Source organism: Maritalea sp. YIW29 (assembly GCF_057219265.1).
Genome location: NZ_JBXVVF010000001.1, coordinates 457,874 through 515,544, shown reverse-complemented (window position 1 = coordinate 515,544; position 57,671 = coordinate 457,874). Strand labels below are relative to the sequence as shown.

The window sequence follows — 57,671 nt, the reverse complement described above, 5'->3', positions numbered from 1 at the left end:
CAACAACTCACCCTTTACCAAACAAAGTCTTCAAGCGATGCTGGAACGGATGGGCGTCAACACTCTGGGCTCTTCTATGCGCACGGCCAACGTCGCTGCGGTCATGGTAACAGCCAACCTCCCAGCTTTCTCCTCACAAGGTTCTCGAATTGATATCAACGTCGCAGCCCTAGGTGACGCAAAGAGCCTTCAAGGTGGCACATTGCTCGTAACACCCCTCATGGGCGCTGACGGCGAAGTCTATGCCATCGGGCAAGGCCAAGTGGCAATCAACGGATTTCAGGCAAGTGGCGATTCTGCGACAATCGTTTCTGGCGTACCAACAACCGGTCGCATTTCGTCCGGCGCAATCATCGAACGCGAAGTCAATTTTGCGCTGGGTAGTCGCCGTTCAGTTCGTTTGGCGCTGCGTAATCCAGATTTTACCACCTCAAGACGCATCGCGCTGGCGATCAACAACCTAATTGGCATACCAACCGCTGTGCCGTTGGACAATGCAACGGTTGAGCTCACATTGCCTCGTGGCTTCAACGGCAACATTGTTGATCTGGTCACCGACATCGAGCAACTGGTCATTACGCCCGACCAAACGGCTAAAATCGTAATTGACGAGAATTCGGGAATTATTGTGATGGGTCGCGAAGTGCGGGTTTCTACCGTCGCCGTCGCCCAAAGCAATCTAACCGTCACCATCACTGAAACCCCTGAAGTCAGCCAGCCAAACCCACTTTCCTTAGGCGAAACTGTCGTGGTGCCTCGCACCCAAGTCGACATCGATCAAGTCGACAGCAAGCTGGCGTTACTCAAACAAGGTGTCACGCTTCAAGAGCTAGTTGATGGATTGAACTCTCTAGGCATATCACCAAGGGACATGATCTCAATTCTTCAAGCCATCAAGGCCGCCGGCGCATTGCAGGCCGAAATTGAGGTGATGTAATGGCCTATTCAAACGTCCATATTCCTGTTGAGCGCCCAGCCCACATGCCTGAGGGCACGTTCAACAAACTAAAGCAAAAGGCCGTCGAGCTGGAAGGCGTGTTTTTGAGCACCCTAATGTCTCAGATTTCCTCTTCTGTTGACACGGAAGGCCCATTTGGCGGCGGCCAAGCTGAAGAAACTTGGCGCGGTATGTTGGCCACAGAGCATGCAAATAGCATGGCCCAAGCTGGCGGCATCGGCCTTTCAGACAGTATTTTACGCGACTTGATTACAACCCAAGCCGCAACAACCAATTTCCAATCAGTCCCAGCTGCCGGAGCTTATAAATAATGACCCCACAACAAATGCGCGCCCAAGCCTTATCCGCCAGCAAAACATTGCCGATGATGGAAACACCAGAAAAACTATGTGCCGACGCCGATGTTACACTCCGCGCGTTGGTGGACATTATGAACAATGAAACAACCTTGCTGCGCAAAGGCAGCTTGTTGGAAGCAAGCGAATTGGCGGCTGACAAAGCTGAATTGGCGCAAAGATATGTAGGACTAGCCCGCACAATCCAATCCAACGCAGCTGAAATCAAACAAAGTGCGCCCGAACTCCTTCAGGAGTTACAAAAAGGGCAAACAGCGCTTGCCACTCAAATGGCTGAAAATTTGCGCGTCCTAGCCGTTGCGAAATCTTTGTCCGAAGACATTGTTAGCAGCGTGTCCAAACAAATGGGACAATCGAAACAAACTTCAGCCTATGGCAATGCCGGGCAAGACCGATCGTCTGCCGAACCCGCTATGAAGGGCGTGTCCTTCAACACCATGCTTTAGTTTCAATTTTAATTAAATAACGACAAATATAATCATCCCACTTCAATAAGGGACATGCAAACTGAGAGTTGACCACTAGGCCAACTTTCGGAGAAGACCCGTGACCCTTAGAATAGAGTCCGCAGCTGGTTTTCAAGGCGGCGCATTTGAAGCCGGAAATGCCAGCTTAAAGAGCGAACAATATAGCAAACCTGACGCGCACGCTGCTCAGGCCGCTGGCAGCGATACAAAAATCGCGCCCACCTCCCCGCAAAAAATTGCATCTGTTTCAGAGAAGTCGGTCGACCAGTTCCCCAAGCTCGTTGGCCCCGAAGCGCCTGCAAGCCTTTTATTCCAAGTCTCGCTCGCTGCTAGTGCCAAAGCGAAAGCAAATCAACAAGCCGAAGCTACGGGCGATCCAAAATCTCCTATCTTTCCAAAAATGATCAACCGACGTTGGGTGCCCTCACCATCAGCCATCCGAATGTTAGAAGAGATGAAATAGTTTATCGATTTGCGAGAGACGGTAATTCGCCGTTAACCGTAAAAATACCGCGAGTTGCCCCATTAAGGTTTGATTCAGTCGACACGGGCTTTATGGGGTCAATGCTGGAAAAGCGCGTATTGCTTGACCAGGAGTAACGCAGACCAGAATGGTCTGTTTAAAGCCAGAATGGAGTATTTAGTAACATGGCTATTCAACTATCAGCAGCGGTTCGTCAGAACCTAACGGCCCTTCAAGGTACAGCGGATCTTTTGGGTAAAACACAAAACCGTCTATCGACTGGTTTGAAAGTTAACTCAGCACTCGACAATCCAAATTCGTTCTTTACGGCTTCGAACTTGAATTCACGTGCTTCTGACCTGTCATCACTTCTTGATGACCAAGGCCAAGCGGTTCAAACGCTTAAAGCTGCTGACGAAGGTATTCAAGCTATTACCAAGCTCGCAGAAGCGGCAAAAGGTAAAGCCAACCAGGCTCTACAGTCATCTTCTTCGTCAGACCGTAAGAAATTTGCTGGCGAATATAATGAGCTGCTAAACCAAATTGAAACATTGGCAAAAGATTCTGGCTATTCGGGCAAAAACTTGCTTGCTGGTTCAGGCAACGATTTGTCAGTGGTATTCAACGAAAGTGGTTCGTCAAAATCGAACATCTCTGCTGTCGATTACACAGACACCTCTAGTGCCCTTGGCCTTTCAGATTTGGGTTTGGGTACAGTTTCAACTTTGACGGTTTCAGAAGCAGCGTTGGAAGCTGCAGATGAAGCTGGCGATACACTGACGCTTTCAATTGGTAGCACAAATCACTCGATTGCTTTTGACGCTGGTGCAACTACTGAAACAGTTGCTGCAGCGATTAACGCAATTGACGGTGCGACAGCAACAACAGATGGTACCACTCTAACAGTTACCGCAATTGGTGGTGAGCTTGCGCTAGACGATAATGTCAATGCAGGTTCTGCTTCTGATTTGGCAACAGTAGCCGGTTCGGGCTTTGTCGCAGGTAGCTTTGAAACGGATGAAGGTATCAATTCGACATTGAGCAGCCTAACGTCTGCATTGAGCACATTGCGTTCGCAAGCCTCAACATTTGGTACAAACCTAACCGTTGTTGAAAACCGTCAAGACTTTACCAAGTCTATGATCAACACACTTGAAGAGGGTGCTGGCAAACTAACATTGGCTGATAGTAACAAAGAAGGTGCAAACCTTCTTGCGTTGCAGACACGTCAATCGCTTGCATCGACTTCATTGTCATTCGCTTCACAAGCGGATCAAAACGTCCTTCGTCTACTGTAAAAACGACGAACAAATACACTTTTAGGGCGGACCTTCGGGATCGCCCTTTTTTTGGGCTCAAATTTCACATTAACTCCCCGTTAGCTATAATCGTGCATTTTCTAGAGCAGAGGTTCCAGGAAGGAACCCTTAAGTACCTAGAAAAGGAATTTAGTAAATGTCTGAAATGATTCATCTTTCGTCCGCCGTGCGCCAAAACCTGCTTTCACTGCAGGGCACAGCAGACTTGATGTCAAAAACCCAAAATCGTCTCGCCACTGGCCTAAAAGTCAACTCTGCGCTGGACAATCCAGGTTCATTCTTCACCGCATCATCATTGAACAACCGTGCGTCAGATCTTGGCGGGCTGCTCGATGATATGGGACAAGCAGTCCAAACACTAAAAGCTGCGGATGAAGGCATCCAATCGATTACAAAACTGGTGGAAGCCGCAAAAGGTAAAGCCAACCAAGCTCTGCAATCTTCATCTTCCGCAGACCGTAAGAAATTCGCTGCTGAATATAACGAACTTCTCTCGCAAGTTGAAACACTCGCGAAAGATGCTGGCTATTCCGGTAAAAACTTACTGGCTGGAACCGGCAATGATTTGTCAGTTGTATTCAACGAAACAGGCAGTTCAAAACTGGGTGTTTCTGCGGTTGACTACACCGATACTACAGGATCACTTGGTCTTGCAGATCTAGGTTTGGGTACAGTTTCAACTTTGACGGTAACAGAAGCCGCGTTGGAAGCTGCAGATGAAGCTGGCGATACACTGACGCTTTCAATTGGTAGCACAAATCACTCGATTGCTTTTGACGCTGGTGCAACTACTGAAACTGTTGCAGCAGCGATTAACGCAATTGACGGTGCGACAGCAACAACTGATGGTACCACACTAACAGTTACCGCGATTGGCGGTGAACTTGCGCTAGACGACAATGTCAATGCAGGTTCTGCTTCTGATTTGGCAACAGTAGCGGGTTCGGGCTTTGTCGCAGGTAGCTTTGAAACGGATGAAGGTATCAGCGCGTCTCTTACGAGCTTGTCTTCGGCGTTAAGCACATTGCGTTCACAAGCGTCAACTTTTGGTACGAACCTTACAGTTGTTGAGAACCGCCAAAACTTCACAACCAAGCTAATCAATACACTTGAAGAAGGTGCGGGTAAATTAACTCTTGCCGATTCAAACAAAGAGGGCGCGAACTTGCTTGCATTGCAAACTCGCCAGCAACTCTCCTCAACATCCCTATCGTTTGCGTCTCAGGCAGATCAGAACGTATTGCGGCTGTTCTAAAAACAAGACAATTCAGTATTGCGTATGTCTCAAAAGGCGGTGCTTCGGCATCGCCTTTCTTCTTTTAACCTTCTGGAATAAAACAACTTTCGCATTTTGCAACAAAGTCTTTCGCAAAATGCGAACGCATTAACCTTTTATTATCCATAGACAGGCATCCTCGATATCAGATCCCAGGAAGGGATTCTTGACTACCTAGAAGAGGAATAAAAATGTCTGAGATGATTCACCTATCAGCCCCAGTCCGTCAAAATCTACTTTCGCTGCAATCCACAGCGGATATGATGGCAAAAACACAGAACCGTTTGGCTACCGGTCTCAAAGTAAACTCCGCCCTAGATAATCCAAACTCATTCTTTACAGGATCTGCACTAAACAACCGTGCGTCTGATCTGAGTAATCTGTTGGATGACATGGGCCAAAACGTCCAAACTCTAAAAGCTGCCGATGAAGGTATTCAATCAATCACCAAACTGGTTGAAGCCGCCAAAGGTAAAGCCAATCAAGCCCTTCAGTCTTCCTCCTCATCTGATCGCCGACGTTATGCAAGTGAGTACAATGATTTGCTTTCGCAAATTGAAGATCTTGCTAAAGATGCCGGATATTCTGGAAAGAACCTACTCGGCGGGGGAACAGCAAACGATCTGTCAGTAGTCTTCAACGAAGATGGAACGTCAAAACTAAGCGTTAGTGCAGTCGACTATACTGACACAACTGGCGCTCTTGGCCTCGCCGATCTTGGTTTAGGTACAGATTCAACGCTTACGGTGACTGAAGCAAACTTAGAAGCAGCAGATGAAGCAGGCGACACACTTACGTTGACTGTCGGAAGCACGACACACACAATCGACTTTGGTGCTGGCACCACTACTGAACAAGTCATTGCTGCAATTAACAAGATCGACAGCGTTTCTGCATCAACTGACGGTACAACACTAACCATTACTGCTGTTGGCGGTGAGCTTGCCCTAGACGATAATGTCAACGCCGGTTCTGGTTCCGACCTGACAACTGTTGCTGGTTCAGGCTTCGTAGCGGGTAGCTTCGAAACTGACGATGGCATCAACACCACACTAGGCAGTTTGTCTGGAGCCTTAAGCACACTTCGCTCACAAGCTTCAACTTTCGGCACCAACATGACGGTGGTTGAAAACCGTCAAAACTTCACCAAGAAACTCATCAACACACTTGAAGAAGGTGCGGGCAAATTGACCCTCGCCGATAGTAACAAAGAAGGTGCGAACTTGCTGGCGTTGCAAACACGACAGCAACTTTCTTCTACATCCCTATCATTCGCATCTCAGGCAGACCAAGCAGTACTTCGTCTATTCGGTTAGACAAGTCGCTAGGATCGGTCAGAAGGCGACGCGTGGGAACGGGTCGCCTTTTTTTGTGACGTTAGCAAATCTTATGCACAGTTAAACGGCACACTTTGTCCCAAATTGAAACCACCAACCATCCGCGTTAACCTTTCGGTAAGGTTAACAATTCATTGTCGATCAAGAATCAAGTACAAGAATTGTTAACTTTTAGCCAGGATGGTTTAGCATGGCCGACATTACCCTCTCCCAATCCGTTCGACAGAACCTTTTGTCACTGCAAAATACGGCCGAGCTTCTAGGACGCACGCAGAACCGTTTGGCGACAGGTAAGAAGGTCAATTCCGCGCTTGATAATCCCAACTCGTTTTTTACGGCTGAAGGATTAAACAACAGATCCAATGACTTATCGACATTGCTCGATTCCATGGGGCAAGCGGTCCAGACCATCAAAGCCGCCGATGAAGGCATGACGGCGATTGTTAAATTGGTTGAAGCCGCGAAGGCAAAGGCCAATCAAGCAAGCCAGTCATCATTGGTGACGGATCGGCAAAAGTTTGCCGCAGAATATAATGAGCTACTCAACCAAATTGAGTCAGTGGCAAAAGACGCTGGTTACTCAGGCAAAAACCTGTTGGCTGGTTTGGGAAATGACTTGCAAGTTGTCTTTAACGAGGACAGCTCTTCAAGACTGGATATTCAAGCAGTTGACCTAACGGATACGTCAGGATTGCTTGGACTGCCAGACTTAACAACGGGCACCGTTTCAACCGCAACTGTGACCGAAGCAAACCTGATTGCTGGCCGCGAATCTGGCGATACGCTGACCCTAACTGTTGGCGGCAAAACCCACACCATCGATTATGGTGCGGCGGCCACTGCGTCAGATATTATTGATGCGCTCAATTCGTTTGCCGATGTCAAAGCCTCGACCGACGGAACAACTGTGACAATCACAACTGCAGGCGGCGCAGATTTCACGCTGGACGACACCAATAGCACCAGTGATATGACGGCGGTGACAGGCACCGGCTATGTTCAAGGTGATTTTGATCTAGATACATCTGTTAATACGACATTGTCTTCAATCACAAAAGCGCTAGAAACCCTGCGCAGCCAAGCCTCCACTTTCGGTACAAACCTTACAGTTGTTGAGCATCGATCCAATTTCACAAAATCAATGGTGAACACCCTAACCATCGGTGCGGATATGCTCACGCTGGCGGATAGTAACGAAGAAGGCGCAAACATGCTTGCCCTACAAACGCGCCAGCAACTGTCTTCGACCGCGCTTTCGATGGCATCCCAAGCTGACCAAAGTGTGCTACGTTTGTTCGGATAAACAGATCAAATTTCTAAGGGTAAATAATGGCACTCAAGGTTGAACTAAAACCCAATGAAAAACTGATCGTTGGTGATTGCGTAATCACCAACGCAGATCAGCGCACACGTTTTTACGTGTCTGGGCGGTCTCCGATTTTGCGTGAAAAAGACATCCTCACATACGAAACTGCGGACAGCCCTGCAAAGCGGATCTATTTTGCAATTCAGCTGATGTATTTGGAAGATGACGTGGACAAAATTCAGGCAGAGTATTTTGTCCTGGTAAATGATTTTATTCGCGCTGCGCCATCAACAACCGCAATTGTTCACGACATAAATAATGAGATATTAACTGGTTCGCTGTACAAAGCTTTGAAGAAGGCTAAAAAGCTAATCGAGTACGAACGGGAGTTGTTAGGGAATGCAACAACAGGCAGCAGCGGCATACCAGCAAACAGCCAAAAAGACGGCTAACCCGCGTGAACTGGAAGCGATGTTGCTCTCAAAATCCGCAGCTCAACTACAAAGAATTCACGACGATTGGGACAATAAAAAGAGCGAGTTGGAAGGTGCCCTCACCTACAACCGTAAGCTTTGGACTGTCTTCTTGACGTCTGTCACTAAAGACGAAAATCCATTGCCGGTTGCGATCAAACAAAATGTAGCAAATTTGGGTATCTTTGTGATGAACCACACTATTGAGACCCTCGCCCACCCTGAGCCGAGCAAGTTGAATGTGTTGGTCAACATCAACCAAGAGCTTTCCGCAGGCCTTCGCACGCAATTGCAGAACGCGCAGGAATAGAAAAGTCACGCCGTGATTGTCTAACGCGTTCTTCTCGTGAACGAATAGCAACTATTTCCAGATATTATTGAACGTAGTTGACCAAGGACAGTCGACTTACCATCGCGGTGGTTTGGTAGCTGGCTTGCATGCGCGTCTGAAGTGCCAAAATCTTCATGGCAGTTTCTTCCATCGGCGCCTTTTCGATAGCCCCTAACATACCTTCCAACATAGATTCTTGTTGTTTTTGCCTTGCTTTGACGCGCCCGTTGGTGGTTTTCACAAGACCCAATTCCATTTGAATGACCTCAAGAGAACCTTGTTCGGAATTGTGAGATTCCGCTAAGCGCTCAGTCACCGCACTATTCAAAGATTGGTATTTTGCTTTGGCATTCGGGTCTGTGGGCGAGAATCCTTCAGCTGCAAAAACGGCGAGCGAGCGAATAAGGCGCGTCGGTCCCGATTCATTTGCTTGCACGCCATAAGAAACTCTTGTGGAACTATCAACGCGCGCATCCACCGTCCGGCGTGGATCAGTAGCGCTTTGTCCACCATACCAGATAACAGTATCGGCATCGGTCGCTGCTATCAAACTCGTCGCACTATCGTATGGTGGACCATCCACGCGTTGCGCTGTCTCACCATTTCCAGCAAAGAAGTTGTCAGACGCAGCAAAAGCAGATGCAGCTTCCAAGTCAGTCTTCGCCAATTCTGCGATTTTGGTATCAAGCGCCGTTTTAAAATTCGCCGCTGTTGCCGCCGTACTGCCGCCAATTTGGAATTCACCAGCTTTTGTCGGCGCTTCGGCTGTCGCCTTCATCTCAACAGAAATCGTGCGCCCATCCGGCATATCGAGCGAAATCATAATGCGTTCATTGTCCGACGGAATACCCGTGAAATCCACCGATGCTGACGGTGGCGCACCGGTCGGGCCGGTCAATGTTGTGGACGTACCGTCCGATGACACAGCATCAATTTTGAACCCAAATGGATGTGTCCCATCCTCAGCAAATGAAACAGTGGTGCCCGCAATACCTGTTGTAAGACGCCCCATACCGCTCGCGCCCAAGTCTGCTTCTTTGCGCTGAGACAAGATAGTGCGAAAGCCCGCCTTACCGTTCTCACCATTCATGATGGCATCCATACCAGCGATAGGCTTGTTTTCGGTTTCATTGCCGCCAAACAGATGACGACCATTCAAATCCGTGTTCAAAACGTCAATCATCTCAGACATTCTTGCCTCCGCAAGGTACTGTGCGGCCGTCATGTTGACCCCATTGATTTCGTATGAACCTTGCTGAGCTGAAGAACGCGCTTCGCTTTCAATCTCATCAATACGTTTCATTGAGTCGTTCATCATATTGATACGGATATCGACCAAGTCGATATTTTGTTTGAATGCTTCAATGCTGGTCAAACGCGACCGCAGGGTAATATCAACAACGCGGTCACCACCAAGTTCGGCCAAAGTTTGTGCGCGATCACCGGTGGCCAACTGTTGCTGCAACGAGCTTAACTCAGACCGCAAATCCGCAATTGTTCGAAAGTTAAATGAGGCTGGAAACATTGAATTATTGATAATCATTAATTGTCCTTACCCACTAAATTTGCATTAGGACGTCGACCAATTCCTTGGCGATCGTAACAACCCGCGCATTAGCAGCATATGCACTTTGCAATTGTAAAAGCATGGCCATCTCTTGGTCGACATCCACGCCGTATTCTTCTTTTGCCCTAGCCTCAAGCGTATCCATCACTACTTTTTGGCTCGACTGAATTTGGTTCGCCGAAGTCACAACATTGCCTTGATAATTCAAAACCTGCTGCAACAGATTGTCGACGTTTCCAGCGATACGTAATTTACCGCTACTGAGATCCGACCCGGTTTCTGCACTAAACTGCATATCATTGAGCTGATCGATAAAATGGTTGGCCCGTTTAGCATCACCAACCGAGGTGGTCGTTTCATATTTCACAAGCAAGGTAGCGTCAGCGATCACATTTTGGTTTACACCAATGCGTGCTGCAAATCCGCGCTTTTGCGTATCCCCGTCAAGCGAGTTGGTAAAAGAAGTTCCACCAACATCCACAAACAGGGAGAGCGCGGTACCGGCGCCCTGGTCAGCAGTGACCGTATGGAAGGAATTCACGCTGTTGATGTTGGTGGTATTCCCCGCGCCATCATCCAAAACACGGATCGTTGTTCCAGCAGGGTTGCTTACTGTTACAGCCGCGCCAAGTGAGGCATTTAACGAAGCTGCAACGGCCGCGATACCACCCGAGAAATCCAATCCGATGGTGCGAACACCATTTGAACCGGTACTATCCATCGGGAGTTTACTGGCGTCGTCAACCCGCTGCACCCTGACATTTTTGGTGACGCCGCCTTCTTCATATTCGATGGTGAAATAATTGCCTGCCTGCACATTTGCAAGATCCACTTCAAATCCGTCAGAACCACCGCTAGATACCGCAGTTCCTTCAGTTTTGACCGTACTCATCACCTGCGCAAGACTGGCTGCAATTTCGTCAAGCTGGTCCTGCAAATTAACAAGCGTTCTATCACGCAAGTCTAGAAGCCCTTGCAACTTGCCACTATTTAAGATGCCGTGCTCGACCACGTCCATCTTCAAACCTGAAGGCGTAACAATGCTTAACTCACCAACACCAGATTTACTGTCGTCCCGATCATATAGCGCATTTGCAGACAGGTTTCCTGCACTCTCAAACTCAAATTGAGACGCCTTATTGTCCAACAACCCAACACCGGATCTTGTATGCAAAGCAACAGAGCCGTCGTCTCTATATTGTGCCTTAACATCCACCATTTCAGAAATACGTAAAACCAACCGGTCACGCTCATCAAGTAGCGCAAGGCGCGTGTCATTGTCGCGCGTCGTGTCCGCCAAATCCTGATTTAATTCCGCAAGAGCGGACAGATTTTGGTTGAGCTCGGCCACGTAAACCATCATCTGGCTTTCGGTCTCTGACCGCATAGATTGCGTGGAGTTTGACAGAAAGTTCAGCGTTTCGGCCATGGACTGCGCGCGATCCACAACTTGAGACCGAGACACAAAGTCCTCAGGACTAGCCGTTAGCGCATTTAAAGACGATTTGAAATTTGCCAGTTGTGTATCAAGAGAATTGACACTGCCAGGCTTGCCCAGCAACTTATCAACCTGGTTCATGAAATCAGCGCGAACGCTGACTTCCCCCATTTTTCCTATCTCACGATGGGTTTGCGTTTCGAGCGACTGTACATATGCTCGCTGCACCTTTGCAGCATGCACACTACTACTGTTGACGCCAAGATCTTCAACACGTTGCAGGCTTTGCCTATGATAACCAGGCGTGCCCGCATTTGCGACATTTCGAGAGACGACCGTCAAGCCACGCTGGCTCAGATCCATCCCCGCAAGCGCATTCGCCAATGTTACACTTAAGCCCATATCAAACCCACATTTGGTCTAGTTCAATTCCCTAATACGTCAAAATCTACCGGACCATATTCAGTGCTTCTTGGAGCATCTCATCCGCACTTTTCACAATTCGAGTGCCTGCCGCATAAGCCTGCTGCGTAACAATGAGCTTCGTGAACTCTTCGGAGATGTCTGTGTTAGAACTCTCAAGCGCGGCCCCTGTGACATTGCCATCAATATCAAGGATCGCATCGCCAGATTCTGACGTCGCGGAATAGATACCACCATCATGCCGTCGCAATTGGTTTTCAGAATTGAACTGCGCGGTTACAACTTGCGCCAATTCAACCTTCTTACCATTGTTGTAGTTCGCAACGATCCGGCCTTCTCGGTTCACTTCAACCGACACAAATTCGCCTGCTGCATACCCGTTCTGAGAAAGCTTAGTGACCTCTGTGGCTCCGTTCGGATCGGCAAACTGTGTGACGCCGTTTGAACCATGTTGTAGTGTGACATCACCGATGGTGATCCCATCAATCGTTAAGCCTGTAAGATTGATTGAGGAGACAGACGGTGAAAGTGAACCATTTGTGGCAAAATCGTACGTCGTACCCACATTTGTCCATTGAGCATTCGTGCCCGTTGCGTCAGCGTCAGACTGATAGAACAAGTTCCATTTGTCGGTACCGCCATTGGCATAAGAATCTGTCTTCGCCCAACGTAGCTGCACGTTGGCAGGCGCACCATTTTCCGCATAAACCGTGATCGCACCGCCGGCAATTGAGTTAGTAAGGAACAGCGCGTTGTCATTTGCATTAACCGTCGCGATTGCACCACCAGTATAGGCGGTCGCATCGATCAACTCCGAATTGGGATTTGTGGGGTCATAACCCGCATTCTTAGGAAGTTGCGGCAGGTTCAATTGATAATTGAAAACAGCAGTTCGTTGCGAAGGCAAGAACGCGTTATCCAGTTGTATCACCTCAGGCACCGAACCTGCCACGTTCCCTGTCTTACTATCAATGGGAAGGCCCTTTAAGTAGGCGTTCGAACCATTGACCAAGTACCCTTCTTTATCCACATCGAAGTCACCTCGACGTGTGTAGAAATCTGTTCCGCCAAACACCGCGTTTCCGTCATTCACGCCGATTTTTTGCTCAACAACAAAAAATCCGCCGCCATTGATGGCCATATACGTGTTTCTATCGGCAACGGTGATGTCCCCTTGAACATCATTGGTTGCACGAGATTGCGCCAAAACCGCGCCGGCGATTTGACGATTAGATGGCGCGTCCGGGATCAAATCGACAAAGTCAGTTTCAATCCTCTTATAGCCGGTCGTTTGAGAGTTCGCGATGTTGCCTGAAATATGCTCAAGCGCGAAGGACTGAGCCTGTAGCCCCGTCACGGCCGTAGCCAACGCACCATAAATACCCATTACATTCTCCTTCTAAACACGATGTACGCATCGATTGCTCAAATGAATGCAATAACAATGCCAACTATGTAAGTGACTGTTTTTATTGTATTTCAATCAACACTCAACGCGCGGACGTAACGTCGAATGGAAGATTCAGCCCACCAAGCGGCAAGAATTTCCCACCTATCGCTCCTAATTGGCCTAGACTGATCCAAGTCAGCTTGACTTGCGGGGGCCTATAAACTCAGATATGAGCAATAATCCAGTTTGACCACGCGTAAGATGGGGCGCTCCCCCTTGGTGACACATGCTTTTTGCTTCCGTTGAAGAATACAAAAATAGCCCGCGCAAAGCCGTGACAGCGTTTGGCATGTCCGGTGTGGGTAAAACAATGGTTGCAAGCCAATTGCGCAATTGTGGCTGGTTCCACTATTCCGTCGATTACCGCATTGGCACCCGGTATATGGGTGAGCATATTGTCGATAATTTCAAGCAACGCGCCATGCGCGATCCGCTGCTGGCAGAGCTTTTGCGTTCAGACAGCATTTATATCGGCTCAAACATCACTTTTCACAATCTGTCGCCGCTTTCAACCTATCTAGGTAAACCTGGTAATCCAGATAAGGGCGGCATTGAATTCGCTGAATATAAGCGTCGGCAAGCACAGCACCGCATGGCCGAAATTGCTGCGATAAGTGACACCGCATATTTTATTGAACGGGCACGCAAAATTTATGGGTATGAACATTTTATCGCCGACACGTCCGGCTCGTTCTGCGAAGTGCTCAACCCAAATGATCCAAATGACGCCTGCCTGAAGGCTGCTACATCAAATACTGCGCTTCTATACATACGCGGCACGCAAGAAGACGAACAACGGCTTATTTCAAACTTTGTCAAAGCGCCAAAACCGATGTATTATAGTCCCGATATGTTGGATAGCGCGTGGGCCAGCTTTAAGGCCGAGAACGACATAGCAAATGACAATGATGTTGACCCAGACGAGTTTACCGTTTGGGGCTTTGCAGAACTCGTGCGCCATCGCCTACCGATTTATCAGTCCATCGCTGACAAATATGGCTACATAATTGAAGCACGTGACTACGAGACCATTCGCGACGACAAAGATTTCGACGCAATGATGATGATGGCGGTTGCACACCGCCTCAAAGGTTGAGTTGTTAACTCTTCCCGCCTAGGGTCTAAACCCAAAATTCCATACCAAAATTGACATCTATATTCTGACTAGTCAGAGCAAACCCGAAACCGGAGTATTTCCATGCCCATCAAAATTCCCAATGATCTGCCTGCCCGCAAAACGCTGGAAGCAGAGGGCGTTATGGTAATGGACGAGGATCGCGCCACACGGCAAGATATTCGCCCGCTGCAAATCGGTTTGCTCAATTTGATGCCAAACAAAGAACGCACGGAAACCCAGTTTGCCCGCTTGATTGGCGCCACACCGTTGCAGGTAGATCTAACCCTTGTGCGCATCACCGATCATCAGTCGAAAAACACATCCCAAGATCACCTTCTCAGTTTCTACAAAACCTGGGACGAAGTGAAACATCGAAAGTTTGATGGCTTCATCATCACTGGCGCACCGATTGCCCATCTCGAATTTGAAGATGTTGGCTATTGGGACGAAATGAAAGAGATCATGGATTGGACACGTACAAATGTGCATTCAACCATGTTTGTATGCTGGGGCGCACAAGCCGCCCTGCACTATTTCCACGACGTGCAGCGCTTCCGCCGTCCGAAAAAGGCCTTTGGCGTCTATCGCCACCAAGCCACCGCCGATGCGTCAAAATATTTGCTCGGCTTTTCTGACGATTTCGCCATTCCAGTTTCTCGGATCAATGATATTGACGAAGCTTCCGTTCCAAAGAACCTGCAAACGCTCGTGAGCTCAAGCGAAGTTGGCCTGTGTTTGTTGGATGATGCGGAAAACCGTCAACTCTTCATGCTCAATCACCTAGAATATGATCACCGTTCGTTGGCCGAAGAATATTTAAGGGATAAGGCAGCAGGCCTAGACATCCAACCCCCGATCAACACGTTTCCAAACGACGATGTAACAAAAGACCCACTCAACCGCTGGCGATCTCACGCCTATTTGTTGTTTGGCAACTGGATCAACCAGCTTTATCAAACAACCAAATATAATCTGGACGAAATCGGCCAATAGTTTGAACGTCGGCCATTAACACCTGCAAAACGCCAAACGTTTGAACTTCAACTCAAACGTTTGGTCCTTCATGCCACCTCATATTTCACCACGCTACCTATTTCCCATCTCGTCGTACGCGCCGGTTTGGGGATAAACTCGTTCGCTTTCCCTTGAATTATATCTACTAGATATATATCTATATGTATCTAGTAGATATAAATAGGATTATCCCATGAAACGCATTTGGTTTGTCGCAATCCCGTTACTTTTGGTTGTCATCGCATTTTTCGCCGCCTCTTCATTCCTTTCACCAGAATTGCCGACACCATCTGGCGCGCATAAAGTTGGATATCAACGCCTAACGATCTCAAAGGGTGACCGTTGGATTGACGCTCAAGTATTTTATCCGGCGGGTAAAACCACCAACGTTCAACCTGCTGCAATGCCGGGTGATTTAGCCGAGCAACTCTCTAAATCATTTGGCATGCCAGCTGCTGTGATGGCCGATGAGCGTACATTACCTGCTTATAGCGATGCGCCCGTCGCTTCTGGCAAACATCCTGTTTTGATTTTCAATCACGGCCACGGCATGTTCGGCACGCAGAACAATCACAACGTGTTAGAATTGGCCAGCCATGGATATGTTGTCTTCACGTTAAATCATCCAGAGCACAGCTTGCTGAGCAAAAGCGAAAACCAATCCGTCAGCAAAAGCGCAGACGTGGCAAACTACAGCGAGGAAGAAGCAATAACATTGCTAACCCGCCAAGCACTCGGCAATGAACAGCTGCGTTCAACGCCAAACTTGGATGAATGGAAAGTCACAATGGAGGCAATCCAACAGGAGGCATTTGCCGATATTGTCGACCAGTTTCCCGTTTGGATTGAAAACAACCAGATGATGCTTGATGCACTACCGGATCTAAATAACGGCAAACAACAAAGCCAGTTAGCAGGTGCATTGGACCTCAGCAAAATCGGATATTTCGGCCACTCTTTCGGCGGCGCGGTCGCGACCCATATGGGCATGAACGACAATCGCGTCAAAGCCGCTTTTAACTTGGACGGCCCCGTATTCACTTGGTCCTTGGCCGACAACCCCACAGCCAATTTTTGCTTTGCCTATGGCGACAGCAACAATCAAGCCGGCATCCAATCAGATTTTTCTTGGGCCAACCAACAGATCGCAATTGCAACAAATGGCTGTGAGTATGTTTTTGAGGGCGCTGCCCACATGAACTTTAGTGATTTGAATGAAATCACAATGCTCAAATGGTTTAATCTGCTTGGTCCAGTTGATGGCAAACAAATGCGCAACAACCTCAATCAATCTTTGCTACAGTTCTTCAACGCGCAATTGCGCCAGCAAGAACAATTCAGCGAACTCAACGGCGTCGAGCACAAGCAACACTGAGGCAGCAATGCAGGATAAAATCATACTCGGCCTATTGGCCTTTCAAGATGCCAGCCTTTATGACCTAAAAAAGACGATGGAACAGTCAACGACGATGTTTTACAACACGTCCATCGGCTCCATCCATCCTGCATTGCAAAAACTCGAACACCAAGAATTTGTAACCGTTCGCGAAGAAGCCAACGGTAAACGTATCAAGAAAATCTACAGTCGAACAAATGCGGGTGCCAAGGCTTTTCAAGACTGGATCAGCGAGCCCGTCGCCGTCTTTAAGACCAAAGATGAAAGCATGCTGCGCCTATTTTACTTTGGCCATATAGATGGTGACGTCAGCCAGCACATCCAACTCTATATTGACGAAGCTGACCAATGGATCGCCCTGCTTGAAGGCATGCTAGCCGCTCAAGACCTGTCAAAAGTGCCAAAGTCACACCGAAAAATCGCCTTCTTCCAGCTCGCAACAATGCGCTACGGGCTGGACACGATCAAATTCGGCCAACAATGGTACAAACAGCTTCTTGCAGATTACCAACAACAAAAACCCGATTGACAAATGTCAGTTTCGGCGTTGCCGACGCAATCCAACTTGCTTGATCAACTCTATCGCATCTTCTGGCGGCTTTTGCTCGATCCGAAAATAATCGGACCCATCCTTATTACGCCTGATCATGTCCTTACCGATCATCGTACGCCGCAACAAAGCTGCATCACCAAACGCATGCGCCTCATTTAGGATTTGATTGACCTGTTTTTCCGCCATCTTTGTGTCCGCAGGCAACAAGGACCAGAAAACCCATATGCACACACCCTGCACTTTCAGCCTCGACGGCCAGCGCAACAGCACACCCTGCTCATCAAACTGATTGAGGCAGCGCTCCACCAACTTGTAATCAATGGCAGCATTGAGCACATCAACAATAATGTTTTGATGTGCCTTAAAACTGGCATACAAATGCTGGTAATTCTTATATCCATTTGCTTTCGCTAACAGATTTAACAAGCGCACATGCGAGAGTGGCTGTTCATTTGCTTCCAATTGTTTTGAAAGCGCTTTTGAAAATTGAGAAATATCGTCCGCGACAAGCGGGATTGATTGCTTTGACATATCACATCCACAAGGTGCCGGTTTATCGTCGTTGGTCGCTGATTTATCGACACGGCATTGAATGAATGATCAAATGCAATGGTTAAATTGGCAGGTTTAGTTTCCCTGATGCTCAGGGACAGCGACACCTTGGTTCTGCCGACCAAGTAAACGATACCACACCCAAATAGATGTCGACAAGCGTTCGAGGCATCTTAAACGGTGCTTTTTGTAAGCGTCGATTTGGCACCCCTACCGGTCACCAAGACAATGGCAAACACAATCACCACAAGCGCGAACACACGGCTCCAACCAAACGGTTCTCCCAACCAAAATACGCCAATTAGCGCGCCACCCACAGGCACCGCAAAATTGATCTGCGACATATGCCGAGCGTCAAGTCGAACAATCAAGTAGAAGTAGATCAATGTCGCCATCGCTGTCGGGAATACCCCAAGGTACAAAAGTGCAGCCAATGACTCAGTACTTGGTGACGCTAGTGTGCCAAAGTCGACAAATACTAAGCTTGCAATGCCAATACATGCCGCACCAACCAACATCGAACCGGCAGCCATTTCCATAGGCGGTTTCTTCGGGCCCCGTTTTAAAATGATTGTGGTGCTGGCATAACATATTGCAGCACCGACCAAAGCCGCCTGCCCAACGATATGGCTGCCAATGGCCGTCAGCGCGCCAAAGCCAAACAATGCGATAACGCCGACAAAGCCAACGATAACGCCCCAGGTTGAACGCTGTGTTAGCGCTTCCCCTGGCAGCACAAAATGCGCAAGGACCACCGTTACAATGGGCGCAACGCCCATCAATATTGCCGCCAAACTGCTATCCACGTTCAGCTCACCAAATGAAATCAAAAAGAACGGCAACGCGTTGCCCAATATCCCGGTGATCGCGTAAAGCTTCAAACTCTGCATATCTCGGGGCAGCGACTTCTTCATGAACGCCAACACGCCCAACAATAATATTGCGCCAATGGCCATCCGGCCAAACACCAGCAACATCGGATCAATCGTCGTCACGCCAATTTTGATAAGGGCGTAAGAGGAACTCCAAATCGCGGCCAGCAAGAGCCACAACAAGATGTTGGTCATTTCATAATCACTTTCAAGAAAATGCGGACTTGATTTGCTACAGTTTATGTAGCATATATTGCTACAGTAATTGTAGCAAGAGATTTTATCGTATGGTCGATCGCGGGGTCCCATCATGAGCCAAGGTTCAGAACTGGCAAAAATTTTCAAGCCCGGCCAAGAGGTGCGCGGCTCAAAAACCGGCGAACCGATAATGGTGCTGTTCGACCTTTTGGGCCGCCGTTGGGCGATGGGAATCTTATGGAACCTTAGCGAAGGGCCACGCACATTTCGTGACCTGCAAACCCGCTGCGGATCCGCTTCCCCAACCGTGCTCAACACAAGACTAAAAGAATTACGCATTGTTGGACTGATCGAGAAAACAGAGCATGGCTACGCCCTTACCCAAAAGGGCGAAGAACTATACAAACTCCTCGACCCGCTTGGCGATTGGGCCGCGATCTGGAGGAATGGTTTGGGCAATGCCGATTGAATCAATCTGTGAACGTCCCGATTCAAATTCTCATCTCTTGCCCATAATCACCTGAAATTGAACATTTTATTTGCAGATTCAGCGAACGCAGGAAGGCACCAATTTTATTGCGCCTTCCCGCTTTTTATTTATCCGGCAGAGGTTTCCAACTTCAGCACGGTTTGGCCAGATGGCTCGTCAAAGCGTCGAGCGACTTCAACAAACCCATACCGTTTGTAAAATGCACGGCCGATTTTGTTATTTTCAAACACTTCAACAATCAGCTGCCCTTTCAGTTTTGCTGCATGGTCAGTCATCGCTTTGCCATAACCATTGCCGTGCTGTGCTGGGTCCAAAAACAGACCGCCAATTTCATTACCCAATAGAGAAATAAATCCAATCGGCAGCCCGCTGGCATGCAGCACCCAAGTCTCAGCGTTGGGCAAATAGATCGTTCGCATATCCGATGCGACTTGGCGCACAAATGCCTCGTCTAAAAACGGATGTGCGAGCGCATTGGCGGATTGCCAGATACCGATCAACGCGTCGGTATCACTGTCTACATATTTGCTGATTTCAATTTGACCTGAAGTCATTATTCAATTTCCACTTTACTTATCTATTGTCGAACTGGGGACGTGCAGATTCCACACCCAACCGCGTCGCGCGATAGGGTTTCCCATTGATCGATTTTATGAGGCGCCGTTTTTTAAGGCGCATAAACACTTTGAGCGTGCAGTCGGTCAGCACGTGACCGTCACGCGTAAAGCAAGTTACTTTTCGAATTTTGCCGTGTTCATTGCGTTCGTGGTGGATGGCTCCACCTTGCGTAAGAACGTGCAAAACACGTTGTTCATGTTTTGAGATATTCAACGGAGCTATCCATTTGACGTGAGAACACAACAAAGGGTTTGCTCAATGCGTCGCGCCTGAGCAGGTCCTTTGGATCAAATGTTCCTAAAGATTAGGAACTAGCGGGCTACCGCATTCTCTAACATCAAATCTCCATAGCCTTCGGGGTTTAGTTGAAGGCGAAAAAACCATATAACAAACTCGAATTGGCCAAACAAGCAACCAGCGCACAACTTTATCGTTCGTTGCAAACACGCAACATCTGCCGACCGTGCGTCGCGTTCAATTTCCGCCAAACCCTTGCTGTTACGTTAAAAATCCCTACCTTACGCATAAGGCAAAAACTAAGGACGACGGCAATATGAGCAATTGGGCGGACGAAACCCGCATTGCGCTTGATAATGTAGTGGACAATGTTCAAGGCATTTTCACCCCCACTTTGCGCCTTGGTGTCACCGGGCTTTCGCGTGCGGGCAAAACCGTGTTCATCACCTCGCTGATCCACCAATTGCTTGAAGGCAACAATTTGCCGCTCTTCAAACCGCTGGCCGATGGCCGCGTGATCGGCGTTAAACTTGCACCGCCTCCCAACCAAGGCATGCCCCGTTTCGCCTATGAAGATCATCTGGCAGCACTGACAGGACAAAAGCGGCATTGGCCCACCTCAACCCGCCAGATTTCCGAACTGCGCCTCACCGTAAAGTATCAAAGCGCCTCATGGATGGGCAATATCACTGGGCCCCAGGAAGTTCACATCGACATTGTCGATTATCCCGGCGAATGGCTACTCGACCTACCATTGATCAAAAAAAACTATGCAGAATGGTCCATGCAGGCCTTCGAAAATGCCAGCGAACCCGCGCGACGTGACCTCGCAAAGGACTGGAAAGCGCTGGCCAACGACATCAAGCCAAATGCCGAATTTGATGAGGCAACCGCGCAAAAGCTTTCAACAGCGTTCAAATCATATCTCAGCGAATGCCGCGAGGATGCCCACGCCCTGTCCGCACTGCCCCCGGGTCGATTTCTAATGCCTGGCGATCTGGAAGGCTCACCAGCGCTTTCCTTCGCACCCTTGCCGCCCCAGTCCGGTGCAAAACCAAACACCAGTTTTTATGCGACCATGGAAAAGCGCTATGAAGCTTACAAGGATTTGGTGGTGCGTCCATTTTTCCGCGAACATTTCGCCCGCATTGACCGCCAGATCGTGCTCGTCGATACGCTATCCGCGCTCAATGCAGGCCCCGCCGCAGTGAAAGATCTGCAATCCGCAATTGGCGATATTCTGAGCTGTTTCCGCGCAGGCTCAAACAATATTCTCTCCGCTCTATTTTCGACCAAGATCGATAAAATCTTGTTCGCCAGCACCAAGGCGGATCACTTGCATCACACCAGCCACAATCAGCTTGAAATGATCCTCAACCACCTTGTCGCCAACGCAGCAAGAGACGCCCAGTATAAGGGCGCAGCGACGTCATCCCTTGCTCTATCTTCGGTGCGCGCCACCTGCGAAGGGCAGGTTGAGCATGAAGGCGAAACCCTCGACACCATCATCGGCACTCCCCAAAAGGGCGAACAGCTTGCAGACAAAGCCTATGACGGCAAAAAGGAAATAGCGTTATTTCCCGGTGAGTTACCGGACAAACCGGAATCAGTTTTTGATCCAGCCGCATCCCATATTGGTCAACTCAAATTTCTGCGCTTTCGGCCACCAACGCCGGAAACAGACAGCAACGGCCACCTGAAACTGCCCCATATCCGCCTTGATCGCGCCATCCAGTTCCTCATCGGAGACAAGCTACAATGAAGAAGCCAGTCGCAATTGAGCTCGATGCAGAAAAACCGAAAAAGCCGACATCAAGGCAAAAGACGAAACCGCAAACAGCGCCGCTTGTATTTGAAGTAGCCGAAACAAAAATTGAAGCGGAAACCGACTTTAATGCAGACCTCGTTGATACTACTGAAATCGCCCTGCCCAAACGCTCGCTATGGTCAAAACTATTTTGGGCCGCCCTTGCGTTTTTAGTTTCACTTGGCACAGGCCTAGCATTGGAACGCCTTATCAGCGACCTATTCGCACGATACCCGGCCTTGGGGTGGGTTGGCCTCGCCGCCGTCGCAATCATGTTGCTGGCCTTGCTTGCCCTCATCATGCGCGAAATTTTCGGCATGATGCGTTTGCGCAAGCTTGAACATTTGCGCAATGCAGCACAAGAAGCCCACGACCAAAATAGACTAAAAGACTCCCGCAACGTTGCCGCTGACGTTCGGGAACTTTACGCAGACCGCCCCGATTGCGCCCGTGCTGTCGCCACATATGATGAAGGCGCAACGGGCATTCACGATGCGGAACATGTGCTGCCATTTGCCGAACGCAACCTGCAACATCCGCTCGACAAAAAAGCCCAAGCGATGATCGCATCATCGGCGCGCCGGATTGCCCTTGTCACCAGCGTCAGCCCCCGCGCGATCATCGATATCGCATTCGTCCTCTTTGAAAGTTTCCGCCTCTCTCGACGCGTGGCCACGCTTTACGGCGCACGGCCCGGCTTTTTCGGGTTTCTGACCCTCTCAAAAGCCATCCTTGGCCATCTCGCCCTTACTGGCGGCATCGCACTAGGCGACAGCGTGCTGCAGCAGCTGTTGGGCCACGGCATCGCCGCCCGGGTGTCCACAAAGCTTGGCGAGGGGGTCATCAACGGGCTGATGACCGTCAGGGTCGGTATCGCCGCCATGCGCGTCACCCGCCCGATGCCGTTTCTCGACAAAAAAGCCCCAACCGTCAGCGAGTTTTTGCCTGAACTGGTCAAACTGGCGAAGGACGAGAACGTGGACGCCAAACCCTAATAGGCATCCTTAAACTTCAGCCACTCCATGCCATAGGCAAGGTCGTCTTCATCTCGCCCCTTTGGCGTTAGGTCAAGGAAATTATAAACGCCATTCATCAAATCTAAGCCACGGCTGTAGGCCGAATAGGTGTGATAAATATCATCCCCATTTCGCGCAAATGTGCTGATGCCCGGCATTTCGCTTGCATCGCTTTCAAACGGCTTGAAATTATAGTGTTTACCCGCCTGATCCGCATCAAACGACACGTGGAAATCAAGATTGAACGTGCTCGGCGCTGACGAAACCCAATCAAATGTCCAACCCATCCGTTCTTTGAACTGCGTAAACACGCTCATCGGCGCCCGTGAAATCACTTTGAACGCAACATCCCGCGCCGCAAAATGCGCATCATTGCCGTTGAAATTGTCAGCCCAGAACGAGCAACTTTTGCACCCCTGTTTCCAGTCTGGCCCATACATATAGTGATAGACCAACAATTGTTGTTTATCGCCAAACAGCTCCAACAGGTTTTCTTCACCGCGCTCCGTCTCAAAACGATAATCTTTATCGACCTTAACCCAAGACATTTCCCGGCGCTTAGCGCTCAGCTTGTCTTTTAGACGGGTGAATTCTTTTTCTTCTGCCAACAATGCCCGGCGCTCATTTTCCCATGTGGCGCGATCAACAATTTTGTTCAGCTTCATCTCTTTCTCCCTTATCCATCAGCCTAACATCAAACTTGCTTTCACCTCCATGTCGAACCAACCCGCCCCAATTCGACAACAAGTTTGAAATTTTTCCTGGCGCATAAAGAAAGCACATTATTTCTAAATCTGCTTGACGATCCCAAACTTGAGGCGTAGAGGCATCTTTATGACCTTTGCCGCTCGCCTTGAAAAACTCCGCACGCCCTATTTTATGCTTATCCTGATGGCCATCACCATTCAGGTCGGCTTTGCCTCGTGGAGCGCTATTCTAAACAATTTCGCCCATGATGAGGCCGCCTTCACTGGAGCCGATATGGGGCTGCTGCAATCCATCCGCGAAATTCCGGGCTTCTTGGCTTTCACCGCCGTCTTTTTCATTCTGGTGTGGCGCGAACAGACATTTGCACTGATCTCTTTGGTCGTGTTCGGTGTCGGCATTGCTATCACCGGCTTGTTCCCCAGCGTCACGGGGCTTTTGATTACAACCTTCATCATGTCGCTTGGTTTCCACTATTACGAAACGATGAACCAAAGCCTGCAACTCCAGTGGCTGCCCAAAGCCACGGCCGCCAAGCAGCTGGGCACCATTTTGGCCGCGAGCGCATTCGGTCAATTGCTGATTTATGGGCTTGTGATCCTCTTGTGGAAAGTGTTCGCCCTGCCCTATGACGCAATGTTCCTCGTTTTTGGCGGCATCACATTGGGCCTGACATTATTCATCATTCTGTTCTTCCCCCAATTCAAACAACCACATCTTCAAAACAAAAAACTGATCCTGAGAAAGCGCTATTGGCTCTATTATGCGCTGACCTTCATGGCAGGTGCGCGCCGTCAAATCTTTGTCGTTTTTGCGGCTTGGATGATGGTGGAAAAATTCGGCTATCACGTACACGAAGTGGCAATTTTGTTCATCATCAACGTGACGTTCAATATGTTTTTTGCCCGCCGTATTGGCGCGGCCATTGGACATTTCGGCGAACGTGCGGCCCTCACCTTCGAATATGTCGGGCTGATCTTGGTGTTCGTCGCCTATGCCTTTGTTGACAATGCGATTTTAGGCGCATCACTCTATGTGATCGATCACTTTTTCTTTGCCCTTGCCATCGCCATGAAAACCTATTTCCAAAAGATCGCCGACCCAGCCGATATGGCCCCAACCGCCGCGGTGGCCTTCACCATCAACCACATCGCCGCCGTGGTCATCCCCGTCATTTTCGGCCTCATCTGGATCCACAATCCGGCCTATGTGTTCTTCGCCGGCGCAGGGTTTGCCGCCCTCAGCTTGGGTCTATCTCAACTCATCCCCCGTAATCCGGTAGAAGGGCATGAGACATTGTTGGTGAAACCCAATCCCACTTCTGGTTCCTAAGGTTCGAGCATATGGGATGGGACGCATTAAAACACTGGGACAAAGATGCAAAACGCATAAAGCGTTTCGAAGATGGCGTGGCCAATGATGTCTGGCGCGTATCGGTCCGAGGAAAAATTGCGGTTGCCCGTCTTGGGCACAGAAGCGATGAAGATTTGCGTTGGGAAACTGATCTTACAAACTTCTTAAGCGAAAACGGTATTTGGGTCCCTAAGCCCATCCAAACACGAGATGGCAAAAACTTCTCCAACGGACTAGTCGTCATGGAGTATGTGGATGGTTCGCCGCCAAATTCACCTGAGGACTGGCAAAACGTGGTGAAGACCATCAAGCGCGTTCATGCGCTGACAAAAGACTGGCCACAAAGACCCGGTTGGAAATCATCGACCGACTTGGTCCATGTCGAAACTGGCACCAAAACTGACCTAACAAAAATACCCACAGAAGGCGTTGCACGCTGCCGCAATGCTTGGCGCAAGATCGAACATATGCCCAAAAGCGTCGTCCATGGCGATCTCAATGCTGGCAACATTTTGATCAACAAGGGTCGGGTGGCGCTCATCGATTGGGACGAAGCCCGCGTTGACGTTTCAGCCCTCGACCTTGCGCTGCCCAACAATGTAGCCAACCTAAATGCCAACGATTTAGCAATTATCTCGCAAGCCGTTTCTGCGTGGGAAGCTACTGTATGCTGGGGCGATGATTATTCAAAAAAGCGATTGTCTGAGGTTAAGGGCGTTTAGTCGGTTAAACCGCTCAAAGCTTTCAACCGACAGAACGCACGACGTGCCAGCGGCAAAAAAGCAACACCAATCTCTCTTTCCAAATCCCCCCATTGTCATCTAAAAAATTGTGATTTAGCGTTTGATTACACGTCGCGTCAATTTCGCGGCAATACTAAATTCAACAAAGTGAGGCTCCAATGGGCAAAGGCAATTTTTCAAGAAACCTGAACTTTAATCTTGAGAAAATGATGGCCCATGCGCACCTTGAATTTAGGAATACTCGCCCACGTAGATGCGGGCAAAACTAGCCTCACAGAACGTCTGCTTTTTGCAGCAAATGTCATTCACAATATTGGCTCAGTCGATGGCGGCAACACCCAAACCGACACGTTAGAGCTAGAACGCCAACGTGGCATCACGATCAAGGCGGCCGTTGTTTCGTTTAAAATCAACGATTTAACCGTCAATCTGATCGACACCCCCGGCCACCCCGATTTCATCGCCGAGGTTGAGCGCGTGCTCAACGTGCTGGACGGCGCGGTGTTGGTTGTCTCCGCTGTTGAGGGCATTCAACCCCAAACCCGCATCCTAATGCGGGCATTGAAGCGGCTTAACATCCCCACGATGATCTTTATCAATAAGATCGATCGCATGGGTGCGGATTGCGTTAGCTTGCTCGACCAGATTGGCAACAATCTCGCACCAAGGCCAATTGCACTGGGCGCTGTCGTGGACGAAGGCACCAAATCCGCAAACTACGCCTCGTTTGACTTTGCCGACCAGCAGTTCATCGAGCAATTGGTCGAAAATCTGTCGGAACAGGACGAGCAGTTGTTAGAAGATTATTTGACCAATCAAGCCCGCCTCACCGCGTCTCGATTGAGGCAAATTCTGGCAGATCAAACCGCCTCCGGCGACGTCACCCCTGTTGTCTTTGGCTCCGCCATGTCGGGCGCGGGCATTGAAGCCGTGCAGAACGCTATCGCAACCCTATTGCCCTCTGTTTCGGGCGACCCTGAAGCGCCTCTTTCGGGCAAAATCTTCAAGGTTGATCGCGGCTGGGGCGGCGAACGCGTCGCCTATGCTGCAATCACATCCGGCCGGATCAACAATCGCGACATCATCCCGCTACCCAATGGCGAAGCCCGCATCAAAGGCATTCAGTTATTCGAGGCGGGCAAAACACATGCGGCTCCAAGCGCGGAAGCCGGAAACATCGCGATCCTGTCTGGACTAACAGACGCAAAAATTGGCAACATGATTGGTAAAACAGCAGATTCGCAAACTAAGCAACATTTCGCACCGCCCACATTGGAAACCCGCGTCTCACCGCATAACCATTCTGATCTTGGCAATCTTTGGCTCGCCCTTTCTCAAATGGCGGACCAAGACCCGTTGATCAATTTGCGCAAGAACGATGAAACGCAACACATATTTGTTTCCCTTTATGGCGAAGTGCAAAAAGAAGTCATCCAGCAAACACTGTTAGCCGACTTCAACATTCCCGTTACATTTGAAAAATCGACCATCATCTGCGTCGAACGCATCACGCAAACCAAAAGTGCCATCGAGCAAATCGGGCAAGAGAGCAATCCCTATTACGCTACGGTCGGCCTACGTGTCGAGCCACGTGAGACTGGCAGCGGCAACTTGATCAGCATTGAAGCCAATATCGGGCAAATGCCGGCAGGCTTTTACACGGCCATTGAAACAACAATTGAAGAATATCTGAATCAAGGTCTTTATGGCTGGCAAATTATCGACTGCCATGTCACCATCACCCATACAAAATGGATGTCCCCGGTCACCACCGCCAATGATTTCCGTGAACTGACCCCCTTAGTGTTGGCAAGTGTGCTGCAACAGGCACAGCCCACCATTTGTGAACCCATCAACCTTTTCCATCTGGAGCTGCCGATGAACGCCGTTGGTTCAATTATGCCTGTTATTGCCAAAGCTGGCGCCCAAACCCAAACGTCTCACCCAAAAGGCAACAATACGATCATGGAGGGTTTGATTGCCGCCGCACAGGTTCAAAATATCCAACAGGTGCTGCCAAACCTTACGAGCGGCGAAGGCATTTTGGAATGCACGTTCAGCCATTTTGCCCCAATTTCGGGCGATGCGCCCGTGCGCACCCGGTCAGGGCCAAATCCATTCGATAGGGAGGATTATATGCATCACATGCGCCGAAAACCGGGCACGATCTAGTCATCCCTAAATAAATGGATCGTATGCCCATTGCAAAAGAGCTTGGCGTTGGCGCGGGCGGCAAAATATGTCACCCGGCTCACAGTTCGCACGGATCTGCCCGGCATGTCTTGCAAACCCACGCCAGCGTTTTATTTGCTTGGCATCGATTTCGGGCAATCTGCGCCCGAGGAAATACCGACAATACCACTGGAACCAACCACGCGGGTCCGGGCCATAAATCCATCCCTTTTGCTGCCACACAAGCAAAGGTTGGCGGCTCTTAATGCTAAAATAATTCAACTCAATATTTGGACGCTCCGCAATCCGGGCATATTCAAACCAATCAGCAGGAAATTCATCTTGGCAGTCATTGAGATATTTGCCTTCAAACACCCCCATTTCCAGCATTTGCTTGGGGGTAAAATGCGGCACAAAACTTGAATCAAACGGCCCACCCATTGGCGCAACCAACTGATAAGAATAGCCCTTTTGCATCCCGTCATTCACTCGAACGATATCCCCAACCGCCACCAAACACATCCTCGAAAAGCCAAAACCTATATGTAGTACGAACGCCAATGAACGCGGATCACTTTGGACCAAGCATGAGCAAAAAATCTGTTCGGCACACGTCAATGGTCACAAGCGGACGTCCAACCAACCTCACGCGCGTTTGCGCGAAACTTGTTCCCATCCTTTTAGCAAGGCGGCCCTTCTGCCGGGGTATTTCTCGCCCAGCACCTTCAGCTCTTTAATGCGTTCAGTCTTGAAGTGGCGGTAGTCTTCTTTGGTTTCGCACCAACCAACAAGATATCGCGTGCGGTCTAAAAATGCGATCAGCAACGGCCAAACGATCCGATCAGTCTGGCTCCCATCGCGGTCCGCATAGATCAATTGAAGGCGGTAGCGCTCGCGAATGGCATGGCGCAGCAACGCGCTGTCAAATCGCTCAGATAGTCTGACCCGAGTTTGGATCGCCTTCGAGCTACCATCCAAAACGATTGGCCGAAGTTCTTTTGGAATAGCTTCGGAGAGTTTTGACACAAGGTCACGTGCAGCGCGGGCTAATGAGGGGTCAGCTTCGGCCTCAACCCACGCCGCACCAAGTGCCGCTGCCTCCAATTCGTCAGCTGTCAGCATCAATGGGGGCATGTCATATCCATCATTAAGAACATACCCAATTCCCGCTTCCCCAGTGATGGGAATACGTTGCGCATGAAGCTCCGCCATGTCGCGATATAAAGTGCTAAGTGAAATTTCCAACTCATCTGCAAGCTCTTTTCCAGTAATTGGCGAACGGTTAGATCGCAATATTTGTATTATCTGGAAAAGTCGCTCTGTGCGACGCATTTTCGTGCCCTCCTCTCACACTACTGTCACAACGGTGAGAGTAGGGCAATGTTATTGAAGTCTAGAAACGGGCAAACAAACGCCATGCAAACTATTGATAAGGGAAATTCAATGATCCATTTTAAACGCAACCGCACAATCAACGCCTCCCCAGAAGCTGTATGGGCTGTCCTTGGCCAGTTCATGGCAATTGACGAATTTGCACCACAAATAACCAAAGTTGACGCGCTAACAACCGGGGAAGACGGATTGGGGTCCAAGCGGCGCAACCATTTTGCCAACGGCACATCCGTTGTTGAGGAAGTGACGGACTGGAGATCCGGCAAAGGCTTCACCGTTGAATTGTGCGACATGGCCGCAATGCCGTTGCATAAAGCAAGTTCTCAGGTGCTTATTCAACCTGTTGGTGGCAAATCTAAAGTGAGTTGGACCTTTGATTACAAAGTCAAATATGGTCCATTGGGTTGGCTCATGGGGCAGACTATGATGAAAATGATGATGGGCAAAATCATCGATCAAAACCTGATTGGCCTGGAAAACAAAGTGCTTTCAAACTAACGCATCCAGCGCCCGCAAGCCCGTACCTATTCACCTGCTCGGATCGCCAGTTACCCCAGCAAGACCGTCCCTTCGGTCATTTGCTGCGCGGCGGGTCAAATCTTCCTCGTTTATTTCGCTGGAAGGTTGACCCATATTCTGGCGTATCCGTTCGGGGTTAAGCTATTTAGCAACACCGTTGTTTATTCTTCGAACCCAATTGGGTGCCTTAGCAAAGCTTTTGCGGTGCATATTTACACAAATTGCGCTCATCTCCCAATCAAAATTTCTGAAAAACTTGCACAATACTCCAAATGTTAGGTTTTTGGCGTGACGAATGCAGATTGGCTTGCTAGACATGAATCAACGGAGATCGTCATGTCATTGGCCCAATTGCAAAACCTTGCGGAACGCTACAACAACATTGAGCACAATGTTTCAGCGCGCGCACTACCGGGCCTGCATGTATTTCAGAAGGACAAAACCTCCGAATTTGAAGCTGTAATTTACAATCCCGTTATTTGTCTAATCCTACGAGGGGAAAAAGAAACGCACATTGGCAAGCAATGCGTGTCCTTAAAAAAAGGCGACGCCCTTTTGGTCAGCCACGACCTGCCCGTCTGCTCAAAAATCACAAAAGCAAGCACCAACGCGCCCTATCTCTCCCTTGTTCTCGAACTAGATATTGGCATTGTCCGCTCCCTTTATGAACAAGTTGGAGAAGCAATATCCGATGTCGCCGACGCTAGATCACTAACTGCCTGCGCTGTGGAACCAGCATGGGCTGAGCCTTTGGCGCGATATCTTGAATTGATGGACAACGCCCTCGAGGCGAAAGTGCTTGGGCCCCTTATTGTCAAAGAAATTCATTTCCGACTGCTTATGTCGCCAATTGGCGGTATGCTGAAAAACCTGCTTTCGGTTGACAGCCATGCCAGTCGCATTGCCAAGGCCATAATGCAAATTCGCACCAGCTTTCGCGAACCATTGATTGTTGCCCACCTCGCCGACCTGGCAGGCATGAGCCAATCCTCGTTTCACGAACATTTCAAATCCGTAACCGGCACCACGCCATTGCAATATCAAAAAGATCTTCGGATGATCGAAGCGCGCAGCCTATTGGCAAGCGGCACAATTTCTGTATCCGATGCTGGATCTGACGTTGGCTATGAAAGTCCCACACACTTTAGCCGAGACTATTCTCGAAAGTTCGGCTGCTCACCAAAACATCACCTCGCACAGGCCCAATAGTTTGGCATCGGCCGCGTCCAAAATGGAAAATCCCAAAAGGAAACCCAAATGACCGCAGAATTTCTATTTATCACATTCACCATATTTCTGGCGGGGATGATTGCCGTGCCACTGGCGTCACGCTTTGGGTTAGGGTCGGTGCTCGGCTATCTCATCGCCGGTATTGCTATTGGTCCCATCCTGCATTGGGCCGGGGTCGATGTGGTTGGCCTTCAGCACTTCACCGAATTTGGTGTCGTCATGATGCTGTTCCTTATTGGTTTGGAAATGCAGCCCAAAGTCCTCTGGGCCATGCGGGCGCGCATTTTCTTGATGGGCGGACTGCAGGTCGGGTTAACAGCGGCGGCTGTAATGGCAGTGTCGATTGTATTCGGACAACCTTGGACAGTTGCTCTAGCCATCGGCTTAATCTTTGCGCTCTCTTCCACGGCAATTGTCACGCAAACGCTGAACGAAAAAGGGTTGATGAAAAGCGATGGCGGGCAAGCGAGTTTCTCGGTGCTTTTGTTTCAAGATATTGCGGTTATCCCAATGCTCGCGCTTATCCCGCTTTTGGCGCTGCCCGAACTGGTCGACGCTTTACATCACGGCGATGACCACGGCGGTGGGCATGGTGAAGCCGGACTAAACCTAAGCCTTGTTGAAGGTCTTCCTGGCTGGCAAACTGCTATCGTTACATTGGCTGCCGTCGGCGCTGTAATTGTTGCTGGGCGCTATTTGACCGGCCCAATATTCCGCTATGTTGCCCGCGCCCGATTGCGCGAATTGTTCGTCAGCACCGCATTGATGATGGTGGTGGGCATTGCCCTATTGATGACGATGGTTGGTCTATCCCCAGCGCTGGGCACATTCCTGGCTGGTGTCGTCATGGCCAACAGCGAATATCGACACGAACTGGAAAGCGACATCGCGCCGTTCAAAGGCATCTTCCTTGGCGTGTTTTTCATCACCGTGGGTGCCAGTATCGACTTCGCATTGTTCAGCGAAAACATGGCACTGATTGTTGGTTTAACCCTCGGGTTGATTGCACTTAAAGGCGGCATTATGTTTGTGCTGGGCATTGTGTTCAAGCTCCGCAGCAGCGACAAATGGTTGTTTTCTTTGGGTCTCGCGCAGGCTGGTGAATTCGGCTTTGTGCTCGTGTCCTTCACCGTTGCAAACGCAGTGGTTCCGGGCCCTATTGCAGACCTATTGCTGCTGGTTGTTGCGCTCTCCATGTTGCTCACTCCAGCTCTATTCATCTGCTATGATAAGATCATTGTGCCGCGTTATGCGCGCCAACAATCCCAAGAAGCTGATGAAATGCCGTCTGATGCAAAAATCATTATTGCAGGACATGGTCGTTTTGGCGGCATAGTCAATCGCGCGCTACAAGCAGCAGACTATGAAACAACGGTTATCGACTATAGCAACGAGCAATTGGCTATGCTGCGCCGCTTCGGCCTCAGTGCCTATTTCGGTGACGCAACCCGTCCTGACCTTCTTCATGCTGCGGGTATCGATAATGCCAAAATGCTTGTGATCGCTATCGACAACAAAGAAGCAGCAACAGAGCTTGCCCGGTACATGAAAGAAACCCATCCAAGGGTGCACGTGATCGCCCGTGCAATTGACCGTTGGCACGTCTACGATCTTTGGGCAGCGGGTTGTCGCGACATTATTCGCGAGACTTATGACAGCTCCATCCGCGCTGCTCGCTCTGCCTTCGAAGCTCTAGGTTATCCGCGCAATCAAGCGGAAGATATGACTGACGTATTCGAAGAACATGACCGCAAAACGATGATCGAAACGGCTCAAGCCTTTATCGAAAGCGAAGACCCACTAAGCGACGACAGTCCCTATGCTCAAATGATCCATGAGAAAATTGGATTGTGGGAAGAGGAGTTAAAGGCAGACATGCGAGAAGCTCGCAAGATCGCGCTTTCAGCGTAATCTATTCACGCACATCCCGGCCCGGCAAGGTGATCTCACCTTTTCGGGCCGGTGGAAATCCAATTCCCCATACTGGCAAACCCAGAACGAATTGGGTTGCGCAAAAACTTATCCACGCCCCTTCAAACCTCCTCTAAACTAGTGCCCATCTTCTACCCCAAGCGACCATCGACGGATGGAGGGGAAATTGTCTATTTTCTCTGATGTTGGTCGATTCGCACATTTGTGATTTCCAACTTCATCATAAGTGCGGGTCAAACCGCATCTTCAGACAATTGGAAGAGGCAAGTGCCCCAAGCGGTCGCGTTTGGGAAACGCTTAGATCATATGTCCAGTCTGACACCGAAGGCAGCCGTCAGTCATCAATGGGTCTGTTCCCATTCAAAGTTTTTGCTTTGGCTTTCCGGCACCCCAACTGGGTGCACAACAGCGGAAATTGTGATGTAGGTAAAGGGGATAGAAGGGTTTAGCACCCCGGGGAATCTGATTGAACGCGCAAAAAACCTGTCGCACGAGGCGTTTCTTGTCTCATCCCAAAGCCACCATAACGAGACAATAACCGCCTCGTGTATCGCAACCAATTTGGAAAACTCGGATGCAACAGCATGTCGGGGGATTTGGTGTGAATTCCGTGTGGGCGACACCAAAAACCTTGTCACCCTCGGGCTTGACCCGAGGGTCCATATGAAGCCAGCAAATCGAATAGCTCAATATCGTCAACTCAAAAATTGGATGGAAACTCGGATCAAACCAAAGGTTCACAAAACATTCCTCCCGCAGCCCTCATGGTGAGCTTGTGGAACCATGAATGTGGTGCCCACTGTTCCATCCTTCGACAAGCTCAGGATGAAGCGGAGAAGCGTTTATGCTCGTGACCATCCAACGCCGTGCAGGACTAACGAACGCATTCGCAGCAAAGGCAACGCAAAAATCTTGGGATACTGTCCAGACGTTCAATTGGCGTTCGAATGGATTTCACGGAACTCGACCTAAGGCTGGCAGCCCAACTACTTTTGCATTCCCCAGCACTGGTACAGCGCCGAAGTTAGAAAGCCACAACTGCCCGCACTAACCACGATCAAACCCAGACGTGATGTTGACAAATGAATTAGTGTCCATAAAGTATAGCAACCATATTTTTTGATCGGTGAGAAATTCTTTGCCGATTTTAAGCGAAATACCTTCGCTTCAATCGACGTCGAATTGCCCAAATCTCAAGATGAAGAAAATGGTTGTCAGCTCAATTGAGCCGAAATACCGCAAATTTAAGAACAAGCAAGACTTTGTCATCTTGCGCCAAATAGGAGTTTTTCAAGAATGCGTACATTATTTAAGGCTGTCGCAATGCTCACATTATTCAGTGGAGCTGCAGTTGCTTCAGAGCCCTTCAAAGAAGTCACAGTGGGCATACCGGTGGCATCCATTGCTGAAGCAGAGGCCTGGTACACCAAACTATTCGGGGACGACGTAGAGATCATCCGTCCAGTGCCAGGCGTTGTTGAATTCAAAGCATCGGCGGGCGTTTGGATTCAGATATTCGAGGTGGATGAGCCAAGTTCTGCCGGCTCGATCATTCGCTTCAGTGTCGACAATATGGAAGTCGCGCAGGCAAGTAGAACGGCGAAAAACATCGACACAGGCCAAGCAATAGCCGTTCCCGACGTGGTCACATTTTCAGAATTCACGGATCCGGATGGCAACGGTTTAGGCTTCTACGCACTGCCATAAAGACAAAATAAACGCACCCTCAAAACTCTTTGAGGGTGCCCATAAATCATAAAGGAAAAGAAGGAGGAACCGTGAGCGAAAACTATGCCACTTTTTCTTCAGGCTTCGCACTCGGTGCAAGGGCAACTTTAAGCCCGTCCAACTCGTCGCTCATCAGGATTTGACAAGAAAGGCGCGAGTTATCTTGAACGTCAGGAACCGTGTCAAGCATATCTTCTTCTTCGTCCGTCGCCGGATGAAGTTTGCTCGCCCATTCAGGGTCAACGAAAACGTGACAGGTCGCGCAGGCGCAAGCACCACCACATTCAGCTTTAATGGGAAGATCCCAATCGCGGATGACTTCCATCACCCGCCAGCCGTCAAGGGCTTCTAGCTCGTGTTCTTTGCCATCATGATCTGTCACGTAAACGCGCATTATTTCACTCCAAGCTTCTTCTGCAAGCTGGTCGAAGACGTTGTATATTGAAACACAACCTTTTGATCCGGATGAATAATCTTCTTTGCGGCGTGGGCCATCAAAGCAGCTTCATGGAAGCCAGAAAGGATCAGTTTAAGCTTACCGGGATAGTGGTTGATGTCACCAATCGCGTAAATTCCCTCTTCAGATGTGGCGAACTTCTCAGTATCCACATTGATCAGGTTTTCATGCAAATTCAGCCCCCAGTCTGCAACTGGGCCCAATTTCATGGTTAGGCCAAAGAATGGCAGCAAACGCGAAGCAGGCAACAATGTCTCGCCTTCTTTGCTTTTGATGTTCACCCCGGTCAATTGACCATTCTCGCCTTCAAGATTGGCAATTTGGCCGAGCTCGAACTTGATCTTGCCCGCTTCAACAAGCGCACGCATTTTGTTCACACTGTCTGTGTGCGCGCGGAAGCTGTCGCGACGGTGCACAAGAGTTACCGACTTTGCGATGTCCGCAAGGTTCAAAGTCCAATCCAGCGCACTATCGCCACCGCCAACAATGACGATGTCATGATCGCGGAATTCCTCCCGACGACGCACAGCATAGAACACAGACTTATTCTCGTATTCTTCAATGCCAGGAACCGGTGGGCGCTTAGGCTGGAACGATCCGCCACCGGCCGCGATTACCACAACCTTGCATTTGAAGGTTTGATTGTCGTCGGTTTTGACAATGTAAGAGCCGTCTTCTTGCTTCTCAAGCTCGGTAACCATTTGATTATAATGGTAGGTTGGGCCAAACGGCTCGGCTTGCTCAAGCAAGTTATTTGTCAATTCCTGACCAGAAATTTCTGGGAATGCTGGAATATCATAAATCGGTTTTTCCGGATAAAGCTCGGCACACTGGCCGCCGGGCTTGTCCAATATATCGATCAGGTGGCATTTAATGTCCAACAAGCCCAACTCAAAAACAGCAAAAAGGCCAACAGGGCCTGCTCCGATGATCACCACATCGGTGACAATCTCACGCTCGCTCATTTCTCGTACTCTCTTCGTATTTTATCGCGGGCGCTGGACCACCCAGTAAGTTTATTATTTCGCCCGACGCAAAAACGGACGTGTTCCAACAGGCACCTCAGGGGACGCCCCAACCGGTTGCATGAAGATCGATACCTCACCAAGGTCGTTTTCTTCAAGTGCTTTTCTGGTCGCTGCATTTCCAACAGTCAAGGCGTCAAAGCCACATCTTTGGAAATAGGCAACCTGATCAGTCAATATGTCACCCCGTGCGCGCAGCTCACCAGCATAGTCATAACGTTCCCGCAAAAGCCGCGCATAGGAATATCCGCGACCGTCGGTGAACGCTGGAAACTCGACAGCAATCGATGCGAAGCGCTTTGCATCTTCGCCAAGCGCATCAACATCATCACCCGGCTGCAGCAGAATGCCAACGGCCCCTTGCTGAGCATCAACCGCGTTTCTGTTCTCAAGATATATGTTCAGCGGAATATGAACATGATTGAGATCATGCAGCGCTTCATCTTCTTCAAGGTCGCGCCAATTATCGGCGACAAATGCACCGTCTTTGAACAAATTCATCTCTTTATGTTCCAACTCTGCGCCCGGATTTGCAATTTTGCCGTTCACATCAAAGTGTATACCGCATTCGGTTTTTTCTTTACCGCGCCAACGGCCAGATCGTGGATCTTCACCCTCTTTAACAATCGAGGTACATGGCGCACAGCCAATCGACAAATAGCCTTTAAGAAACAAGGGGTGCGCTGGCAAACCGTGTTGCTCACGATAGGCTTTCACATCATCATTATCCCAATAGGCCAACGGATTGACTTTAATCCGATCATCAGTAGTCAACTCAAAATGCGGCAACACGCCCCGGTCGTTGGTCTGGAAACGCTTGCGACCGGTGACCCAGCCACCGTAATTTTTAAGCGCTGCATCAAGCGGCTCAGTCTTGCGAATATGGCAGCAGCTATCAGGGTCCGTCTGCCAAAGCGTGCCTTCTGTATCAAACCGCTCAACGTCTTTTGTGTCTGGCTCAAGAAAACGCACATTGGTCAGACCAAGGTGCTTTTTCATGATCTCGATATATTCAAGCGTTTCAGCAAAATGCTTGCCTGTTTCCAAAAACAACACCTCTTGATGCGGATTGATCTGTGCAACCATGTGGAGCAACACGGAACTATCCGCACCAAAAGATGATACCATGGCGATTGAGTTCGGGGACACTTCCCCGCTCAAAGCATGGCGCAGAACGGACAAACCGTCCTTCTCGTCGAACATGCCGTTCAGCGCGACCAATTCCAAATCAGTTGGACGTGGCTTCACTAGTTGCGCATGGGCCAAATTAGAACTAACCATAAAGCGCCTCCTTAAATGGAGCGTCACCCAAACGGCGATAGGCTTGGATAAAGCTTTCGTCAGCGTTCTGGCGCTCGCTCATATAACGATCCAGCAACTTTTCCAGCGCGCCGGGCACTTCTTCAGCCACAACACCACGGCCAAGGATAGACCCAACAGATGCGTTTTCCGTAGCATCACCACCAACGGTGATTTGATAGAGTTCCGTGCCTTTTTTCTCTACACCAAGAATGCCGATATGGCCCACATGGTGGTGTCCACACGCATTGATACAACCAGAAATTTTCAGCTTCAATTCGCCAAACTCTTCTTCCCGATCAGCAAACTTTTCGGAAATCGCTTGCGCAATCGGAATGGAACGCGCATTTGCAAGAGCGCAATAATCAAGGCCCGGGCATGCGATAATGTCAGAGATCAGCCCCGCATTACCTTCCTGAAGTCCTTGCTCAACCAACACGTCATAAATGGCACGCACATCTCTGATCGCCACATGTGGCAGAACCAAATTCTGTTCGTGGCTAACACGCAATTCGTCAAAACTATATTGCTCAGCGAGGTCCGCAATGGCTTCCATCTGAACATCAGTCGCATCGCCCGGAGTGCCGCCAATTGGCTTGAGCGAGACGGTAACGCTAACATAACCTTCTTCGCGGTGCGGATGCAGATTGCGTTTGAGGAACCGTCCATAGGCGCTGTCGGTGATTTCAAACTGCGCCACATCAATGGCGGTATCTGTTTGAGGTTCAAACGCAGGAGCAGCGAAATATTCAGTGATCCGCGTCAATTCCCCCTGAGGCAGTTTCAATACGCCCTCTTTGATTTCAGCAAACTCAGCTTCAACCTGCTCTCGAATGCTCTCAATGCCTGTTTCATGCACAAGGATCTTGATCCGGGCTTTGTATTTATTGTCCCGACGACCATTCATGTTGTAAACGCGCAAAATCGCTTCCAAATAGGGCAGCAAATATTCGTCAGCAACGAAATCGGAAATCTCTTTGCCCACCATTGGTGTACGGCCCAAACCACCACCAACAAATACGCGCCAGCCGATCTTGCCAGCATCATTTGTGGTCGCCATCAAACCAATATCGTGGAACTTCACCGCTGCACGATCTTGGGGCGAACCGGTGATCGCAATTTTAAACTTGCGTGGCAAATACGAAAATTCAGGATGCAAAGAAGACCATTGGCGAATGATCTCTGCCACCGGGCGAGGGTCAATGATCTCATCAGCAGCAGCGCCAGCAAATTGATCTGTTGTCACGTTACGAATGCAATTGCCTGATGTTTGGATCGCATGCATTTCAACGCTCGCCAAATCAGCCAAAATGGCTGGCACATCTTTGAGTTTAGGCCAGTTGAACTGAATATTTTGCCGGGTGGTGAAGTGTCCATATTCACGGTCATATTTGCGAGCAATATGTGCCTGCATCCGCAATTGGGCAGAATTCATGGTGCCATAAGGCACCGCAACCCGCAGCATATAGGCATGCAATTGCAAATAAAGACCATTCATCAAGCGCAATGGACGAAATTGTTCTTCCGTCAATTCGCCAGTCAGGCGGCGTTGAACTTGGTGAGAAAACTGTTCTGTACGTTGGCGAACAAAAGCCGCATCAAACTCATCATAGCGATACATGATCGGCTCCTTGTAGGTTCTGACGTCCATAGCCGCCAACTGTTGGACCGTCGGCCCGAATGCGTTCTCTTAAACGATTGGCCCAGACATTGCCGGTTTCGCTGACTTCAACATCTATAGCTTCTAAGCTTACCAATCTTGTGTTCAGCGCGGCTTGTGCCAAAGACGCTTCGACAGCAGCCCTATCGTCAGCACCAAATAGCTTGGCTTTTTGCAGATCGACGTCAAAGTCGCCATTTTCATAAAGGTACACAACGGCACCCGAGATCAGTTCATTTGCGGTAATTGCATTCATCTTAATTTCCTTTACGCCACCTGAATTTGAGGCTGCGTATCCCCATTCGAATTTTGCTCTAAGGCCGGTTCTTCAACTTGATCCAGCCACTTGCCGCTCGCGACTGCTTCACCGACAAAAACGATTGCCGGGCCGGCTGCGAGTTGCGGCACTTCATTTGATATTTCTGCCAAATTGGACAAACATCGAGCGCTATCCGCACGTCCTGCATTGACCACGATACCAACAGGCGTCTCGCTCGAAAGACCTTCGGCGATCAACCCGTTTGCCACATCTTGCATGATCGACTTACCCATATATATGCCGAGGGTCAGCCCAGATTTGGCCAATGTCGCCCAATGGGTGACGGCTGTGTCGTTTGCGCCATGCGCGGTCGCATAAACAACGCCTGAAGCGACATTGCGCAAGGTAACTGGCAATTGCGCATCTGAGGCAGCAGCGGAAGCTGCAGTAACACCGGGAACAATTGCGTATTCCACATTTGCTTCATCCATGGCCGCGATTTCTTCGGCGGCTCGACCAAATATCATCGGGTCACCAGACTTAAGGCGCACAACCTGCTTACCTTCAAGCGCTAGGTCGACAATCAACTTATTGATGCGTTTTTGCGTGAATGAATGACGGCCTTTGGCTTTTCCAACACTGATCCGTTCCGCATCCCGACGGCCCATCTGCACCACGGCTTCTGGCACCAATTGGTCATGCACAATCACATCTGCACTTTGCAAAACACGTTGCGCCCGTAAGGTCAGCAAATCCTCAGCGCCCGGCCCGGCGCCGACCAGATGCACGAAACCCTGCCGCCGAGCATTAGAACGCCGATCGGTGTTTGCGTGACCAACCAGCAACTGGTTGGCCCATTGATTTGCTTTATCCTCTTGGCTATTCGCCAAAGCGTCTTCGATGTGAGGTGATGCTAGTAGTTCTTGATAGAATTTTCGGCGACGGTCACCAGAAGTGATCAAACGCTCCACCAGATTACGCATGCCACCCGCAAGGCCGGCCAATGCGCCAAGATGCAACGGCAACAAGGCCTCAATCTTTGCGCGAACCAAACGGGCCAAAACCGGCGCTTCGCCTTCAGATGAAATGGCAATGGAAATCGGCGCGCGGTCGACGATGGCGGGGGTAAAGAAATCGCAATGTTCAGGCTGATCAACAACATTGAGCGGCAAACCCGCTTCTTTCGTCAAGCGTTTTGCTATCTCAGCATCTGGGCCTTCATCGCCAACGAACACCAGAGCCGCATTGTCCAAGTGATACGCAGCAAACACCTCTTCGCGCACGTCCAGATGAACGTCATTTTGATCTAGGGAGGAAAAGTCAGCTTCAATTTTGCGCGCAATCACAACAACATGCGCATCGGTTTTGATGGCAAGCCGGGCCTTGGCCAACGCTTCAGCGCCGCCACCCACAATGATGATTTTCTTGCCCCGAACCTTGTAGGAAACAGGGAATATGCCCAGACGTGTCATTTCGCGACCTCGAGTAATCGAAGATGCTAAAATAAGCGACTCTACGCACAATGCCAAGTCATTGAAATTGTTAGATTTTTAGATTTTCTACCAAATGTGCGCAACGCAAAATGCTGACAAGGCGAATATCAACCAGATGAGAAATTTCATCTCAATATTGCCAAGATTTGTAGAAAAATTCTTCCCTAAAGCGATTTTGGGAAAATCTATGCCTGATTTTCTGGAACGTGAACCACAAGGCCATCAAGCTCATCCGAGACTTTGATTTGACAAGATAAGCGACTGGTTTCATTCACATCAAAAGCAAAATCCAGCATATCTTCTTCCATTACAGAAGGGCCGCCCGCTTTTGCTGTCCAGTCTTTATCAACATAGACATGGCATGTCGCACAGGTACAAGCCCCGCCGCATTCAGCCACGATACCCGGAACATCGTTGCGAATCGCATTCTCCATGACCGTTGATCCGGTTTCTGCTTCAACGTCATGACGCGTGCCATTTGCTTCGACATAGGTAATTTTGGCCATGGTGGATGTTCCTTTATTTGCGCTTGGCGGGTTCTATATCGCCGATGGCCCATTTGATCAAGCAAACAGCAGCCAAACTTATAGAGCTGCACTTTTATCGTCTAAGTGATGGTTGAAACCTATTGCGCGAGAAGCTGGTCAATATAGTCCATGGTTGAACGAATTGCCTGCAACAGGCCTTCAATTTGACCGTCCGGCAATTCCTCGCCACGTATCAAGAAATCTTCCGCAGTTGCGGCCAATTGACCGACCTCAAATGCACCAACCCCACCCGATGCACCTTTTATCGTGTGCAATCGCATGCGCAAATCTCCGTCATTATCTGGCTCAGACAGGGAATTGTAATGAAGCTCGAGCTGTGTTTTGAAAAGGCGTAGGATCTCGGTTTCAAGAGACTTACTGCCCATGGTCTGGCGTGCCAAATATACCAAATCAATCAATCGTTCATGGCCAACCTCAACACCATAGTCTTGTGCGTGAGATGCCAACGCTGTCGCGCTTGCCATAATTTATCCTACTCTTACTCAACTCAAACTATTCACAACTTTATCATGAAGGGATGAATGCTCGATTAAGCGCCAAATTTCGGGCACAATTGAATGCAATCTAGGTCAGCAATGGTGACGCGTTAATCATTTTTTAATAAAAATGTAAATTCGACGTCGAAAAGGTGTATAAAAGCGTGATACCAACGTTCGGCGGCGTTGTAGATTTGGCCAAAAATGCATTATTTTTTAATGTGTTATGAATTTCCGGGGGACGCTCCGGGCGCATCGAAATTTTTGCGATGTTGCTTGCCAGAGCTTACCTACGCCGCAATGTTGGGACGTGTGCGGACGCAAAGGTAGTACTGAGTATGGCTAAAAACAAAGGTTCATCATCAAAGGACCCAGCATCACTTGCATTTTCAGCTGTGGAAAACGCGCTGGAACAATCCATTGATGCAGATACCGGCCCAAAGGCATCTAAAGCAAAAGAACAAACACCCGATATTCAATCGTCCGCCAAAAAAGCGAAGTCCGCGCCAGCAAGCCGTACTAGATCTGCAGAGCGCATAGCTGCCCGCGCCGCCGGCATAGCGAATGACGACCGATCAAGCGCTGCTGGCATTCTGTATTCACTTCAGTCAAAGCCAACATCTGCCCCCTATTGGATCGCGACTCTGGTGGCAATCGTTTGGGCCGCGGTAATTGGCATACTCGGCTATTTCCGGTTCGGCACAGGTTTGAGCGATCAAAGCCTAATTGCTGAAACGGTTCGCACACCAGAATTTGCCGGATATGCCGCATTGCTGGTCATTCCGATTTTGGCATTTTACGCACTTGCTGTAATGACACGTCGCGCGTCTGACCTCCGGCTGGCTGCATCCTCGATGACCCAGGCGGCGATGCGCTTAACCGAACCAGAAGCAACTGCTTCGCAGCAAATAAAGACTGTTGGCCAAGCGGTGCGACGTGAAGTCAACGCAATCGGTGACGGCCTAGAGCGGGCACTTTCTCGCGCTAGTGAACTTGAAGTTATGGTCCACAACGAAGTGAACTCGCTTGAGCGCACCTATGCGGACAACGAGTTGCGCATGCGCGCGTTGATCGAAGAACTCGCATCACAACGCAATGCAGTGGTGACGAACTCGGAACGCGTTCGTGACGCCATCTCTGACGTCCATTCCGGCTTTGCAACACAACTCGATACTGTCGGCACTTCGTTCATTGACCAAATGAAAACTGTGGGCGGCAACATCACATCTACGATTGACACACAGTCAAAGGATGTAACCGAAGCCGTTCAATTAGCGGGTCTAACAATCGACAGTGCAATTTCCGAACGCGCAAAAAGCTTCGATGACACGATCCAAAATCGCCAAGCTGATTTGGTTTCGTCGCTTGATGAGACCACAGACAAGTTGAACATAATTGTTGACGAACGCACGGCAAGCCTCGCTGCGTCGATTGCAGAACAATCGAATACGTTCGACAATATGTTGAGCGAACGTACGTCCATTTTGGAAAACTCATTCGACGAGCGCAATCAATCTTTAGACCAGATGATTTCTGGCCGTACGGCACAACTGGATCAAGTTTTGATCAATCGCACCGATGGATTCGGCACACTGGTAACTGATCGAGTGGAAGAGGTTTCACAACTCCTTGGCCAAAACACGAACGCCTTCACATCAATGTTTGATGAGAAGTCGAACTTGTTGACGACGGCGCTAGACAGTGGGACCCAAGAATTCAATGCAAATGTAGCAAATCGCATTTCAGCACTCACTGATACATTTGAAGGTGGCACCGCGGCAATTTCTGCGTCTGTTGATGAGCAAAGTGCGAAATTGAGCAGTGTGCTGCAGGCTTCTGGTGAAGCGGTGTTAGTGGATATGAGCCTGCGCGGTGAAGAAATCACAAACCAGATGGAAAATGTAGGCAACCAGCTCGCACATGGCATTCTGCAAAGTGCTGCTGGCGCACAAGCTAACCTTTCAGATTTCGGAACACGAATTGACGAAACTCTGGCCATTCAATCCAACAATTTGGATAGCAGCGTACAGTCAGCCCTATTGCAAATTGGCGGCGTGTTGGAAGAACGCGCAGATGAAGCACGCCTGTTGTTACAAACAGCAAGTGATGCCACATCAGCCGAACTGACGGCACGCGCCGAGGATGCACGGACCTCATTGCAGAATGCAGGCGATGCAACCGCGGCTCAGCTTACTGCCCGCGTTGATGAAGTAGCGGTGATTTTGGACAGCCGTCTCAAATCCATGGATGAAATCGTCAACGAAAAAGGCGGCAAATTGATCGAGACGATTGATCAAAACAGCGTCAACATGACTGAAACTGCCAAGTCGATGGAAAGCACGTTAGCGGCGCAAACGACAACAATTAATGATCGATTGCAATCAAGTGCGGCACAATTGAGCGCTGAAATGCATCAGCGGACTGAGGAACTAACGGCGGCATTTGATCAGTCGGGCAGCAAATTCCGCGATAATATTGACGCAAGCCTTCGCGACGTGAATGAGACAATGGAAACGCGCACGCAGCAAGTTTCTTCCATGATTGAAGCAAAAGTGTCTGAAGTTAATGAGCACTTGGGCATTGAAATTGATGGCGCAATTGCACGCCTTTCAGATGCAGAGCACGGTGTGGCTGGCAAAGTGACGAGTGCGATTTCCAACATCGAACAAAGCACAGATCGACTTGCCGGGCGTGTTGAAAAAGCGGTTGTTGATTCTACGCAAACATTTGACGCTGCAACCAACAAACTTGATGAAACGGTTGTTGGGCGCGTCGCACAGTCAGCAGAGACCTTGGGCCGCGTAACTCAACACCTTACTTCGTCAATTGAAAACAGTGTCGCGAACAGCGAGCAAAGCCTTGCCACAACTGTTGATGGCTTGACGTCTTCAATTGCCTCAAGTGTTTCAGCCAGCGAACAAAACTTCACTGACGCCATTAACGGCCTAACCGCCACAACTGAAGAACGTTTTGCTGAAGGCGAAAAACGCTTGAGCGAAACGGTTGAAAGCCTAACATCAAACGTAGAAACACGGGTTTCTGATGGTGAACAGCGCTTGGCTGCAACGCTGAATAGCCTGAATAAATCAATTGAAGGCCGCATCGATGACAGCGAGCAACGTCTTGCCGCTTCTTCAACGTTGGCAGCTCAAAACATTGAAACAAGTGCTAACCAGAGTGAGGCAAAAATTGCTTCGACCGCTGAAAAACTAAGCCGTACGATTGACGAAAAACTTGGCACATTGCCAGAGGCGATTGCGGCGCGTGCAGATGCGACTGCTGAGCGATTGAATGAAATCAACGCATCTGTATCATCCGCTCTTGGCGCAACAATGGCCAATATTGATGACGGCGCAAACCGAATTACAGCCAGCCTGCAAGAAAAACTTGTTGGCATGACCGCAGATATCTCGTCCGACGTTGAAACCACTGCAACTCGCATGGACAGCTTGGTGCGTGGTGCAATGCAGCAATTAAGCGAAGTCAGCAACAAGATCGAAGATTTGGTTGAAGTTCGCGGCGTCGCCACTGCCCAAGAATTGAGCGACAAATCTTCAGCAATGAACCGCATTGTTGCGCTACAGTCTGAAACATTGTCCAAACTCATCGACCAAAAAGCCAATGAGTTGGATGATCGTCTTTCCAACCACCAGAATGTGTTGACAGCAGCCCTAGAAAACTCGGCCAGTGGTGCAGAGCAAATCATGGCGTCTTCCACTTCACGTATTGAAGAGGATGTGACCCAAGCCCTCACCAAGCTCAACGATTCAAATATGTTGTTGCAACAAGTTCTTGAAACATCTGGTGACAACCTTTCAACGCTTGAAACGAGCATTGGGCAACACACTGCGCGTTACTCAGATGCGGTGCGCCAAGCAGTGCATGGAACAGACGATGCGGGCCGCTTGATGAGCGAGCATGTATCTGCACTTCAAGCAACAATTAGCGGCTTGTTGGCCGAAGTTGGCGAAGTTAAGCACACACTTGAAGGCCAGGCCCACGGATTTACCGATGCGGCGCGCGACCTTACAAATGCGAGCATGGTTTCCATTGATACGATCGAAGGCGGACGAACAGCGCTTGATGCCTTGGCCCACGGCTTCACAAATCGTGCGGAAGAAATCGACAACCGCCTTCGCGTATTTGCCCATTCACTTTCAGAAACAGTGGCAGAAGCGGAACAGCGCATTTCAGCAACGCAAGAAGCGTTGGATGAAACCGTACGTGGCGCGTCAAACTCTGTTTCAAACAACTTGCGCACATTGACGGAAACCGCTGGCATCGAAAGCCAACGCGCACAAAGCGCGGTTCAACAAACGCAAAAAGCGCTGGTCGACGAAATGCAAGAAGCAATTCGCCACGCCACCGCCCAGTTCAACGAAACAGCACAAGCCATGCGCTCAACAGCTGGTCAAATGAACGAAGAGCTGCAAGCAACACGCGGCGAACTTCAGCGCGGCATGTTGGAATTGCCTGAGGAAACTAAAGCAAGCGCGGCAGCCATGCGCCGTGTTGTTGCCGAGCAAATTGAAGCACTGAGCGAGTTGAACAATATCGTCAACGCGCAATCTAGTTCACATAGCTATACAGCAGCCCCTGCGCGTCGCGATCCTTTGCCAGAGCCTGCACCACGCAGAGAGCCGCAACGTCCGGCTGCGCCTGCAAGGCAACCAGTTGAGCGTCGCACTTTTGAGCAAACTCAGCCGCCGCGTGGCCCTGAATTGCGCGCCCCGTCACGGGACGACGATATTTCTTCAGAACAAATTGCTGCTCTGCTTGAACGTCAAATAGAAGCAGAGCAACAAAAACAACAAGCACGCCCTGCCCCTACTCGTAGCCCGGCGCCAGCCACTGAACCTTTGCGCTCACCAATTGAGCAGCAAGCACCTGCGCAGGAAAGCAACGGTGCTAGCGAAGATGGTGACAATTGGGTGCGTTCGCTTTTGCGAAATGCATCAGCCAACCAACAACAGGCGAGCGCTCAACCACGCGAAAGCAACTTGAACAGCTTGACCAGCGAAATGATTGCAGCGGTTGATCAAAATGCTTTGAACGACGCTTGGATGCGTTATCAAAACGGACAGACAGATGTCTTCTCTCGTCGCCTTTATACATTGGCGGGCCAAGGTACATTTGACGACATTCGCAAGAAACTGAAGCGCGACAATGAGTTTGCAAACACTGCCCGCGAATTCATGTCAGAGTTTGAGCAATTGCTTCGTGAAGCCGCGAACGGACAAAACCCTGTTGCAGACACACAAGCGCAACTGACATCTGATCGGGGTAAAGTCTACACCATGCTGGCCCACGCCAATGGGCGCTTGGGATAAGACTTTTCATTCTTGTTAGAATTTTTGATGGCTCGCGTTGTGAAACGCGGGCCATTTCTATATCTGGACCAAAATACGTCTGTTAAACCTCAGACCGTGGATTGATCAATATTAGTGAAGCCAACACGCAAAGGCCGCCGACTAATGCTACTGCCGCTGATATGGTAAAGGCCAAGGCGCCGAATTGAGAGAATATGAAGCCAGAGCCGAACACCAATGTTGCCAATAGGGCCTGGGACAGAACCTGCACGGTACTCTGCGCTTCGGCGGCAAAACTCTCAGCTGTCCAGTTCGCCACAAAGTTCAATGTGCCTAAATAGGTTATGCCAAACGATACGGCGTGCAGCATTTGCAGCAAGAAATAGCCATATGTTGGGATTTCCATGCTCATCCCGACCCACCGCACACATGTGATACCTGCAGCAAACAACAATAGATGGCGAGCTGAGAAACGATTTGCAATGCGTGCGAATGCGAGGAAAACCAAAACTTCAGCGGCCGAACCAATAGCCCAAAGCGGACCGATCACTTCTTTGCCAATACCCTGCTGGTCCCAAAGGAGCGACCCAAATGTGTATAGGGGCCCATGCGAAGCAACGATTAGGGCAGAACCCAAAATAGCAAGGATAAACCAGGGACGAAACATGTCCTTGAACACCTGCGCCTGCAATTTATGAGGCGGCGGCGCGTCTTTCTTTTCTGCTTTCAGTTTGGCGTCTTCCGGTGCTGTCGCCCGGAACGCCGGCAGTTGAAACGCCATTCCACCCCTTATCAGGCAAAAGATGACGTAAAGCGGCAAGAACAACGCAATCCCAGCCCAGCCCAACAGCCAGCCAGCCGCAAGATTGACCGCTACATATCCTACGGTGCCCCATACACGAATTTTGGCAAAATCAGCATCACGACGCCGCGCCATTCGAACGGTCGCCGCATCCAAAATCGGTGACATGGTCATGACCGGCAGAATGCAAATCGTCCAAACAACGATAATTAACCACACATCATCCAAGAAAAACAAAAGCAGAGGAGCCAATGCAGCGATTACACTGCAAGCAAGAATGACCTGACGCCAGTCAGAGGCTTTGTCAGCGAGACGGCCCACAAATATGTTGATTAGAACCATCGTCCAAATGGGGACAGCATTCAAAATGCCTATATCAGCGTCGCTAAATCCTTTTTGCCGCAGCCAAAGCGGCAAAAACGGTACAGCAATGCCCATCGCCAAATACATGGTGCCGTAATAGTAGGATGCTCGGGCGACCGAAGATGAAAACCGCGAAGATTGATCAATTGACATGAAAATACCTTAAAAGGCGCAGGACTGATTTTCATCGTTGCCCTGATTTTCTTCATTCCGCAAGCTAATTTAAGGGGCAGTTTCACTTTAAGCAGCGCGTTTGGACTTTCGTTGAGCCGGCGCTAGACGATCAAGAAACATCTGCGCGCACTCCGCCCAAGTGAATTGCATGGCATGCCTGCGTGCGTCCTGCCGGTGCAGTTTGAGAGCCCCATTTACCGCTTGTGAAAGGTCTTTATGCATCACCCCGGCCCGGCGATCGGTCAGCACGTCGATGGGTCCAATAGTCGGATATGCAGCCACCGGCGCGCCACACGCCATAGCTTCCAGCATAACATTGCCAAATGTATCGGTTTTGGATGGAAAGACCATCACATCGGCACTTTGATAATGGGCGGTCAGTTCAGCACCTGATTTTTGACCTGTAAAAACAACATCAGGATAACGGGATCGCAACTCAACCAATTGTGGCCCGTCGCCAACAACGATTTTGGTGCCAGGCACATCCAGTTGCAGGAATGCTTCAACATTCTTTTCAACTGCTACGCGCCCAACATACAATAAATGAGGCCCTTGCAAGTTTTCAAACAGTGACTTGGGAGCTGGCTTAAAACGTTCAACATCAACGCCCCTTGTCCATGGGACAACATTTGCGAAACCTCTAGACCGCAGATCAGCAACGACACCCTTGGTTGGTGCCATCGTGTGGACCGCTGGCGCGTGGAACCAACGCAAATAGCTATAACTCCACTCGCAAGGCACCGGCAATCGGGCGGCAAGATATTCGGCAAATCGAGTGTGAAAACTGGTGGTGAAGGACAATTGCCGTTTAACCGCAATATGGCGGGCTAAAAGGCCAAGCGGCCCTTCGGTTGCGATATGTAAATTGTCAGGATCGACTTGATCTATTATTTCCTCAACATGGCCTAAGGACGCAATTGAAAGCCGTATTTCAGGATAGGTCGGCATTGGCATTGTCCAAAACCGTTCCGGCGTGAGGTAAGTCACCAAATGACCCATCGCCGTTAGTTCATCGCCAACCTTGTCTAAACAGCGCACCACGCCATTGACTTGGGGATGCCAGGCATCCGTGACGATGAGAATGCGTTTCATGCGGCCCTATGCGCGTGTTCAGCGCGCGTCCCTGACTTTGGTGCGGCCATCTCTGTCCAGCGGATCAACTCGAACGTTCCATCATGGTGTTCAACGATTGCCGTGCAACTTTCGACCCAATCACCAGTATTGATATATCGAGTACCATAATGGTCGTGCATGTCAGCATGATGAATGTGACCACAAATTACGCCATCAACGCCAGATTGTTTGGCTTCAAGCGCCAAGGCCTCTTCATAGCGACCGATAAAACTAACGGCATTCTTCACTTTATGTTTCGCCCAGGCCGACAGTGACCAATAGCCAAAACCAAGTTTTCGCCGAATAAAGTTGATGCCAATATTGAGACGCAACGCAGCGTTGTACGCCCAATCGCCCAAATGTGCCAACCACTTAGCATGCAGCACAACGACGTCGAACTGATCACCATGAATGACCAAATACCGTTTGCCATCTGCGGCGTGATGGATCACCCGGTCGACAATTTCGATATCACCGAAATGGGTGCCAACATAATTTCGCAAGAATTCATCGTGATTGCCCGGCAGATAGACAATCCGGGCCCCTTTGCGTGCTTTACGCAGCAATTTTTGAAGCAAAATATTATAGCTTGTTGGCCACCGCCAATTTTTCTGCAACCGCCAACCGTCAATAATATCGCCAACCAAATAGATGGTTTCAGCGTCGTAGCACTTCAAAAAATCCAACAACTGGTCGACACGAATAGTCTTCATGCCCAAATGCAGGTCGGAAATAAACAACGCTTTTACATGTTTGGGCTGATGTTCTTCAGTCATACCTACGCTCGCTCAAAGTTACTGCGCTCAAGTCTTCTATCCGATTCCAAAACCAGTTTTGTGACACTCTATATGATGCAAGCATACAAATAAAACACCAAACCCAATGCCGCGCAAATATCTGGCTAGTTTAGTTTAGCCTTCATCGCCACAACCCGCTGGTAACTTTGCGCAATTCGCGCTGCAAACGCTGGGTCACGCGCTGCCTCATTCTCTAAAACCGCCAAAATCTGGGACGGTAAATCCAATGATGGTTTTATTGTATTGGAAAACAACAAAATATCATTTCCCGCCTTTACCGCGCGTATGATGGCGTCTTCAAATCCATAGTGTTTAGTAATCGCGCCCATTTCCATATCGTCAGAAATGACAACGCCGTTAAAACCCATTCCTTCACGAAGGACGGTCGTCAATGCCACAGGAGATAGGCTCGCGGGCACTTGTCCCTCGCCTGAACGGACAAATCCTTTGTGGTACAGGTGGCCCGCCATGATCATATCCGCCTTGTTTTTCGCAATCAGCGCTTCAAACGGCTCATATTCGGCTTTCATCCAGCTACTGGTAATATCGACGAAGCCAAGGTGAGAATCCCCCGCACTCGACCCGTGCCCTGGGAAATGTTTCAAAGAGGTCAAAAGCCCCGCTTTGTGATGGCCGTCAATGAACGCTTCCGCGAATTTCGCGACAATGTCGGTGCGCGATGAAAATGAGCGGCCATATTTTGCGATAATCGGATTGCTTTTGTTCACGATCACATCGACCACAGGACCAAAATTGACATTGAACCCGAGCTTCCCCATCCGACGCGCCAAATCAGTATAGAGATCGAGCGCCCCGTCTTTATTCATGCCTAGCGCCACATCGCGTGCTTTTGGAATTTCGGTGAACCCGACAGACTTTGTCAGCCGCTCGACGACTCCACCTTCCTGATCAATCGCAATCAGCGGTTTAAACTTTGCGCCCGCATTGGCAATCGCCCTGTTCATTTTGGAAACTTCGGCGAGGCTGTTCACATTGAATTTGAGATACATTACGCCGCCAATTTCACCAGACTTCACCAGCGAAACTAGGCGTTTGTGGTTCTTCGAACTCGCTTTGTCGTGCGGAAACCCAATCATGATCATTTGACCAGCCATTTCACGCATGGTCTGTGCCATGGCAGTTGACGCATTCAAAACCATGCAAAAGAACAAACTCGCTATCAAAGCAACGCGCATAAAATCTCCAAAAGAATGTTGTGTTTTAGTTTTGGCAAACAAAAAGGGCGGAGTGAGGGCAATCAAACAGATGCCTTTTTAAGGAATTCAGGTGCGTCTCGACACTCCAAATATGCACAGAACTCATCGTTAGATTGTGGCCGTCCAAACAAATAGCCCTGGCCAATACCGCAACCAGCAAGTCGTAGAACCCAGGCCTGATCAGCTGTCTCGATGCCCTCGGCGACAACCCGCTTGTCCATAGCAGATGACAAAGACAACACGGATTGCACAATTGCCATAGACTGAGCATCATCCGGCAGGTTTTTAACGAAGGACTGATCGATTTTCACCTTATCGACCGGCAGGCGACTAAGGTAACTCAAAGAAGAATAGCCCGTGCCGAAATCGTCTAGGGCAACACCAACGCCCATTTCCACGATCTCATCCAAAGTCTGGATAAATTTATCCTGTTTCGTCACGAAGACGCTCTCGGTGATCTCGATATCTAGACGCTCAACGGGCAATCCTGAAATATCTAGCGCGTGTTTGATGGCCCCTACGACGTCACCATATTCAAATTGCACGGCGGAAACATTCACCGCAATCTTTTGTGGCTTGGGCCAAACCATTGCATCTTGGCATGCTTTCACCAAGACCCAACGACCAATTTCAATAATCATGCCACTATCTTCAGCCACTGAAATAAACCTGTCCGGACTAACCCGCCCAAGTTCTGGATGCTGCCAGCGCACAAGCGCCTCAGCGCCGACACACTCGCCGTTTGATAGTTCGACTTGCGGCTGATATTGCAAATAGAGTTGGTCTTTATCAACAGCATCAAGAAGAGCCATTTCAACCTGTTGCCTGTCATGAATTCGTTCGTTGAGTTCGCGTTTGAACAGAAAATAGCTATTGCCGGGAATCTCTTTTGCTTCGGACAACGCCATATCTGCTTGAGAAATCAAATCCTTAGGTGAGTAGCCAGAGTTTTGAGTATCCGTCGCGCCAATACTCACCCCAATGAGGGCGCGGTGACCGTCCAGCGCATATGGTTCAGTTATTTTATTTATGATTTGCTCGAGCAGTTCGCCAACTTCTTCTTCGCTCATTACTTCTGGCCAAGCCCCAGCAAATCTGTCGGCACCAAGCCGTGCCACACTATATAGACCGCAATTCGCCAACCGATTGGCGACTTCAATCAGCAACAAATCGCCCGCTGCGTGTCCCAAGGTTTCATTGACATTCTTGAACCTGTCGAGATCGAGCAAGATCAACATTAAGGGACGTCGTGCACTTTCGTCTTCAAATACGAAGTTGCTCAACTCTTCTTCAAGACGCGCCCGTGTGTAAGCGCCCGTCAATGGATCATGGTTGGCCAAATAATCCATACGTTTCTGGTGATTGTGCCGATGCGTGATATCGCGGAACGTGAGACACGCCACATATTCAATTTCGTCAGTTGGCTTTAACTCAGTCGCGTTGGTTACTGATGACACAGTAACCGAATATTCGATGACGAGCGTTGGCTCCCCACTTTCATCTTTATTGAGCACATAAATGGGCGCAACCCGTGGCACTTGCCGTGTTGCGGCATCAGCAAATGCTTGATTGACCTCTTGATAAAGACGTTCTGGCAAAACCCCACTGGACGCGCCAACCAGGTGATCGCGCATGCTCAACATTTGTTCTGCGGGCGCACTTGCTGCCAGAATTTTGCGTTTGCTGTCGATAATCACAACGCCATCAAAATTGTCCGAAATCACCCGGTCCAAAATGGTCTGCATTCTAATGTTTTGCCCTGAGACCTGGCGAACCAAGATCTTTTGCATGTCCATGGCGTAGAACTGCATATAGGTAAACACCAACAAGCCACTGAGATGCACCCAAAATACATCAATGATTTGGCAAAATTGGCTTTGCAGAACAAAGGCGACGACCTCGATGCCAACAGAAAACCCAGCCAGCAAGAACGCTAATGGCACGAAGCGAATTCGTTTAAGGCGAGCAACCACAGCAATAAGCGGCAATATCAGGAGCCAGGGTGCAAAAACGTTTATTTGCTGAAGTTCACGACCTTGAAGACGTGTTTCTGCCGCCATCAACTGCACAAGGGGGCCAGGAATTCGACCATAATGCGGTACATCCAACGTGTCGCCCAGCTCCAACGACGATGCACCAACTACGATCTTTTTGCCTGCAATCCGAGCAACATCGACCTTATCATTCAGCAAGTCGATGACAGATATTCTATCAATCGATTTCACATCAATCGAGTAGTCGATAAAATAGGAGTTGTTGCTCTTTTCGTGTTCTTTAGGAGCAAACAAAGTTGGCAAAGAGGGAATGATATCCCCGTCGACAATGCCGTATTTGGAAAACATCCACACTTGCCCGTCTTTGTCCGGTTCGACATTGACTAGCGCTAAATCTGAATGGGCGACAAAACTATCTAACGGCTTGTTGGTGACCAAAATGGGATCACCATTTGTGTTGAACCCCAACTGCTGCAACGCGGCCAAAAAGGTAAATCCACCTGCGCGCTCCAGGGCCTGTGCGAATGCCAGATCGTTGTCGGCATCGGAACTGTTAGAAAAATCAATATCAAACGCGACTTCGCCGGCGTCTTGATCAATTAGTTTATCTAAAATGTCTGCGTAAATCGACCTAGGCCATGGCCAATGGCCAACTTCTTGCAAGCTGCGCGCATCAATATCAACGAAAACCAATTCGCCTGACGCTGGCACGTTATGCCCACTAAAACGCCATTCTTTGAAAGCGTTATCCGCACCGTGAAAGAACCCATTTTGCCCCGTTAGAAACAAAACCAGCGCTAACAAAAATAGAACCGCAAAATTTCTCAGCGATGCTCGCATAAAGGGTGCAACTCAACTCAACACGTTAATCAGCTCGTATTATGCCCGAGTTGCGTTACGACGCTCTTAATCAAAACCGATGGCTGGGAAATTGGCAGCTACTTTTTCTTGCCGTTGTTGCCGTTGTTGCTGCTATTGCCGTTGTTACCGTTGTTGCTGCTATTGCTGTTGTTACCGCTGTTGCTGCTATTGCCGTTGTTACCGTTGTTGCCGTCGTCGTCACTGTTGCCTTTGGCTTTGGTTTTTTCTTCCGAAGCTTGCTCAACCTTGACTTCTTCTACCGAATTTTTCGCGCTGGCAATTGCCTTGGCTTTTCCCGACTTTTTGGCAGCCTTCATTTCTTTCGCAGCAGCAAATGCCATATCTTTTTGAGAAAGTTTAGTCCCTTGTTGCGCTGCGATTGCCATCACATTTTCCATAATTACAGGAATGGATGGTCGCGCTTTCTCGACCTTTTCAAGGATTTGTTTCACAGAAAGAACTTTTCCAGTTTTCATAGATCGGATTGGTTCTTTTTGGCCCCGACCCTTCACCATGAGAACAGGTTGCGAATTCTTATCAATCTCAACATTTTGGCTCGGCATGACATCCACTTTCATGTCTGCCTTGTCGTCACGTGCCTCGACACGGCCGCGCTGAACTTTGATAGATGACTTTCCATCTCGCGCGCTGACCGTGAACTTCGTTCCCTTCACCACCGCAGCAAGCAATGGCGAACGGACCTCGAAGTGCTCTACATTGCGCTTTTCGACATCTACAGTGATTTCACCAAAATCTTGGGTGACCACGGTTCGGCTTGCCCCTCCAACATCAGAAATTCTGATGCGGGTATCGCCTTTAATATCGATTGTTTCTTTTCCACGGGCGAAGACGACACGAGCACGTTTCGCTGTTTGAATCGCGCTATCGTCTGATACGACATGTCCGCGTTCAATTTGCACCCATGCGCCGTTGTCGAACACAAACACGCCACCACGCAATTTTGTAGCCACCCAGTCATCAGCAAATGCTGCACCGGCCGCCCCCAAAATTAATATCGCGATTGCAATTGTCCGCTGGAAATGTCTCATTTGTCCGCCCCACTGTCCAAAACTAGGAATTCGACGAACACATTCACAATTTAACATATCGATTTAGTTAAACGGCGTTCAAATATTGGAACTGAGGTGAATCGTAAGTTAACACAAAGCCGAAACGCAAAAGGGCACCGTGAAACTCACGATGCCCCCTAAATTCAGCTTTGGTCAGGCAGTTACTTGTTCTGGCGATTTTCGATTAGATCATCAACAACACTTGGATCTGCCAAAGTCGATGTGTCACCCAACGCGCCATAATCGTTTTCTGCTACTTTGCGCAAAATCCGGCGCATAATTTTACCAGATCTTGTTTTGGGTAGGCCTGGCGCGAATTGCATCAAGTCAGGTGATGCAATTGGCCCAATTTCTTTACGAACCCAATTGCGCAATTCAAGCTTTAACTCGTCGCTTGGTTCTTCCCCGGCCATCAAGGTGACATAGCAATAGATGCCCTGCCCTTTGACGTCATGTGGATAGCCAACAACCGCCGCTTCGGAGACCTTATTGTGTGCAACCAAGGCGCTTTCGACCTCAGCGGTACCCATGCGGTGACCAGAAACATTGATCACATCATCAACGCGACCCGTGATCCAATAATAACCATCCGCATCACGACGACAGCCATCACCTGAGAAGTAATATCCCTTATAGTCCGAGAAATATGTTTTCACGAACCGGTCATGATCGCCGTAAACCGAACGCATTTGGCCCGGCCAACTGTCCTTAATGCACAACACGCCCTCGGCTTCTACGGACGTAACTTCCTCACCCGATTGCGGGTCGAGAATTACGGGCTGAACGCCAAAGAACGGGTTGGTTGCAGATCCTGGTTTGGTTGGTGTTGCGCCAGGAAGTGGCGTAAGCAGATGGCCACCGGTTTCGGTTTGCCACCATGTATCGACGATGGGACAATTGCCCTTGCCGACAATCTCATTGTACCAATTCCAAGCCTCTGGGTTGATCGGTTCCCCGACAGTACCCAAAATACGAATTGAACTCAGGTCGCACTTTTCAACATATTCGTTGCCCGCACCCATAAGGGCCCGAATGGCAGTGGGTGCTGTATAGAACTGATTGACCTTATGTTTTTCGCAAACTTGCCAAAAACGGGAAGCGTCAGGATAGTTCGGAACACCTTCAAACATCAATGATGTTGCGCCGTTCGCCAGCGGTCCATAAATGATATAGCTGTGGCCGGTGACCCAACCAACGTCTGCAGTGCACCAATAAATATCACCATCGTGATAGTCGAAGGTATATTCGTGGGTCATCGCTGCATAAACAAGATAGCCGCCTGTGGTGTGTAAAACACCTTTTGGCGTACCCGTTGAGCCAGACGTATAAAGAATGAACAACGGGTCTTCCGCGTTCATGCGCTCAGGTTTGCAGAAATCATCAACGCCCGTCGCAGCTTCGTGCCACCACACATCGCGGCCGCCCTTCATTGCAATATCGTTGCCGGTATTTTCAACAACCAAAATCTTTTCAAGACCAAGCGCGTGCTTGGCAGCTTCGTCGACATTCGCTTTCAGCGGCACTGTTTTGCCCCCGCGACGGCCTTCATCTGCGGTAATGACAATGCTTGACTTACAATCCGTAATTCGGCCAGCCAAAGCTTCTGGGGAAAACCCGGCAAACACGATCGAATGAACGGCGCCAATTCGCGTGCAAGCGAGCATTGCATATGCTGCTTCTGGGATCATGGGCAAATAAATCGTGACACGATCGCCTTTAGAAACACCTAAGCTTTTGAGCACATTAGCAAATCGACATACACGGCGGTGAAGCTGCCGATATGTGATGTGCATATCTGTTCCGGGTTCATCACCTTCCCAAATCAGCGCCACTTGATCGGCACGTTCTGGCAAGTGGCGATCAATACAGTTGACCGACACATTCAGTTCACCATCTTCGTACCATTTTATGGAGACGTCTGAGTGCTCGAAACTAGTGTTTTTGAT

50 protein-coding genes (2 of these 50 running past the window's edge) are annotated in these 57,671 nt (G+C 49.5%); 25 read left to right on the top strand and 25 right to left on the bottom strand.

Annotated elements, in window-relative coordinates; all coding sequences use genetic code 11:
* From AC2D8L_RS02530 to flaF, 10 genes are all read left to right on the top strand, one after another.
* Window positions 1–937, top strand: the 3' portion of a protein-coding gene (locus tag AC2D8L_RS02530; protein ID WP_484683883.1) for a flagellar basal body P-ring protein FlgI. Its footprint begins 179 nt before the window's first position; only the last 937 of its 1,116 coding nucleotides appear in the window; its start codon lies beyond the left edge, outside the window; it ends in the stop codon at window positions 935–937.
* Window positions 937–1,269: a rod-binding protein gene (locus tag AC2D8L_RS02525; RefSeq protein ID WP_484683882.1), complete on the top strand. Its 333-nt coding sequence runs from the start codon at window positions 937–939 to the stop codon at window positions 1,267–1,269. Before AC2D8L_RS02530 ends, AC2D8L_RS02525 begins: the two co-directional genes overlap by 1 nt.
* The gene (locus AC2D8L_RS02520) at window positions 1,269–1,760 is read left to right on the top strand and encodes a hypothetical protein (protein ID WP_484683881.1); all 492 of its coding nucleotides are present in this window, start codon (window positions 1,269–1,271) and stop codon (window positions 1,758–1,760) included. The genes AC2D8L_RS02525 and AC2D8L_RS02520 overlap by 1 nt, the downstream gene beginning before the upstream one ends.
* A 100-nt stretch (window positions 1,761–1,860) precedes the next feature.
* Entirely contained in the window at window positions 1,861–2,244 is a 384-nt protein-coding gene (locus tag AC2D8L_RS02515) for a hypothetical protein (protein ID WP_484683880.1), read from the top strand.
* A gap of 185 nt (window positions 2,245–2,429) precedes the next feature.
* Complete coding sequence (locus tag AC2D8L_RS02510; protein ID WP_484683879.1) at window positions 2,430–3,542, top strand: flagellin N-terminal helical domain-containing protein; 1,113 nt, start codon at window positions 2,430–2,432, stop codon at window positions 3,540–3,542.
* 157 nt (window positions 3,543–3,699) lie between these two features.
* Window positions 3,700–4,818, top strand: a complete 1,119-nt coding sequence (locus AC2D8L_RS02505) for a flagellin N-terminal helical domain-containing protein (protein ID WP_484683878.1) — start codon at window positions 3,700–3,702, stop codon at window positions 4,816–4,818.
* Between the two features lie 212 nt (window positions 4,819–5,030).
* Window positions 5,031–6,155 (top strand): flagellin N-terminal helical domain-containing protein, encoded by a 1,125-nt coding sequence (locus AC2D8L_RS02500; protein WP_484683877.1) that lies wholly within the window; start codon window positions 5,031–5,033, stop codon window positions 6,153–6,155.
* 211 nt (window positions 6,156–6,366) lie between these two features.
* Complete coding sequence (locus AC2D8L_RS02495) at window positions 6,367–7,479, top strand: flagellin N-terminal helical domain-containing protein (RefSeq protein WP_484683876.1); 1,113 nt, start codon at window positions 6,367–6,369, stop codon at window positions 7,477–7,479.
* A gap of 26 nt (window positions 7,480–7,505) precedes the next feature.
* Window positions 7,506–7,934, top strand: a complete 429-nt coding sequence (gene flbT / locus AC2D8L_RS02490; protein WP_484683875.1) for a flagellar biosynthesis repressor FlbT — start codon at window positions 7,506–7,508, stop codon at window positions 7,932–7,934.
* Entirely contained in the window at window positions 7,882–8,265 is a 384-nt protein-coding gene (gene flaF, locus AC2D8L_RS02485; RefSeq protein ID WP_484683874.1) for a flagellar biosynthesis regulator FlaF, read from the top strand. Before flbT ends, flaF begins: the two co-directional genes overlap by 53 nt.
* A 64-nt stretch (window positions 8,266–8,329) precedes the next feature.
* On the opposite strand, the gene AC2D8L_RS02480 is transcribed toward flaF, so the two are convergent.
* Genes AC2D8L_RS02480 through AC2D8L_RS02470 form a run of 3 tightly spaced genes read right to left on the bottom strand, consistent with a single transcriptional unit; the run spans window position 8,330 to window position 13,101 of the window.
* On the bottom strand, window positions 8,330–9,829 hold the full coding sequence (locus AC2D8L_RS02480) for a flagellin N-terminal helical domain-containing protein (protein ID WP_484683873.1): 1,500 nt from the start codon (window positions 9,827–9,829) through the stop codon (window positions 8,330–8,332).
* Between the two features lie 16 nt (window positions 9,830–9,845).
* A complete protein-coding gene (gene flgK, locus AC2D8L_RS02475) occupies window positions 9,846–11,693 on the bottom strand; it encodes a flagellar hook-associated protein FlgK (RefSeq protein WP_484683872.1) in 1,848 nt (615 codons plus the stop codon).
* Window positions 11,694–11,739: 46 nt separating this feature from the next.
* Window positions 11,740–13,101 carry a flagellar hook protein FlgE gene (locus AC2D8L_RS02470; RefSeq protein WP_484683871.1) on the bottom strand — a complete coding sequence of 454 codons (1,362 nt, stop codon included), beginning with the start codon at window positions 13,099–13,101 and terminating at the stop codon, window positions 11,740–11,742.
* 289 nt (window positions 13,102–13,390) lie between these two features.
* On the opposite strand from AC2D8L_RS02470, the gene AC2D8L_RS02465 reads away from it, so the two are divergent.
* The 4 genes from AC2D8L_RS02465 to AC2D8L_RS02450 all read left to right on the top strand — a co-directional run bounded on the left by AC2D8L_RS02465 (window position 13,391) and on the right by AC2D8L_RS02450 (window position 17,220).
* The gene (locus AC2D8L_RS02465) at window positions 13,391–14,260 is read left to right on the top strand and encodes an ATPase (protein WP_484683870.1); all 870 of its coding nucleotides are present in this window, start codon (window positions 13,391–13,393) and stop codon (window positions 14,258–14,260) included.
* A 102-nt stretch (window positions 14,261–14,362) separates the two neighbouring features.
* Window positions 14,363–15,274 carry a homoserine O-succinyltransferase gene (locus tag AC2D8L_RS02460; protein WP_484683869.1) on the top strand — a complete coding sequence of 304 codons (912 nt, stop codon included), beginning with the start codon at window positions 14,363–14,365 and terminating at the stop codon, window positions 15,272–15,274.
* A gap of 214 nt (window positions 15,275–15,488) precedes the next feature.
* On the top strand, window positions 15,489–16,670 hold the full coding sequence (locus AC2D8L_RS02455; protein ID WP_484683868.1) for an alpha/beta hydrolase family protein: 1,182 nt from the start codon (window positions 15,489–15,491) through the stop codon (window positions 16,668–16,670).
* 7 nt (window positions 16,671–16,677) lie between these two features.
* Complete coding sequence (locus tag AC2D8L_RS02450) at window positions 16,678–17,220, top strand: PadR family transcriptional regulator (RefSeq protein WP_484683867.1); 543 nt, start codon at window positions 16,678–16,680, stop codon at window positions 17,218–17,220.
* 6 nt (window positions 17,221–17,226) lie between these two features.
* On the opposite strand, the gene AC2D8L_RS02445 is transcribed toward AC2D8L_RS02450, so the two are convergent.
* Window positions 17,227–17,775, bottom strand: coding sequence for a DUF2087 domain-containing protein (locus AC2D8L_RS02445; RefSeq protein ID WP_484683866.1), 549 nt, complete (start codon window positions 17,773–17,775; stop codon window positions 17,227–17,229).
* Window positions 17,776–17,969: 194 nt separating this feature from the next.
* On the bottom strand, window positions 17,970–18,863 hold the full coding sequence (locus AC2D8L_RS02440; RefSeq protein ID WP_484683865.1) for a DMT family transporter: 894 nt from the start codon (window positions 18,861–18,863) through the stop codon (window positions 17,970–17,972).
* 115 nt (window positions 18,864–18,978) lie between these two features.
* Here AC2D8L_RS02440 and AC2D8L_RS02435 point away from each other — a divergent pair, with 115 nt between their 5' ends.
* Window positions 18,979–19,335: a winged helix-turn-helix transcriptional regulator gene (locus AC2D8L_RS02435; protein ID WP_484683864.1), complete on the top strand. Its 357-nt coding sequence runs from the start codon at window positions 18,979–18,981 to the stop codon at window positions 19,333–19,335.
* Between the two features lie 128 nt (window positions 19,336–19,463).
* Here AC2D8L_RS02435 and AC2D8L_RS02430 read toward each other — a convergent pair whose 3' ends face one another.
* Entirely contained in the window at window positions 19,464–19,910 is a 447-nt protein-coding gene (locus AC2D8L_RS02430) for a GNAT family N-acetyltransferase (RefSeq protein WP_484683863.1), read from the bottom strand.
* 19 nt (window positions 19,911–19,929) lie between these two features.
* Complete coding sequence (locus tag AC2D8L_RS02425; protein ID WP_484683862.1) at window positions 19,930–20,187, bottom strand: YjhX family toxin; 258 nt, start codon at window positions 20,185–20,187, stop codon at window positions 19,930–19,932.
* A gap of 340 nt (window positions 20,188–20,527) precedes the next feature.
* Here AC2D8L_RS02425 and AC2D8L_RS02420 point away from each other — a divergent pair, with 340 nt between their 5' ends.
* Entirely contained in the window at window positions 20,528–21,973 is a 1,446-nt protein-coding gene (locus tag AC2D8L_RS02420) for a YcjX family GTP-binding protein (RefSeq protein ID WP_484683861.1), read from the top strand.
* Entirely contained in the window at window positions 21,970–23,013 is a 1,044-nt protein-coding gene (locus AC2D8L_RS02415) for a YcjF family protein (RefSeq protein ID WP_484683860.1), read from the top strand. The genes AC2D8L_RS02420 and AC2D8L_RS02415 overlap by 4 nt, the downstream gene beginning before the upstream one ends.
* On the opposite strand, the gene AC2D8L_RS02410 is transcribed toward AC2D8L_RS02415, so the two are convergent.
* Entirely contained in the window at window positions 23,010–23,699 is a 690-nt protein-coding gene (locus AC2D8L_RS02410; protein ID WP_484683859.1) for a DUF899 domain-containing protein, read from the bottom strand. The two genes, AC2D8L_RS02415 and AC2D8L_RS02410, sit on opposite strands and share 4 nt — an antisense overlap.
* A gap of 169 nt (window positions 23,700–23,868) precedes the next feature.
* Here AC2D8L_RS02410 and AC2D8L_RS02405 point away from each other — a divergent pair, with 169 nt between their 5' ends.
* The 3 genes from AC2D8L_RS02405 to AC2D8L_RS02395 all read left to right on the top strand — a co-directional run bounded on the left by AC2D8L_RS02405 (window position 23,869) and on the right by AC2D8L_RS02395 (window position 28,007).
* Complete coding sequence (locus AC2D8L_RS02405) at window positions 23,869–25,071, top strand: MFS transporter (protein WP_484683858.1); 1,203 nt, start codon at window positions 23,869–23,871, stop codon at window positions 25,069–25,071.
* A gap of 11 nt (window positions 25,072–25,082) precedes the next feature.
* Window positions 25,083–25,814, top strand: a complete 732-nt coding sequence (locus AC2D8L_RS02400; RefSeq protein ID WP_484683857.1) for a phosphotransferase enzyme family protein — start codon at window positions 25,083–25,085, stop codon at window positions 25,812–25,814.
* Between the two features lie 237 nt (window positions 25,815–26,051).
* A complete protein-coding gene (locus AC2D8L_RS02395; RefSeq protein ID WP_484683856.1) occupies window positions 26,052–28,007 on the top strand; it encodes a GTP-binding protein in 1,956 nt (651 codons plus the stop codon).
* Between the two features lie 6 nt (window positions 28,008–28,013).
* On the opposite strand, the gene AC2D8L_RS02390 is transcribed toward AC2D8L_RS02395, so the two are convergent.
* Together AC2D8L_RS02390 and AC2D8L_RS02385 are read right to left on the bottom strand one after the other, a co-directional pair.
* Window positions 28,014–28,520 (bottom strand): hypothetical protein, encoded by a 507-nt coding sequence (locus AC2D8L_RS02390; RefSeq protein ID WP_484683855.1) that lies wholly within the window; start codon window positions 28,518–28,520, stop codon window positions 28,014–28,016.
* Window positions 28,521–28,652: 132 nt separating this feature from the next.
* Window positions 28,653–29,339, bottom strand: coding sequence for a helix-turn-helix transcriptional regulator (locus tag AC2D8L_RS02385; protein ID WP_484683854.1), 687 nt, complete (start codon window positions 29,337–29,339; stop codon window positions 28,653–28,655).
* Window positions 29,340–29,450: 111 nt separating this feature from the next.
* Here AC2D8L_RS02385 and AC2D8L_RS02380 point away from each other — a divergent pair, with 111 nt between their 5' ends.
* From AC2D8L_RS02380 to AC2D8L_RS02365, 4 genes are all read left to right on the top strand, one after another.
* The gene (locus AC2D8L_RS02380) at window positions 29,451–29,897 is read left to right on the top strand and encodes an SRPBCC family protein (RefSeq protein WP_484683853.1); all 447 of its coding nucleotides are present in this window, start codon (window positions 29,451–29,453) and stop codon (window positions 29,895–29,897) included.
* A gap of 357 nt (window positions 29,898–30,254) precedes the next feature.
* Window positions 30,255–31,127 (top strand): AraC family transcriptional regulator, encoded by an 873-nt coding sequence (locus AC2D8L_RS02375; protein ID WP_484683852.1) that lies wholly within the window; start codon window positions 30,255–30,257, stop codon window positions 31,125–31,127.
* 48 nt (window positions 31,128–31,175) lie between these two features.
* A complete protein-coding gene (locus AC2D8L_RS02370) occupies window positions 31,176–33,059 on the top strand; it encodes a cation:proton antiporter domain-containing protein (RefSeq protein WP_484683851.1) in 1,884 nt (627 codons plus the stop codon).
* A gap of 1,317 nt (window positions 33,060–34,376) precedes the next feature.
* Window positions 34,377–34,787 (top strand): VOC family protein, encoded by a 411-nt coding sequence (locus tag AC2D8L_RS02365; protein ID WP_484683850.1) that lies wholly within the window; start codon window positions 34,377–34,379, stop codon window positions 34,785–34,787.
* An 82-nt stretch (window positions 34,788–34,869) separates the two neighbouring features.
* Here AC2D8L_RS02365 and AC2D8L_RS02360 read toward each other — a convergent pair whose 3' ends face one another.
* The 8 genes from AC2D8L_RS02360 to AC2D8L_RS02325 all read right to left on the bottom strand — a co-directional run bounded on the left by AC2D8L_RS02360 (window position 34,870) and on the right by AC2D8L_RS02325 (window position 42,013).
* Window positions 34,870–35,202, bottom strand: a complete 333-nt coding sequence (locus AC2D8L_RS02360; protein ID WP_484683849.1) for a 2Fe-2S iron-sulfur cluster-binding protein — start codon at window positions 35,200–35,202, stop codon at window positions 34,870–34,872.
* Window positions 35,202–36,230 carry an NAD(P)/FAD-dependent oxidoreductase gene (locus tag AC2D8L_RS02355; protein WP_484683848.1) on the bottom strand — a complete coding sequence of 343 codons (1,029 nt, stop codon included), beginning with the start codon at window positions 36,228–36,230 and terminating at the stop codon, window positions 35,202–35,204. Before AC2D8L_RS02355 ends, AC2D8L_RS02360 begins: the two co-directional genes overlap by 1 nt.
* A gap of 54 nt (window positions 36,231–36,284) precedes the next feature.
* Entirely contained in the window at window positions 36,285–37,571 is a 1,287-nt protein-coding gene (locus AC2D8L_RS02350; protein WP_484683847.1) for a phosphoadenylyl-sulfate reductase, read from the bottom strand.
* Window positions 37,564–39,210 (bottom strand): nitrite/sulfite reductase, encoded by a 1,647-nt coding sequence (locus AC2D8L_RS02345; protein ID WP_484683846.1) that lies wholly within the window; start codon window positions 39,208–39,210, stop codon window positions 37,564–37,566. The genes AC2D8L_RS02350 and AC2D8L_RS02345 overlap by 8 nt, the downstream gene beginning before the upstream one ends.
* On the bottom strand, window positions 39,197–39,505 hold the full coding sequence (locus AC2D8L_RS02340) for a DUF2849 domain-containing protein (RefSeq protein ID WP_484683845.1): 309 nt from the start codon (window positions 39,503–39,505) through the stop codon (window positions 39,197–39,199). The genes AC2D8L_RS02345 and AC2D8L_RS02340 overlap by 14 nt, the downstream gene beginning before the upstream one ends.
* A gap of 11 nt (window positions 39,506–39,516) precedes the next feature.
* Window positions 39,517–40,980: a siroheme synthase CysG gene (gene cysG, locus AC2D8L_RS02335; protein ID WP_484683844.1), complete on the bottom strand. Its 1,464-nt coding sequence runs from the start codon at window positions 40,978–40,980 to the stop codon at window positions 39,517–39,519.
* Between the two features lie 206 nt (window positions 40,981–41,186).
* On the bottom strand, window positions 41,187–41,507 hold the full coding sequence (locus tag AC2D8L_RS02330; protein WP_484683843.1) for a 2Fe-2S iron-sulfur cluster-binding protein: 321 nt from the start codon (window positions 41,505–41,507) through the stop codon (window positions 41,187–41,189).
* A 119-nt stretch (window positions 41,508–41,626) separates the two neighbouring features.
* Window positions 41,627–42,013 carry an Hpt domain-containing protein gene (locus tag AC2D8L_RS02325; protein ID WP_484683842.1) on the bottom strand — a complete coding sequence of 129 codons (387 nt, stop codon included), beginning with the start codon at window positions 42,011–42,013 and terminating at the stop codon, window positions 41,627–41,629.
* A gap of 350 nt (window positions 42,014–42,363) precedes the next feature.
* On the opposite strand from AC2D8L_RS02325, the gene AC2D8L_RS02320 reads away from it, so the two are divergent.
* Complete coding sequence (locus AC2D8L_RS02320) at window positions 42,364–47,355, top strand: apolipoprotein A-IV repeat region-like domain-containing protein (protein ID WP_484683841.1); 4,992 nt, start codon at window positions 42,364–42,366, stop codon at window positions 47,353–47,355.
* A gap of 82 nt (window positions 47,356–47,437) precedes the next feature.
* On the opposite strand, the gene AC2D8L_RS02315 is transcribed toward AC2D8L_RS02320, so the two are convergent.
* From AC2D8L_RS02315 to acs, 7 genes are all read right to left on the bottom strand, one after another.
* Window positions 47,438–48,652, bottom strand: coding sequence for an MFS transporter (locus AC2D8L_RS02315; RefSeq protein WP_484683840.1), 1,215 nt, complete (start codon window positions 48,650–48,652; stop codon window positions 47,438–47,440).
* Window positions 48,653–48,739: 87 nt separating this feature from the next.
* Window positions 48,740–49,765 (bottom strand): glycosyltransferase family 4 protein, encoded by a 1,026-nt coding sequence (locus AC2D8L_RS02310; protein ID WP_484683839.1) that lies wholly within the window; start codon window positions 49,763–49,765, stop codon window positions 48,740–48,742.
* Entirely contained in the window at window positions 49,762–50,562 is an 801-nt protein-coding gene (locus AC2D8L_RS02305; RefSeq protein WP_484683838.1) for a UDP-2,3-diacylglucosamine diphosphatase, read from the bottom strand. Before AC2D8L_RS02305 ends, AC2D8L_RS02310 begins: the two co-directional genes overlap by 4 nt.
* A 125-nt stretch (window positions 50,563–50,687) precedes the next feature.
* On the bottom strand, window positions 50,688–51,779 hold the full coding sequence (locus AC2D8L_RS02300; protein ID WP_484683837.1) for a glycoside hydrolase family 3 N-terminal domain-containing protein: 1,092 nt from the start codon (window positions 51,777–51,779) through the stop codon (window positions 50,688–50,690).
* Between the two features lie 62 nt (window positions 51,780–51,841).
* Window positions 51,842–54,634 (bottom strand): EAL domain-containing protein, encoded by a 2,793-nt coding sequence (locus AC2D8L_RS02295; protein WP_484683836.1) that lies wholly within the window; start codon window positions 54,632–54,634, stop codon window positions 51,842–51,844.
* A gap of 98 nt (window positions 54,635–54,732) precedes the next feature.
* Window positions 54,733–55,704 carry a FecR domain-containing protein gene (locus tag AC2D8L_RS02290; protein ID WP_484683835.1) on the bottom strand — a complete coding sequence of 324 codons (972 nt, stop codon included), beginning with the start codon at window positions 55,702–55,704 and terminating at the stop codon, window positions 54,733–54,735.
* Between the two features lie 182 nt (window positions 55,705–55,886).
* Window positions 55,887–57,671 carry the 3' portion of an acetate--CoA ligase gene (acs, locus tag AC2D8L_RS02285; RefSeq protein ID WP_484683834.1) on the bottom strand. 159 nt of this gene lie beyond the right edge of the window, so 1,785 of the gene's 1,944 nt are visible here — the last part of the coding sequence; its start codon lies off the right edge, out of view; the stop codon is at window positions 55,887–55,889.

Excerpts from the sequence above, each read along its gene's own strand:
- AC2D8L_RS02525 (WP_484683882.1), top strand. The coding sequence starts at position 937 with ATGGCCTATTCAAACGTCCATATTCCTGTTGAGCGCCCAGCCCACATG.
- AC2D8L_RS02520 (WP_484683881.1), top strand. The coding sequence starts at position 1,269 with ATGACCCCACAACAAATGCGCGCCCAAGCCTTATCCGCCAGCAAAACA.
- AC2D8L_RS02510 (WP_484683879.1), top strand. The coding sequence starts at position 2,430 with ATGGCTATTCAACTATCAGCAGCGGTTCGTCAGAACCTAACGGCCCTT.
- AC2D8L_RS02505 (WP_484683878.1), top strand. The coding sequence starts at position 3,700 with ATGTCTGAAATGATTCATCTTTCGTCCGCCGTGCGCCAAAACCTGCTT.
- AC2D8L_RS02500 (WP_484683877.1), top strand. The coding sequence starts at position 5,031 with ATGTCTGAGATGATTCACCTATCAGCCCCAGTCCGTCAAAATCTACTT.
- AC2D8L_RS02495 (WP_484683876.1), top strand. The coding sequence starts at position 6,367 with ATGGCCGACATTACCCTCTCCCAATCCGTTCGACAGAACCTTTTGTCA.
- flbT (WP_484683875.1), top strand. The coding sequence starts at position 7,506 with ATGGCACTCAAGGTTGAACTAAAACCCAATGAAAAACTGATCGTTGGT.
- flaF (WP_484683874.1), top strand. The coding sequence starts at position 7,882 with ATGCAACAACAGGCAGCAGCGGCATACCAGCAAACAGCCAAAAAGACG.
- AC2D8L_RS02480 (WP_484683873.1), bottom strand. The coding sequence starts at position 9,829 with ATGATTATCAATAATTCAATGTTTCCAGCCTCATTTAACTTTCGAACA.
- flgK (WP_484683872.1), bottom strand. The coding sequence starts at position 11,693 with ATGGGCTTAAGTGTAACATTGGCGAATGCGCTTGCGGGGATGGATCTG.
- AC2D8L_RS02470 (WP_484683871.1), bottom strand. The coding sequence starts at position 13,101 with ATGGGTATTTATGGTGCGTTGGCTACGGCCGTGACGGGGCTACAGGCT.
- AC2D8L_RS02465 (WP_484683870.1), top strand. The coding sequence starts at position 13,391 with ATGCTTTTTGCTTCCGTTGAAGAATACAAAAATAGCCCGCGCAAAGCC.
- AC2D8L_RS02460 (WP_484683869.1), top strand. The coding sequence starts at position 14,363 with ATGCCCATCAAAATTCCCAATGATCTGCCTGCCCGCAAAACGCTGGAA.
- AC2D8L_RS02455 (WP_484683868.1), top strand. The coding sequence starts at position 15,489 with ATGAAACGCATTTGGTTTGTCGCAATCCCGTTACTTTTGGTTGTCATC.
- AC2D8L_RS02450 (WP_484683867.1), top strand. The coding sequence starts at position 16,678 with ATGCAGGATAAAATCATACTCGGCCTATTGGCCTTTCAAGATGCCAGC.
- AC2D8L_RS02445 (WP_484683866.1), bottom strand. The coding sequence starts at position 17,775 with ATGTCAAAGCAATCAATCCCGCTTGTCGCGGACGATATTTCTCAATTT.
- AC2D8L_RS02440 (WP_484683865.1), bottom strand. The coding sequence starts at position 18,863 with ATGACCAACATCTTGTTGTGGCTCTTGCTGGCCGCGATTTGGAGTTCC.
- AC2D8L_RS02435 (WP_484683864.1), top strand. The coding sequence starts at position 18,979 with ATGAGCCAAGGTTCAGAACTGGCAAAAATTTTCAAGCCCGGCCAAGAG.
- AC2D8L_RS02430 (WP_484683863.1), bottom strand. The coding sequence starts at position 19,910 with ATGACTTCAGGTCAAATTGAAATCAGCAAATATGTAGACAGTGATACC.
- AC2D8L_RS02420 (WP_484683861.1), top strand. The coding sequence starts at position 20,528 with ATGAGCAATTGGGCGGACGAAACCCGCATTGCGCTTGATAATGTAGTG.
- AC2D8L_RS02415 (WP_484683860.1), top strand. The coding sequence starts at position 21,970 with ATGAAGAAGCCAGTCGCAATTGAGCTCGATGCAGAAAAACCGAAAAAG.
- AC2D8L_RS02410 (WP_484683859.1), bottom strand. The coding sequence starts at position 23,699 with ATGAAGCTGAACAAAATTGTTGATCGCGCCACATGGGAAAATGAGCGC.
- AC2D8L_RS02405 (WP_484683858.1), top strand. The coding sequence starts at position 23,869 with ATGACCTTTGCCGCTCGCCTTGAAAAACTCCGCACGCCCTATTTTATG.
- AC2D8L_RS02400 (WP_484683857.1), top strand. The coding sequence starts at position 25,083 with ATGGGATGGGACGCATTAAAACACTGGGACAAAGATGCAAAACGCATA.
- AC2D8L_RS02395 (WP_484683856.1), top strand. The coding sequence starts at position 26,052 with ATGCGCACCTTGAATTTAGGAATACTCGCCCACGTAGATGCGGGCAAA.
- AC2D8L_RS02385 (WP_484683854.1), bottom strand. The coding sequence starts at position 29,339 with ATGCGTCGCACAGAGCGACTTTTCCAGATAATACAAATATTGCGATCT.
- AC2D8L_RS02380 (WP_484683853.1), top strand. The coding sequence starts at position 29,451 with ATGATCCATTTTAAACGCAACCGCACAATCAACGCCTCCCCAGAAGCT.
- AC2D8L_RS02375 (WP_484683852.1), top strand. The coding sequence starts at position 30,255 with ATGTCATTGGCCCAATTGCAAAACCTTGCGGAACGCTACAACAACATT.
- AC2D8L_RS02370 (WP_484683851.1), top strand. The coding sequence starts at position 31,176 with ATGACCGCAGAATTTCTATTTATCACATTCACCATATTTCTGGCGGGG.
- AC2D8L_RS02365 (WP_484683850.1), top strand. The coding sequence starts at position 34,377 with ATGCGTACATTATTTAAGGCTGTCGCAATGCTCACATTATTCAGTGGA.
- AC2D8L_RS02360 (WP_484683849.1), bottom strand. The coding sequence starts at position 35,202 with ATGCGCGTTTACGTGACAGATCATGATGGCAAAGAACACGAGCTAGAA.
- AC2D8L_RS02355 (WP_484683848.1), bottom strand. The coding sequence starts at position 36,230 with ATGAGCGAGCGTGAGATTGTCACCGATGTGGTGATCATCGGAGCAGGC.
- AC2D8L_RS02350 (WP_484683847.1), bottom strand. The coding sequence starts at position 37,571 with ATGGTTAGTTCTAATTTGGCCCATGCGCAACTAGTGAAGCCACGTCCA.
- AC2D8L_RS02345 (WP_484683846.1), bottom strand. The coding sequence starts at position 39,210 with ATGTATCGCTATGATGAGTTTGATGCGGCTTTTGTTCGCCAACGTACA.
- AC2D8L_RS02340 (WP_484683845.1), bottom strand. The coding sequence starts at position 39,505 with ATGAATGCAATTACCGCAAATGAACTGATCTCGGGTGCCGTTGTGTAC.
- cysG (WP_484683844.1), bottom strand. The coding sequence starts at position 40,980 with ATGACACGTCTGGGCATATTCCCTGTTTCCTACAAGGTTCGGGGCAAG.
- AC2D8L_RS02330 (WP_484683843.1), bottom strand. The coding sequence starts at position 41,507 with ATGGCCAAAATTACCTATGTCGAAGCAAATGGCACGCGTCATGACGTT.
- AC2D8L_RS02325 (WP_484683842.1), bottom strand. The coding sequence starts at position 42,013 with ATGGCAAGCGCGACAGCGTTGGCATCTCACGCACAAGACTATGGTGTT.
- AC2D8L_RS02320 (WP_484683841.1), top strand. The coding sequence starts at position 42,364 with ATGGCTAAAAACAAAGGTTCATCATCAAAGGACCCAGCATCACTTGCA.
- AC2D8L_RS02315 (WP_484683840.1), bottom strand. The coding sequence starts at position 48,652 with ATGTCAATTGATCAATCTTCGCGGTTTTCATCTTCGGTCGCCCGAGCA.
- AC2D8L_RS02310 (WP_484683839.1), bottom strand. The coding sequence starts at position 49,765 with ATGAAACGCATTCTCATCGTCACGGATGCCTGGCATCCCCAAGTCAAT.
- AC2D8L_RS02305 (WP_484683838.1), bottom strand. The coding sequence starts at position 50,562 with ATGACTGAAGAACATCAGCCCAAACATGTAAAAGCGTTGTTTATTTCC.
- AC2D8L_RS02300 (WP_484683837.1), bottom strand. The coding sequence starts at position 51,779 with ATGCGCGTTGCTTTGATAGCGAGTTTGTTCTTTTGCATGGTTTTGAAT.
- AC2D8L_RS02295 (WP_484683836.1), bottom strand. The coding sequence starts at position 54,634 with ATGCGAGCATCGCTGAGAAATTTTGCGGTTCTATTTTTGTTAGCGCTG.
- AC2D8L_RS02290 (WP_484683835.1), bottom strand. The coding sequence starts at position 55,704 with ATGAGACATTTCCAGCGGACAATTGCAATCGCGATATTAATTTTGGGG.